The following is a 48,254-nucleotide window of genomic DNA, read 5'->3' as shown; positions in this document are numbered from 1 at the left end:
GTCCTCCGGTCGCCCCACCACCGCCGCCGTCGATCCCCGGTGCCGTGGTGCCCCCAGCGGCACCCGGAACACCGGTGGCAACACCTGGAACGCCGACGACAGCGTCCGCGGCGGGGACGCCGGTGCACGGGCGGCCGGTGGCGCCGCCCGTACCCGGCCCGGCGTCCCCGCTACCGCCCCCGCCGGTCATCCCGCCGCCATCCACGAGGCCGAGCGCCGAGGCGCCTCCAGCGTCCGTCACCCCGCCGCCGTCGCGGATGCCGTCGGCGGGAGTCGTGCCACCGCCACCGCCGCCGACCGTCCTGCCGCCGGCACCGAGCATCCCCGCACCGGCGAACGTTGTCCTGCCACCACCGCCGGCAGTCACTGTCGCTCCGCCGACCCCCGTGCCGCCACGGCCGGCAGCCGTCCAACCGGTGGCCGAGGCCGCAGCCGCTCCCCCGTACGCCGCCACGGACCGTACGGCCGGGACCGGAACGGCAGCAGCCTCGGAAGTCCACCCCGCAGCGATCGAGGCGAGCGCGAGCGGCCCCGGCGCGGGTACGCCACCGACCGTCCCGGGTGGACCGGGCTGGGACAAGCCGACGATCCAGGTACAGCAGATCGGCCCGCTGCTGGAGGAGGAGTCGGAGCGCCAGGCCGCGACAGCGACCACCGGCACCACGGCCAATCCTGCGGCATCCGAGTCCGTCAGCGGACCCCCGGTCGGTGCGCCGCCGGTGGACGGCCCTCAGAGCAGCGGACCTCCAGCCGACGCACCCGTGATGAGCGGGCCCCCGGCCAGCGCACCACCCACCAGCTCACCGTCCACGCCCACGCCGCCGGCGAGCGCACCGTCCATCGGCACGCCCACGCCGCATCCCGTCAGCGCACCGCCCACGCACCCGGTCAGCGGCCCACCGGGGCAACCGGTGAGCGGAGCGGCCGCGTACCCGATCAGCGGAATTCCGGTCAGCGGCTACCCACCACCGGTCAGCGGACCAGCCGGTCACGGCGACTACCCGTCACTGGCCGGCCAGCCACATGCGGCGCCCGTCAGCGCCGCGCCGGTCAGCGGCGGCTCCGTGCCGCCGTGGGGCATGGTCGCGCCGCCGTGGAGCAGTGTCGCCCCGTCCCAGCCGGTCGACCGGCCCGCCGACCCCGAGCAGAACACGGACGAGCCTGACCCGGACGAGCCGACGGCCGGCGACGCGGCCGGACAGGCGGAAGGGGACGCGCCGGAACGGAACCGGCCGATGCCGATCTACGAGGATCTGCTGGACTTTCCCGAGTCCACGCGACCCGAGCCGCCGGCGCAGCCGGAGCCGGGTGCCTGGCCGGTGAACCCGCCGGTGTTCCACCAGCCGGCGCCGGTCCAGCCGTCGGGCGCGTACCCGATGGAGCCGGAGCGGCCGGGCCGCAACCGCACGGTGCTGGCCCTGGTGGCCGGGGGCGCGGTGCTCGCGGTGGTGGCGGCGGTCGGTGTCGGCGTGGTGTTGCTGAACCGGGAGGCGGCGCCTCCGCCTGCCCCGGTGCCCGCGTCCGGCGCCGCGTCGCCGAAGGTGGCCGGTCCGCCGCCGGGCGACTTGCAGCTACGGGACGACACCACCACTGTCACGGTGACCTGGACCGACCCGACGAACGGCGGGGTGCCGTTCGTGGTGGCGGGTGGCCGGGCCGGGCAGAAGCTCGGCGTGATGGCCACTGTGGACGCGGGGCAGACCCGCTACACGGTGAACGGGCTGAGCGCGAAGCTGGACTACTGCTTCACCGTGCTGGCTGTCTACGCGACCGATTCGTACTCGACCTCGGGTCAGGTCTGCACGGACCGGGAGGGCGGCGCGACGCCGAACTGACGGTCCGGGGACGCCACGCTCGGTGTCCACAGGGGGACGGTGCGGGTTTCACCGGCACCGGGCGGCACCTATGATGGCTCCCGGCTCTGGGGAGGGTCGACCTCGCGCGGGTGCGCCTCCCCCACCGACACGGGGAGGCAGCCGGCAGTGACCACCATCGAGGACGTCACGGGCACCGGGCCGGAGCAGGCTCGTCCACGATCGCGTATGCGGGGCGGGCTGGTCACCATCGGCACGGTGGCCGCGCTGCTGGCCGCGATGGGCCTGACGGTGCTCGGGCTGGGCGCCGCGGACAACGCGGTGGCGAGCTACGACGCCTCCTCCTGGTTGTGGAGCACCACCCGCGGCGAGCTGGCCCGGGTCAACGGCGTCACCGCGCGGGTGGACACCCGGATGGAGGTGCCGGGTGGGCGGCGGCACCAGATGCAGGTGGCCCAGACCGACCGGCTGCTGATCCTGCGCGACCTCAAGACCGGCCAGGTCAGCTCGCTGGACCTGGCGACGTTGCAGATCACCGCGACCACGCCTACCGCGCCGGGGCTCGGGGTGAGCGTGGCGCTGCACGAGGACGCGGCGTTCGTGGTGGACGCGGTGCAGGGCATCGTCCGGCAGCTCGACCCGCGGGCGCTGACGCCGGTGGGCGAGCCGGTCCGCTACCCGCCGGGCATCGCCGGCGGCACGTTCGACGGCGCCGGCAAGCTGTGGATCGCGGTGCCGAGCGAGGGCACCGTCTCGGCGGTCACCGCCGCCGAGCTGCCGGAGACGCCCGGTGACGCGCCGCCCGCCGGGCTCAGCCCGAAGCGCGTCGAGACGTACGACGTGGCCGAGCCGGCGCACGAGCTTGTGGTGTCCACGCTGGACGAGGGCGTGGCGGTGCTGGACCGCACCTCGGCGTCGCTGGTCACAGTGGTCGGCGGGCAGACGCAGCGGGCGGCACTGACCATGACCGCGCCGGGCTACCTGCCGACCCGTACCAGCGGGCAGCAGGTGCCGGTGACGGTTCCCGGTGAGCGGTCGGTGCACGTGGTGCGGGACAGCCGCGAGGTGAAGCGGTTCACGGTGCCGGGTGACGGTGTGCGGCTCAGCCCGGCGGTGGCGTGGGCGGGCCGGTTCTACTGCGCCGACGAGACGACCGGCACGGTCTACGCGTTCGACGCCGAGGGGCAGCTCGTGCAGACCGTGAAGGGCGCCGGCCGCCCCGGTCCGGTCGAGCTGGAGGTGCGCGAGAACCACCTGTTCATCAACCCGCCGGACTCGTCCACCGCGCAGGTGGTCGACGACCGCAACCAGGTGCGTGAGGTCGACAAGTACGCGAACGACGTGCTGGGCGGGGATCCGCCGCCGGTGGCTCCGCCGCCGCCCCCACCGAAGAAGCCGAAGGTGTCCAAGCCGGGCGCGCCGAAGTCGGTCACCGCCGCCGCCGGTGACGCCTCGGCGCGGGTGAGCTGGCAGGGGGCGGCGTCGAACGGCGCCGAGATCACCAGGTACGTGGTGGAGGGCGCCGGTCAGACCCGCCAGGTCGGCGCGAACCAGCGGTCGCTGGAGGTGACCGGCCTGACGAACGGCGAGACGTACACGTTCTCGGTGCACGCGGTGAACGCCAAGGGTGAGGGGCCGGCGCGGCGCAGCAACCCGGTGGTGCCGACGGCTGAGGTGCCGGACCCGCCGGCGTCGGTGACCGCCGAGGCGCGGCCGGACGGCACGGTGCGGGTGAGCTGGCCCGAGGCCGACGGCCAGGGCAACAAGATCGCGAAGTACGCGGTGACGGCGACCTCGGCGGGCGCGAGCGCCCCGGCGGGCGAGTCGGCGAAGACGGAGCTGGTGGTGGCGGCCGGGCAACTGGAGTACGGCACCCAGTACGCGTTCACCGTGACGGCGGTGAGCGAGAAGGGCGCCGGGTCGAAGGCGTCGCCGGTGAGCAACACGGTGGTGCCGTTCACGGCGCCGAAGGCGCCCGGCGAGCTGCGCGCGTCCACTGTCGCCGACCAGCCGGGCACGGTCGCGGTGCAGTGGTCCCCGGCGGTGGACAACGGCCGCCCGGTGACGAAGTACGTGGTGGAGGCGGCCGGGAAGTCCGTCGAGGTGACCGATGTGCGGGCCACTGTGGGCGGGCTGGGCAACGGCCAGAACGTGACGGTGAAGGTCAAGGCCGTGAACGAGGCGGGCGCCGGGCCGGAGGCGAGCACCACCGCGCGGACGGTGGCCGAGCCGCGGATCACGGTGACCGGCTCGTCGGCGGACGCCACGTCGGTGACTGTCACGTTCACTGTGGACGCGGGCGGTGGGCGGGCCACCTGCACGGCGGCGACCGGTGGGAAGACGGCGAGCGGCAGTTGTTCCAGCCTGCGGGTGACCGGGCTGACGCCGGGTACCGCGTACACGGTGACGCTGACCGCGTCCAACGCCGCCGGTAAGGGCACCGCTTCGCGCGCGCAGACCACGGACGCGCTGTACGGGATCGCCACCTGCCGCAACGGCTCCTCCGGCGCGGAGGCGACCTACTGCTCCCGGGACGTGCCCGGCGAGCGCAACGGCAACGAGATCTTCTCGGTCACTCAGCAGGACAACAGCAGGCAGGCAGGCTGGGAGCCCAACGGCGCCCGGCTGAAGGCCTACTGCAAGAAGAAGGGCGAAGAGGTCTACGCCTACATCTACAACAACGACAAGCGCAGCACCTGGTGGGTGCGCGTCGACCACAGCAAGGGCCGCGACTACATCCCGTGGGCCTGGCTGAACCTGGAGGGCGGCGACGACCTCAACCTGCTGCCCACCTGCTGACCGCACCACCCCGAGAGGCGCATCCGTGAACACGCACGAACCGCTCAGCCAGCCGGAGGTGCAGGGCTTCGCCGCCCTGGCCGCCCGGCTGGCCGACAACGTCAACGCGGTCGTGCTGGGCAAGCCGCAGGTGGTGCGGCTGGCGCTGACCGCGCTGTTCGCGCAGGGGCACGTGCTGCTGGAGGACGTCCCGGGCGTCGGCAAGACCACGCTGGCGCGGGCGATCGCGGCCACCGTGAAGGGGCAGTGGCGGCGGATCCAGTTCACGCCGGACCTGCTTCCCTCCGACGTGTCAGGGGTGACGATCTTCAACCAGGCCAGCCGGGGTTTCGAGTTCCACCCGGGGCCGGTGTTCGCCAACATCGTGATCGCCGACGAGATCAACCGGGCGTCGCCGAAGACGCAGTCGGCGCTGCTGGAGGTGATGGAGGAGCGCACCGTCACGGTGGACGGCGTACGGCATCCGGTGCCGCAGCCGTTCCTGGTGGTGGCCACGCAGAACCCGGTGGAGATGGACGGCACGTACCGGCTGCCCGAGGCGCAGCTCGACCGGTTCCTGGTGAAGCTGTCGGTCGGCTACCCGGACGAGGCGGTCGAGGTGGAGGTGCTGCGCGGCGCCACGGTCCGCTCCCCCGACTCGCTGACCGCCGTCACCGACACCGCCACCGTGGGCGAGATGGTGAAGATGGCCCGGCGGGTGCACATCGCCGAGCCGTTGTACGCGTACGCGGTGCGGTTGGCCGCTGCCACCCGTACCCATCCGCAGGTGCGGGTCGGGGTGAGTCCGCGCGGCGTGATCGCGCTGACCCGGGCGGCGTGCGCGTACGCGCTCATCGACGGCCGGGGCTGGATCATGCCGGAGGACCTGAAGGCGCTCGTCGAGCCGGTGTTCGCGCACCGGCTGCTGCTCACCCCCGACGCGCAGGTGCGTGGTGTGACGTCCGCCGAGGTGCTGCGCCAGGCGGTCGCGTCGGTGCCGGTGCCGTTGCCGTCGGGCCAGGCCACGCCGGTGCACGGCTGAGCGTGGGGATCACCGCCCGTGGCATCGGGCTGCTCGTCGCCGCCCTGGTGCTGCTCGGCGTGGGGTTCCGCTACGCGTACCCGGAGCTGACGGTGCTGGGCGCGGCGGCCGGGGTGGCGGTCGGCTACGGCGTGGTGAACGCGGCCTGGCGGCCCCGGCTGAGCGTGGCGCGGCGGGCCGACCCGGACCGGGTGGCCCGGGGTGAGCCGGCGGCGATGGAGCTGACGGTGCGCAACACCGGTCGGCTGCGGGCGGCGAACCTGGTGGCCGAGGACCGCTGCGCCGGGGCGCTGGTGCCGGTGCCGCTGCTGCGGTTGCGCCCGGGCCGCGACACGGTGGTGCGCTACGACGTGCCGACGCACCGGCGTGGGGTGGTGCCGGTGGGGCCGCTGCGGGTGGTGCGCCGGGATCCGCTGGGCCTGGTGGCGCTGGCGCGCGGCTACGGCGGCACGGTGCCGGTGTGGGTGCACCCGCGCATCCATCCGCTGTCCGCGGTGCCCACCGGTGCCGGGCGCAGCCTGGACGGGCGTACCGACAGCGTGCCGCACGGGTCGATCACGTTCGACTCGCTGCGGGAGTACGTGGTGGGCGACGAGTTGCGCCGCGTGCACTGGCGCACCAGCGCCCGGGTGGGTGAGCTGATGGTGCGGGAGAACGTGGACACCAGCCTGCCGCGCCTGGTGGTGGTGCTGGACAACCGCGCGTCGGCGCATCCGGGCCGGGTGGGCGGGGTCGCGGAGTCGTTCGAGTCGGCGTGCGAGGCGGCCGCGTCGGTGGTGGCCGCCGCGGTGCGGGAGGACCTGCCGGTGCAGCTGCTGCTCGTCGTACCGGGAGAGGTGGAGCCGGAGGGCGCGGCCGGGCCGCTGGACCGGCTGGCCGCGGTGGAGCTGGCGGACGCCGGGCCGGACGTGCTGCCGGCCGCGACCGGGCGGCTGCGCCGGGACCGGCTCGGTGACACGCTGGTCTTCCTGACCGGGCCGGGTGGCCGCGACGAGCTGGGGCACGTCGGCGCGCTGCGCGGCGCGTACCCGTCGGTGGTGGTCGGGATGTTCGGCGCGGACGGGCCGACGGCGGCCGGCGCGACGGGCCTCACGGTGCTGGACGCGGCGGACGGCGCGGCGTTCGCCGCCGAGTGGGACGGGATCCGCCGGTGGTGACGCTGCCACGGACCCAACCGGCGGCGGAACGCGCGGTCCGGGTGCTGCGGGCCGTGCCGGTACCGGCCGCGCTGATCGTGCTGGTCGCGCTCTCCGGCGTGGTGCTGGGCCGGGTGTACGCGGATCCGCTGCTGACCCGGCTCATGGCCGGCGCGGCCGTCGGATCGGTGCTGGTCGGCGTGGCCGCGCGGCGGCTGCCGTCCTGGCTGGTGGCGCCGCTGTCGGTGGCCGCGATGGCCGGGTGGACGCTGCTGTCGCTGCGGCTGGCCGCCGCGCACGCGGCGCTGCCGGGCGGGCTCGGCGAGGTGACCGCCGACGCCGCCCGTAACGCTATTCCCCGCCTGCTCACCGCGATGATCCCGGTCGAGCCGGCCCCGGACACGGTGCTGGTCCCGGTGGTGGCCGCGTGGCTGACCGGGCTGACCGCCGCCGAGGTGGCGCTGCGCGCCGGGCGGGTGCTGCTGGGCTACCTGCCGCCGGCGCTGCTCTACGCCGGTGCGCTCTACGTGGTCGGGCCGAACGCGGATCCGGCGGTCGGCCCGACGGTGGTGTTCGCCGCGGTCGCGGCGGCCGGCCTGGCGACGCCCGGGCGTCGCGACAGCCCGGCGCCCGATCCGGTCGCCGGTCTGACCCCTGCGGTACGCGCGGCGGTGCGGCTGCGGCTGGTGGCGGCGAGCGCGGCCGGGCTGGCGGTGGTGGTGGCGTTGGCGGCGCTGCTCGCCCCGGTGGTGGCCGCCCAGGTGGACGAGCGGCCGGTCGATCCGCGCCGCTACGTGGAGCCGCCGCGGGTGGAGTCGTTGGACGAGAACCCGCTGATCCGGATCTCCGGGTGGGCGTTGAACCCGGATCAGCGGCTGCTCGACGTGCGCACCGTCGCGGGCGCGGGCGACGGCGGGGCGCCGCGGATCCGGCTGGCGGTGCTCAGCGACTATGACGGGGTGACCTGGCGGGTCGGCGCCACGTACCGCAACGCGGGGCGGATCCTGCCCGCCACCGAGCCCGCCCCGAACACGGCCACCGACGAGGTGCGCCAGGAGATCACGGTCGGCGACCTGACCGGACGGCTGCTGCCCGCGGTGCCCACGCCACGCGAGGTGACCGGCGCGCGGGTGGCGTACGACCCGGCGACCGGGACGCTGATCCGCCCGGAAGGGCTCGCGCCGGGGCTGCGGTACGAGGTGTCCTCGGTGCGGGAGCGCCCGGACGTGAACCTGCTGCCCACGGCGAACGTGCCCGCCGGTGACGAGGTGGCCCGGGTGCTGCGGGTGCCCGACGGCGCCCCGGAACCGCTGCGCCGGCTGGCCACCCAGCTCGCCGAGTCGAACGGTGCTCCGTACGCGCGCGCCGACGCGATCGCCACGTTCCTCGCCGAGCACTACCGGGTGACAGCCGACGCGCCGAGCGGGCACGCGTACCCGAATCTGGCGTTCTTCCTGTTCGGGCCGCGCAACGGCGGCGGGCAGCGGGGCACGTCGGAGCAGTTCGCCGCCGCGTTCGCGGTGCTCGGCCGCCTCGCCGGCCTGCCGACCCGGGTGGTGGTCGGGTTCGGGCCCGACGGCGACGGGCCGGTGCGGGCGGCCGACGCGTACGCCTGGCCGGAGGTGCTGTTCGACGGCGTCGGCTGGGTGCCGTTCGATCCGATGCCGCGCCCGGACTCCGAGCCCCGTCCGGTGGAGGAGGACTTCCGGCCGCAGCCGGAGGACCCGCCGCCGTCGGAGGTGCCCGCGCCCACCGAGGAGCCGAGCGCCACGCCTCCGGCTGCCGGGCCCGCACCCGGCGGGCACGAGGGCGGGCTCGGCACACCGGCGCTGGTCGGCGGCGGTGTCGGCGGACTGGTGTTGCTGGTCGGCGCGGTGCTGGCGGCGCTGGTCGCGATGCGCCGGCGGCTGACCCGCTCCCGTCTGGCGGTGGGCGATCCGGGCGAGCGGGTCGCGGGAGCGTGGCGGGAGCTGACCGACGCGCTGCGTCTGGCCGGGCATCCGGTCGGGCCGGACCTGGCGGCGGCGGAGGTCGCCGAGCGGGCCCGCCGGACGCTCGCCGAGGCCCGCGCGGCGCGGCCCGGAGAGGGCGCGGCGATCGACGGCCCGGACGGCGCAGCGGTGGACGAGCTGGCCGCTCTGCTCAACCAGGCGGGTTTCGCGCCGGGCAGTGTCACGCCGGAACAGGCGGACCGGGCCGCACGGCTGAGCGCCGGCTTCGCCGACGCGCTGCGTGCGGCCCGGTCGCGGTGGCGACAGGTGCTGTGGACGATCCATCCGGGGCCGCTACGGTGGCGACGCTGACCGGACCGCCCGCGCCGTGAGGGCTCAGCGGTCGGCGGCGCGCAGCTTCCGGACGAGCTTGCGCAGCCCGGCCTGCCAGCCGTCCGGGTCCTCGGCACGGCGGCGGGCATAATCGGCCACCTCGGGGTGCGGCAGGATCAGGAACCGTTCCTCGGCCAGCCCGGCAATCACCGCGTCGGCGACCTGATCCGGGCTGAGGATCGTCCCGGACGCGGCGATCACCCGGGCGCCCAGGTGCCCCTCGGTGAGGCCGTCGGCGAGCATCGGGGTGTCCACGCCCTGCGGGCACAGCGCGCTGACCCGGATGCCGGCGTCCCGGTAGGTGATCGCCAGCCATTCGGCGAGACCCACGGCGGCGTGCTTGGTGGCGGTGTACGGCGCGTCGCCGACCGCGGTGAGCACACCGGCCGCCGAGCAGGTGAGCAGCAGGTGGCCCTGGCCCCGGCTGAGCATGCCGGGCAGCACCGCGCGGGCGCTGTGCAGGTGCCCCAACACGTTGACCCGCCAGGCGCGGTCCCAGTCGGCGTCCGGCGCGTCGATGCCGCCGCCGGTGGCCACTCCGGCGTTGGCGCAGAACAGGTCGATCCGTCCGTGGCGGCGCTCGGTCTCCTCGACGAGCGCGCGTACCGCCGCCTCGTCGGTGACGTCGAGGCCGACGCCGGTGGCGACCGGGCCGATCGCCTCGGCCGTGGCGCGGGCCGCGTCGGCGGCCAGGTCGGCCAGCACGACGGCGGCGGCGCCCTCGGCGGCGAACCGTCGGCCCAGTGCCGCGCCGATCCCGCCGGCCCCGCCGGTGATCACGACCACCCGGTCGGTCAGGTTCATCTCAGGCCACCTTCCCGGGGCCGAGCCGGGGCAGCAGATCCATCCAGGCCGCCGCGCCGCCCTCGGTGATCTCGGGCGTGGGGAGCACCGCCAGCACCGGCACGTCGACGCCGTTGTCGGCGTAGCGGCGGACGGCGGCCGCGCACTGCTCGGGCGAGCCGTGCAGCACCAGCGCGTCGACCACCTCGTCCGGTACGGCGGCGGAGGCGCCCCGCCGGTCCCCCGCGGCCCATGCCGCCCACATCGGACCGAGCGTGTCCTCGCGGCCCAGCCATCTGTGGAAGGCCGCGTACGCGGGGACGGTGAGGTAGCCGGTGATCATGCGGCGGCCCAGCGCGCGGGCGTACGCGGCGTCCTCGGTGGGGCAGACGAAGATGCGGGCGGCCACCTCGAACCCGGGGCGGCGCTCGCCCACCTCGGCCAGGGCGGTCGGCACGTCCTCGGCGGCCAGCCAGTTGAGGATCACCCCGTCGGCCTCGGCGGCGGCCAGGCGCAGCATGCCGGGGCGCAGCGCGGCCAGCACGACCGGCGGCGGCACGCTCGGGGGACGCTCCAGCGTGAAGCGCCGTACGGCGAACGTGTCGAACGCGCCGTCGACGGTCTCGCCGCGCAGCGCGGCCCGCAGGAACCGCAGCACGTCCCGGGTCCGTTTGAACGGCTCGTCGAATTCGATCGCGTTCCAGTCCCGCACCAGCACCGGCGAGGAGGCGCCGACGCCGAGCGCGAAGCGGCCCGGCGCCGCCTCGGCCAGCGCGGCGGCGCTCATCGCCAGCAGTCCCGGACCGCGGGTGAACACCGGTGTGATCGCGGTGCCGAGGCGCAGTCGCGGCGACCAGGCGGCGGCCAGGGCCAGCGGGGTGAACGCGTCGGCGCCGGCCACCTCCGAGGACCACACGTCGGTGAAGCCGGCGTCGTCCAGGGCCGCGTAGACGGCGGCGTGGTCGGCGAGCGGGATACCGCCCAGCGGCACTGTCATGCCCCATCGGTTCGTCACCCGTCGATGGTGCCCGTCCGGCACCGCCGCGAGCAAGATCCAGACCGATATGGGCGATCGGTGCAGAGACGCCGGGAAAGAGTGTTACGACTGCCGGATGAGGTGGACCGGGGACGGGGCAGCGCGGTGAGGACCGCCGAGCCGGCCGCGCTGCGCAGCTCCGGCGGCGGGCCCGACCGGGCCACGTTCCTGGAGCTCTTCTTCGACCTGGTGTACGTGTTCGCGCTGACCCGGATCTCGGCGCGCGCCTTCGAGGACCTGGTGCTGGAGGGCGGGCAGACGGGCTGGTCGGCGGTGACCGGCGGCGGCAAGACGCTGCTGCTGCTGGTCGCGCTCTGGGCCGTGTGGCAGGGCACGGCGTGGACGACCAGCCGCTACGACCCGCACCACCTGTGGTTGCAGATCATCGTGATCACCGCGCTGATCTCGGCGATGGTGATGGGGGTGGCGATCCCCCGCGCGTTCGGCCACAGCGGCCTGATGTTCGCCACCGCGTACGTGGTGGCCCAGGTGAGCCGGCCGGCGATCCTCGTGCTGGTGCTGCAGAACCAGCAGTACCGCCGGCTCAAGCGGCGCATGCTGATCACGTTCTGCGCCACCGGTGTGCTCTGGCTGGCCGGCGCGCTGCTGCCGGTGAACGCCCGGGTGGCGCTCTGGACCGCGGCGCTGGTGCTGGAGTACCTCGCCGCCCGGTTCGGCTGGCCGGTGCCGGGCCTGGGCCGGTCCACGGTCTCCCGCTGGGACATCCACGGCGAGCACCTGGCCGAGCGCTACCAGCAGATCTTCCTGGTCGCGCTCGGCGAGACGATCCTGCTCGCCGGCCTGTCGTTCACCCGCTCCCCCACCAGCCCCGGCATGGTCACCGCGTTCGCCGTCGCGCTGGCCACCTCGGTGCTGCTGTGGCGGATCTACGTGCAGCGGGCCGGGCAGATCCTGGGCGAGGCGGTGACCCGGGCGGCGCACCCGGCCACCGTCGGCCGGTCCGCCGCCGACACCCACCTGGTCATGGTGATCGGCGTGGTCGCCACCGCGATCGGCTACGAGCTGGTGATCGAGCACCCGATCGGGCACAACGAGCTGCCCTGGCTGGCCGTGATCCTCGGCGGGCCGGCCGTGTTCCTGGCCGGCCGGGCCCGCTTCGAGTACGAGGTGTTCGGCCGGGTCTCCCCGTCCCGGCTGGTGGGGATCGCCGCGCTGCTGCTGCCCGTACCGCTGCTGGTGCGCCTCGCGCCGCTCGTCGCGGCGGGCTTCGCCGCGGCGGTCCTGACGGGCGTGGCGGTGGCCGACGCCCGGCGTGCCTGGGGCCGCCCGCCGGAGGACGCGGCGCCGCCGTTCTGAGCGGTGCCGCCGGAGCGGGACGCCGCGCCCGCCCTCCGGGCTACGATCCGCGCGTGACCTTCTCGCTCGTCGCCCGCTCCGCCGACGGGCGCCTGTTCGGAGTGGCAGTGGCCAGCCGGTTCCTCGCCGCCGGGGCGCTGGTGCCGGCCGCCGAGGCGCTGGTCGGGGCGGTCGCCACCCAGGCGCACGCCAACCTCGCCTACCGGGCGCAGGCGCTCGCGCTGCTGCGTACCGGCGTCAGCGCCGTCGACGCGGTGGCCGGGCTGGTGGCCGCCGATCCGGGACGCGACGACCGGCAGCTCGCCGTGGTCGGCGCGACCGGCGACGGGGCCACCTGGACCGGGCCGCGCTGCCACCCGTGGGCCGGTGGGCAGGCCGGCGACGGCTGGGCCGCGCAGGGCAACATCCTGACCGGCCCGCAGGTGATCGACGCGCTGCGCGACGCCTGGCTGGCCCGTGCGGAGCTGCCGTTCCCGCAGCGGCTGCTGGCCGCGCTCACCGCCGGCGACGCGGCCGGCGGCGACCGGCGCGGGCGGCAGAGCGCGGCGATGCTCGTGGTGCAGCGCCACGGCGGCTACGCCGGGACCGGCGACGAGCTGGTGGACCTGCGGGTGGACGATCATGTGGACCCGGTCTCCGAGCTGCGCCGCCTGCTCGGCATCCACCACATGCTGTTCGGCCGCCCCGATCCGGCCACGCTGCGCGACCTCACCGGTCCGCTCGCCGCCGAGGTGGCCGAACTGCTCGCCGCCACCGGGCACCCGGTCGGCCCGGCCGGACTGGACGAGGCGCTGGCCGCCTGGACGGGTCTGGAGAACCTGGAGGAACGCTTCGTGCCCGGCCGGATCGACCCGATCGTGCTGGAGCACCTGCGGCGCTGCGCCGGGCGCTGAGGTCAGCCGCCGAAGGCCAGCCGGCCGATGCCGGCGCGGGTCAGCTCCGCGCGCTCGTCGCCGGTGACCGGCAGCCGCCCGGCGGCCTTGCGCAGCACGGTGAGCGCGTCCCAGCCCAGTCCGGGCGGCACCGGCACGCCGCCGGTGAGCACGCCGATCACCACGTCCGCGGCGGCCGGGGTCAGCCACGGCGTCCGGTCCAGCGCGTCGGCCAGGTCCAGGCCGTGCACCGCGACCTCCACCACCCGGGTACGCAGGAACTCCGGCAACGCCATCGCGTCACCGTGGCGGGTACGCACCACCCGTGCGGGCAGCTCAGCGGCGACCGCCTCGTCGGTGGCGCGCCAGGCCCGGCCGAACTCCGCCGCCACCTCGGCGGCGCCGGGGCGCTCCCGGGCCGCACGCTGCGCGCCCTCGACACGGTCCCGGTCCACCGGCGGGCTGAACTTGGCCGCGCCGAAGTAGGCGGCCGCGTCCACCTCGGCCCGGGGCGGCGCGGGCTCGGCGAGCATGCCCGCCAGGCGTCCGGCCCCGGTGCTCACGTGCGCGATCAGGTCGCGCACCCGCCACGGCGGGCACGGCGTGGGCCGGTCCAGCGCCGCGCCGTCCAGGTCGCGCAGCACCCGCTCCAGGCGGTCGCACTCGGCCCGGAACGCCGCCCGTACCGTCTCCATCCGCCGGATCAGCCCTTCCACCGGGGCACCAGCCGGTGCACCACGACCAGCACCAGCGCGGCCACCACGGCGATCGTGCCGGCGATGCCGGCCGCGCTGCCCGCGTACCCGACGAAGAGCTGGCGGCGGCTGAGCGCCTCGACGGGGATCGTGGAGCGGTCCACCAGCCAGGACAACGCGAGCGCGGAGGCCAACAGCGCCACCGCGCCGGCGCCGCCGAGCACGGCGGCGGCCACCCGGTGCGCGTCGCCGGGCTCGACCACCGCCTGCTCCCGCTGGAAGACCAGCAGCACCAGCCCGGCGACCGCGGCCCACGCGCCGACCACCAGGTACGCGGCGACCGCGTCGCTGGGCCGGTGCCAGCCGGCGGAGAGCGTGGCGACGCCCGCGGCGGCGGCGTACCCGGCGCCGAGGAACGCCCCGGCCGCCCGCAGCTTGCGCGGCAGCACCAGGATCAGCGCGACCGCCACCGAGGCGGCCACCGAGGTGTGGCCGCTGGGCAGGCTGTTGCCGGCGGCGGCCCGCTCCGGGTCGATGCCGAAGTCGGGCCGGACCAGGAAGTGCTTGAGCAGTTGCGTGGTCACGTTCGCGCCGGCGATCAGCAGCGTCGCGGTGACGGCCAGCGCCTTGCGGCCCCGGATCAGCGCGATGAAGCCGATCACCGCGGTCGCGGCCAGCAGCGACACCACGGACATGGCGTTGAGGAGCGTGTCGACCGGACCGTCGATGCGGTCCTGGCCGATCTGGTTGCCGGTCAGCGCCACCGTGTCCAGCCACTGGCCCAGTTCGGTGTGCACGGCGAAGCGCCACACCAGCACGAACGCAGCCGTCTGCAGCAGGGCCAGTACGACCAACCAGACCGCCGTCCAACCCCTTGCCGTCTCCCGCACCCGGACAACTTAACGGTAGGGCCGCCGACGCGCGCGGCGGAGCGCCATCGGCTTCGGCGTACGGTGAGGCGGGCGATCCGAGGAGGTGGGGCGTGACCGGCACGCCGCAGCGGGAACCGCAGGCCGGGCCACGGCCGGAGTCGCTGGCCGACCTGCTCGGCGGCCGGCGCGGGGCGGTCGACGCCACGCTGCCGCCGCTCGCGTTCGGGCTCGGCTGGGTGCTCGGCGGGCTGCGCGGCGGTGTGCTCGCCGCGCTGCTGACCGGCACGGCGGTGGCCGGCTGGCGGTGGCGGCGCGGGGACCGCCCCCGCTCGGTGCTGATCGGGCTGCTCGCGGTCTGCGTGGCCGCGCTCGTCGCGTTGCGGACCGGCCGGGCCGAGGACTTCTTCCTGCTGCAGATCGCCGCCAACGCGGCGAGCGCGCTGGCCTGGGCGGTGAGCATCGTGGTGCGCTGGCCGCTGCTCGGCGTGGTGGTCGGCACGGCGCTGGGCCAGCGGACCCGGTGGCGGAGTGATCCGGCGCTGCTGCGGGCGTACGGCCGAGGCAGCTGGGTGTGGGCGGGCACCTACGTGCTGCGGTTGGCGGTGTTCATCCCGCTGTGGCTGGACGGGCAGGTGGTCGCGCTCACCGTGGCGCGGGCGGCGCTCACCTGGCCGCTGATCGCGGCGGCGCTGGCGTCGAGCTGGGTGGTGATCCGGCGGTCGCTGCCGGCCGGGCATCCGGGACTGCGGCACCCGGTGACGGCGCCGGTGCCCGGCGGTGAGCCGGTCCGGGAAGAGTAATGGAGAGGCCGCCACGGGGGGAGCGGCCTCTCCGTCAAATACGTTACTCCGTCCACGGCCCGGATGTGATCCCGTGGACCGCTGAATTTTGCGTGCCTTTTCGCGCCATGGGTCGTCACCGGGCGGAGTGGTGGGCCGGCCGGTCCGCTGCGTCGGCCGGACGGCCGGCCCACCCGGCCTGACCGTGGGCGTCAGGCCGTCCGCCGACCCGGCCGCTCCGTTCCCCCATCGGCCGGGTCGGCCTCCTTCGTGGGCGGGCTCGCGCCCGCCCACGAAGGAGGGGTCACCTCACCCCTGCGGGAAGTAGGTGCCGTAGTCGGCGTACGCCATGGCGATGTCCGCCTGCGCCCAGAACCGGTGGTAGTTGAAGACCGGCTCGGGACCGCCGTCCAGGTACGCCTGCACCTTCGGCCAGTCCGGGTCGTTCTTGTAGAACGAGCGGATGTCCAGGAAGCTCTTGCCCGGGGCGATCACGTCACCGTTGGGCATCTTCCCGGTCCAGCCGTTGGGGATGTAGAGGCCCTGGCCGTCGGCGGCGTTGTAGACGTCGTCGAAGCGCTTGTAGTCGCCGCGCTTCTCCGGCGTCGAGACGCCCTTGCTGTCGGCGGCCGCCGAGAGCGCGTCCAGCAGGCCCTTGGCGGTGTCCTTCGCCGCGGTGTTGCCGGACTTCGCCGCGTACGCGATGAGCGTGCGGGCGTAGGCGCCGGCGACGCCGACGTCCTGGCCCTTGACCGTCACCTCGACGTGCAGGTTGGTGTTCGGCTGCGGGCTGCTGGGGTTCCAGTTGGCCGGCTGGCCGGTCCACTTCATGTCCGACGGGATCGACCAGTCGGTGCCCAGCGTGGTGTTGGCGATCGCCCACGGCACCCACTTGTCCAGCAGCGCCTTGGCCTTCGCGTTGCCGGTCTCCAGGTACAGCTCGGCGATGCGCTGCATCGACCAGGCCTGCATGCCGAACCACTGGTTCGACGGCGGGTCGTTGTAGACCGGGTCGACGTCGTAGAACATGCCGTAGAAGGTGGCGGTGCCGGCCGGCGGCTGGGCGTAGCTGCCGTCCCAGCTGTTGGTGGCGCCACCGGCGATGCCGCCCTCGGCCGACTGAAGCCAGGTGTAGAACTCCAGCTGCCGGTCGAGGCTCTTCTGCCAGTCGGAGGCCGCGGTCGGCGACTTCGGCTTCAGCTCCGCGACGTTGGTCATCACCCAGGCCGCGAACGGGTTCTGGTAGCCGAAGTGGCTGTGGCTGGACCCGATCCGCCACGACCAGTTCTGCGAGGCGTCGTACGCGCCGCCCCAGGCGTAGTACCAGGAGAGCAGGTAGTGCGCCGAGTCACGGCCGCTGGCGGCCGGGCAGGTGCTCGCGCCGACGCAGTTGCCGATCTTCTTGAAGTACTTGTCGAACAGCGCGTAGCGCAGGTAGTCGCCCATCTTGGCGGCCTTGGCCACGGTGGCCGCCACGTCGCCCGCCTTGCCCTGCGCCTTGGCCCAGGTCAGCGCCCAGTAGGCGGCCTGGACGGCACGCGCGTCGGCGTCCGGGGCGTTCGTGTACTTCCACTGCTTGGCCGGGGCGTTGGACTCCTTGACGAACAGGTCCAGGTAGCCGTTCGGGCCGCCGTGCTTGAACGTGTCGCAGGACGGCTGCGGCACGGTCTCCCACACCGACTCCTGGGTGCCCCGCTGGAAGGTGTTGATGTACGCGGGCCGGGTGGTGCCGTCGCCGCAGCGGCCGTAGCCGTACGTGTTGTCCACGTCGAGCAGCCAGTGCATGCCGTAGATGTCACCGGTGCCGTAGGTGGACTGCAGCTCCGAGCGCAGCGGGTCCTGGCCGACCGGGACGTTGGCGTCCAGCGTCGACGGGTACTGGCTGGGCAGGTTGTGCTCGGCGGCGTACTGCGGGGTGCCGGGCGAGCCGGCCGTGGCCTGGTCGGCGTGCGACGGGATGATGTACTTTTCCATCACCGTCCAGGCGTTGTTGAACGGGGCCCAGTTCTGGGTGACCCGGCCGTACTGCGCCTCCAGCCAGAGCCAGAAGCTGAACGCCTCCGAGGTGGTCTCGTGGCCGTGGTCGGGCGCCTCGACGATCAACGTCTCGATCGAGTGGTACGGCACGCCCTCGGGGCTGAAGTACCCCGAGTTCTTGATCTTGCCGTACTGGTCGAGGAACTTCTTGATGTAGGCGTTGTCGCCGCCGGGGCTGTCGTTGTCCGCCTCGGTGGCCACGACGGAGACCGGCGCGTAGCCGGTGGCCGACGCGGTGATCGTGGCGGTGCCGCCGACCGTGTCGGCGTCCTCCGCGGCGGAGACCGTGGCGGTGACGCCGGTGCTCCAGTTGCTCGGCGTGAGCGTCAGCGTGGTCGGCGACACGGTGATGTCGCTGTCACCGGTGACGGCGAGGGTCACCGGCACGTTGGCGCTGGGCGCCGCGCTGAGCGTGTACCGGACCGTGGCGCTGCCGCCCTCGCTCACGGTGACCGCGGACGGGGTGGCGACCAGCTTCGGCCCGGTGGCCGCGGTCACTGTGAACGACTTCTCCGAGACCGCCGAGGCGCCGGCGTTGTCGTACGCCTTGGCCTGCACCGTGTAGCTGCCGGCCGGCAGGTCGAGCAGGTCGTAGCCGTACGGCGCGGTGGTGTCGGTGTTGACCAGCAGGCCGTTGCGGTAGAACTCGACCTTGCTGATGGTGCCGTCGGGGTCGCTGGCGGTCGCGGTCAGCGGGACGTCCGCCGGTGCCTCGAACGGGCCGGACGGCACGCTCAGCGAGACCGTCGGCGGCTGGTTGGTCTGCGCGCCGTTGCACGCCACCCCGTTGAGGGTGAACGCGGTGGGCTTCGGGTTGCTGCCGCTGAAGCTGCCGTTGAAGCCGATGCTGGTGGACGCGCCGGTGGGCAGGCTGCCGTTCCACGACTCGTTCGTGGCGGTCACCTCGCTGCCGGACTGGCTCCACCGGGCCGACCAGCCCTGGACCACGCGCTGGCTGCTGTTCGGGAAGGTGAACTTCAGCGACCAGTTGTTGAGCGCGTCACCCAGGTTCTTGATGGTCACGTTGGCGGTGAAGCCGTTGTTCCAGTCGCTCGACGCATACGTCACGTCGCAGGCGGGCGCGGCCTGGGCGGCGCCCGCGGGCAGGGCCACCCCGCCTATGACGAGGGCGGCGGCGGCGAGCATCGCCGTACGGCGACGTCTGGCCAGAAGTCTCATGTGGGCGGTGTCTCCTCGGACCGGGCCGGGACCTCGGGGTCCCGGCGGGGCGCCTCCACGCGTCGACGGGGCGTACGCGGGGGGACGGAGGCGTCCGGAAAGGTGGTCGTCCCGGCCGTGCCGGGGATCGGGGCGCCGCACCGGTTGTCACCGGGTGCCCTCGGCGGCCCGCGCTCGCGTCACTGGCTCCGCGTGGCGTGACGAGAGTGTGACATGGAAGCGCTCCCACCACAACGGCCAGCGCAGATACGCGCTTCCATGTTTCGATCTCGTTTAGGGGCTTTTCCAAACCCGTGACGGGCGTTACAGTCGCAGCATCGCCGATGGGAGCGCTTCCATCGACGGTGATACAAGTACTGGATCGCCGGGTACGCCCGTGCCCGGCGCGTCGGCCCAGAGGCCGGCGGCGGACCAGCCCGGACGCCGCCACCGGCCGCCACCCGCCAAACGGAGGGAGGTGGAACCAGAGCCACTCGCGTGGCCCGGCTCCCGCGCGACGCGCACGACGGACGCCAATTCCACTTCGTGCGTGTGTGCACCATCGGTGGGGACGGGGGTTGCCCTCCCCCGTCCCCACACTAAACCCCCGTTGTCGACGGCAAAAGAGGCCGACGGGACAGGCGTGACACGCCACCCGGACGGCCTTTCTCGCTATCCACCCCACCCCTCGCCGCTCACGCCGCCCCGAGCGGCGTTCCCGAGCGACGCCCCCGCCCACCCACTTTCCGGCCGCCCGCCGGCCGCGCCGCACTTCGCCGCGACCGCCGGATCAGGGCCGGCCGCTCCCTGGCTATGATGGGAGCGCTCCCGGCCCAGGGCGGCCCGTCACTCCGAGGAGAAACCTCATGTCGTTACTCACCCGACGGCGCCTGCTCCGCCGCGTCGCCCTGTCCGCGACCGCGGCCGGCGCGGCCCGGACCGGGCTCGCCGGCGCCACCGCGACGGCGACCGCCGCGTCGACAGTCGCGCTCGGCGGCTGCGACAGCCCGCCCGAGCGCGCCACCGACCCGGAGCAGGACCGCGGACTGCGCTTCCCGGACGGCTTCGGCTGGGGCGCGGCGACCTCGGCGTACCAGATCGAGGGGGCCGCCAAGGAGGACGGGCGGGGTGAGTCCGTCTGGGACACCTTCAGCCACACGCCGGGGCGCATCCGCAACGGTGACACCGGCGACGTCGCGGCTGACCACTACCACAGGTACGCGCAGGACCTCGACCTGATGCGCGACCTGGGACTGCGCAGCTACCGGTTCTCCATCTCCTGGCCCCGCATCCAGGCCGACGGCTCCGGCCGCCCCAACCAGCGCGGCCTCGACTTCTACCGCCGCCTGGTGGACGGGCTGCACGAGCGTGACATCGCGCCGATGGCCACGCTGTTCCACTGGGATCTCCCCCAGGCCCTCCAGGACGCCGGCGGCTGGGAGAACCGGGACACCGCCGAGCGCTTCGCCGAGTACGCCGACGCGGTGTTCCACGCCCTCGGCGACCAGGTGCCGGTCTGGCTGACCGTCAACGAGCCGAAGACCGTGGTGCAGAACGGCTACATCTTCGGCCACCACGCCCCGGGCTTCCGGGACGAGGACGCGGCGTACCTGGTCGCCCACCACCTCCAGCTCGCCCACGGCCTCGCCGTGCGGGCGCTGCGCGCCTCCGGCCTCACCGGCCGGATCGGCCCCGCCCTCAACCTGCACCCCTGCTACCCCGCCGACGACAGCGCCGAGGCGGCCGCCGCGACCAAGCTCCACGACGGCTACGAGAACCGCCTCTACCTCGACTCGATCTTCAAGGGCGCGTACCCGCAGGACGTGCTGGACGACCGCGGCCCGGACAGCCGGATGGTCCGCGGCGTCCGCGACGGCGACCTGAAGATCATCTCCAGCCCGGTCGACCTGCTCGCCGTGCAGTACTACACGCCGATCTACGTCACCGGCGACGGCAGCACGGTCCGCAAGTGGCCCACCTCCGAGGCGGAGTGGCAGCAGATCTACCCCGAGGGCATGTACGACATCCTCACCCGGGTCACCCGGGACTACGGCCGGGTGCCGATCACCATCACCGAGAACGGCCTGCCCTGCCCCGACGTGCCCGGCGCGGACGGCAACGTCGACGACGCCGGGCGGGTCAGCTTCCTGCGCGACCACTTCGCCGCCGCCCACCGGGCCATCGGCGACGGGGTACCGCTGGAGAGCTACCACGTCTGGTCGCTGCTGGACAACTTCGAGTGGGCCGAGGGGTACGAGCAGCGCTGGGGCCTGGTCTACGTGGACTACGCGAGCCAGCGGCGGGTGCTCAAGCGCAGCGCCCACTGGTACCGCGACGTGATCCGCCGCAACGGGCTGTAGGCGGTGGCGGCCCGGCCGGCTGCGCGCCGGCCGGGCCCCCGCATCGGCGGATCAGCGCGGCAGCGCCTGCTGCAGCTCGGCGCGCAGCGCCGGGGTGAGCATCTCGCCAGCCTGCTTGGCCAGCCGCGCCATCTCGTAGCCGACCACGCCGATGTCGGCGTCCGCCCCGGCCAGCGTGGCCAGGATCGAGCCGTCCCGGATCTGCATCACCAGGAAATAGCCGCGCCCCATCTCGACCACTGTCTGCTTGACGACGTCGCCGTCGAACATCTGGGCCGCGCCCGCGGTGATGCTCATCAGGCCGGAGGTCACCGCGGCGAGCTTGTCCGCGTGGTCCCGGGGCAGATGCGCCGAGATCGCCACCAGGAGCCCGTCGGAGGACACCACCACCGCGTGCGCTACCCCGGGAACGCGCTCCGCGAACGCGTTCACCAGCCAGCTCAGGTCGCGTGCCTCCTGGCTCAACGTCGTCACTGTCGTCGTCCTCCTTCGTCGCGCGGCAGGTACATCTCGGTGGTCTCCTCGGCCTCGGCGCGCCGCACCCCGCTGTAGAGGCGCGACAGCATGCCGCCGACCGCCTCCGGGTCCGGCTCGTGCCGCATCACCGGGCGGTCGGCCACGGAGGCCGGGGCGAGCTGGGCCATCGGCACCCGTACCGGAAGTCCCCGCTCGTTGGTCCCTCCGGTCACCGGCGTCGGCGCCGGGGCGGGCGTCACACCCAGCGGCGACGCCGTCGGCCCCTGCCGGCTGAACCACCCACCGCCGGCGGGTCCGGCGACAGCCGGGGTCAGGACGTCCTCCGCCCCGCCCGGCCGGGGGCGCGGCACGGCGCCGGCCGGCGCGGCGGGCGCCGGCGATCCGGACGTCGGCGCCTCCGGCCCGTCCCCGAGCGGACGGCCGGTCAGCGGCGACAGCGGCAGCGCCGCCGGCTGACCGGGCGCCGGACGCCATCCCGCCACCGGCAGCTCGGCCGTCGGCGCCGCGAGCGCCCCGGACGCCGCTACCGGACCGGTGGGCGTGCGGACGCTCCGGTCCACCCCCGGTACGGGCCGACCCGCCGGCACCGGCCGGCCCGCCTCCGGCGCGGGCGCCTCGGCCAGCAGCTCGACCGGGATCCGCACCAGGGCGACCAGGCCCGCGCCGCCGGCCTGCAACCGCACCCGTACGCCGTTGCGGGCGCCGAGGTGGCTGACCACGAACAGACCCATCCGCTCCGAGGCCGACACGTCGGCGGCCGGCGGCTCGGCCAGCACCGAGTTCGCCTCGGCCAGCGCCGCCGGGCTCATGCCCAGCCCTTCGTCGACGACCCGCACCAGCGCGCCCCGGCCGTCCGGCTCGACGACGACCCGCACCGTGGTCTCCGGGCGGGAAAAGGAGGTGGCGTTCTCCAGCAGCTCCGCGAACAGGTGCACCAGGTCGCCCACCGCGTGCCCGACGACGTGCAGGTCCGTCCGGTTCTCGTGGCGTACCCGCTGGTACTGCTCGATCTCCGCGCTCGCGGCCAGCAGCACCGCGCCCAGACCCACCGGGCGGTTCCACCGCCGGGTCGACTCGCTGCCGGCGAGCACCAGCAGGCTCTCGTCGTTGCGGCGCATGCGGGCGGCGAGGTGGTCGAGCTTGAACAGATTCTCCAGCTGGTCCGGATCGCTCTCCTCGCGTTCGAGGTCGTCGAGCAGCTCCAGCTGACGCTCGACGAGCACCTGGCTGCGCCGGGCCAGGTTGACGAACATGGCGTTGACGTTGCGCCGCATCATCGCCTGCTCGACCGCCACGTCGACGGCGCTGCGGTGCACCGCGACGAACGCCTCGGCCAGCTCGCCGATCTCGTCCTGCGAGTCGATCACCGCGGGCGGCACGTCGATCGCACCGACCGGACGGTCCACAGTGCGCAGCCGTTCCAGCGTCAGCGGCAGATCCACCTGCGCGATCCGCAGCGCCTGGCCGCGCAGCTGCCGCATGCCGCGGGCCACCGACCGGCCGACCAGCAGCGAGATCGCCACCGCCACCAGCAGCACTGTGGCGATGCCACCGGCCACCAGCAGGGTGTCGCGCAGCTGCCGGGCGCTGGCGTCGTCGGCCCGGCGTACCGCGTCGTCGACGACCCCGCTCTCCATCTGGCGCAGCAACTCCTGCCGCTGCTCACTGGCCGACCACCACTGCTCCGCGTCGAGCAGCGCCGGCTTCGCGTCGCCGCCGCCGGGCAGGGTCCGTTCCTCCATCCGGGTGGCCGCGACGAAGGCCGGGTCGACCGAGGTCTGGTCGTAGCGGCGGATCTGGTCGGCGGTCGCCGCGACCCGGAACGCGCCGAGCGCGGTGAGCTGCTGGGCCCGCAGGTCGCTGAGCGTCACCTGGTCGTCGGCCTCGTACCGGCCGGAGCGGGCGGCGGCGTAGAGCTCCGCGCGGATCCGCGAGGACAACTCCTTGACCCGGGACAGCTGCACGTAGCGCAGCACCGCCTCGGTCAGCTCCTGCCGCTCGCCGCCGGGCGACGGCTCGGCCAGCAGGTTCAGCAGCGCCGCGACGGACCGGTGGTAGTTGCTGAGGACGGTGTCGCTGGACAGCACCGCCGGCGCCACCGCGGCGCGGATGTTGACGACCTGGTCGTACGCCTCCAGCGCCTCCGAGTAGGACACCCGCCAGGCCGCGTCGGCGTCGGCCAGCGGCGCGGCCGCGGTACGCAGGTCCGCCACCGCGCGGTCGGTGGCCGCCTGCAGTGGCTTCAGGGCGGCGACCGCGGCGTCCCGGTCGGCGCCGGTGCCGGCGCGGCGCAGCCCCGCCAGCTCCCCGGCGGTACGGTCCCGCTCGTGCTGGAGCCGGTCGACGGCCACGGCGATCTGCCGGCCGATGCCCACCTGCTCGGCGAAGGCGCTCAGCGTGGTGGTCTGCCCGACCAGCCCGCGCGTCTGGATGCCGGCCAGGACGAGGAACGCCAGCGACGGGATCACCAGCACGGTGGCGAGCTTGGTGCCCATCCGCCAGTCCCGCAGCCGGAACCCGGAGCGCCGCCGGTGCGGCTGCGGGACCGCGCCACGAGCCGGGTCGGGACCTGCGCCCACACCTGCCTCCTCGTTCCACTCCACCACGTCGGGGAGCGGAGTCCATCCAACCAGGCCGGCGGTCCGTGTCAACGGCCGCCCGGACGGCACGAGCAGGCCGGTCAGCGCTTCGGGCGGACCGTCACGCGTGCGAGGCGGTTTCGTCCGTCCGGCCGATGCCGCCGATGTGCGCCGCCTCGGGCAGACGTCCCAGCGCCACGAGCGCCGCGCCGGCCGCCCCGATCTCCGGGTTGCGCTGCCACCGCACCTCGCGCGGGGCGAGCGCGTCGGCGAACGCCGCGCGCCACCACGGCGAGGCGGTCAGCGCCCCGCCGCCGAGGACCACCTCCATCGGCTCGCCGACGCCGCCCTCCAGCAGGACCAGGTCGTCGGCGACGAGCCGGCACAGGCCACCCATCAGCCCGGCGAGGACGTCCACGGCGGTGGTGCCGAAGCTGAGCCCACGCAGCTCGCCGGAGCCCGCCGGGTCCGTGCCCGGCGGCCGGTCACCGCCCAGCCGCGGGTTGGCCCGCACCGAGCCGGTGGTCCGGCGCAGCGCCGCCTCGAGCGCCGCGCCCTCGGGCAGCCGCAGCTCCCGGTTGGCCCAGGCGAACAGGTTGCCGCCACTGGAGTACGCCGCGCCGGTCACCACGTGGTTGTGGTCCACCCGGTACCGCCAGAGCTGCTCCGGCAGCGGCGGCGGCTCCGCGCCCGCCGGCACGGCCTGCATCATCCGGACCGCGGCGGAGGTGCCGACGGTCACCGCCGCACGCGTCGGGTCGACGCAACCCGACCCGACGTTGGCGGCCGCCCCGTCGCCGACCGGCGCCGCCCACCGCGCCCCGGCCAGCTGCGGCCAGCGCCGCGCGTGCTCCGCGTTCAGCCGGCCGTGCCAGCCGTCCGGGGCCAGCCGCAGCAACTGCTCCGGGCGTACGCCGGCCAGCTCGCACGCCTCCGGGTCCCAGTCCAGGCGGCGCAGGTCGAGCAGCCCGGTGCCGGAAGCCATCGACATGGACATCGGCACGTCGCCGAGCAGCGCGCCGAGCACGTACTCGGCCAGCCCGGTGAAGCGTGCGTTCCGCGCGCCGTGCTCCCGCAGCCAGGGCAGCCGCACCGACCAGAAGCAGCGGTGCCACCACGTGCCGGTACGCCTGTGGAAGTCCGCCGGGTCGGCCGGGCCGACCGCGCCGGCGAGCGCCTCCGGCCGGGTGTCCAGCCAGGTCAGCACCGGTCCCGACGGGGTGCCGTCGGCGGCCACCGCCAGCACCGAGTGCCACTGCGCGGAGGTGGCCACCAGGTCCACGTCCCGCAGGTGCCCGCCAGCGGCCAGCTCGTCCAGGCACTCCGTCAGGCACGCCAGGTAGGCCGGGCCGTCCAGCGTCCCGGTGCCGTCGTCCCCGGTGACCAGATGCACCCGGCGACGGGCCAGCGCGCCCGGACGCGGCACCGCGTCCGCGTCGAGCACCAGCCCACGCACCGAGGAGGTGCCCAGATCGAGAGCGAGGATGTCCATCGCCGATCAACCTACCCGGCGCGACCGGCTTACCGGAGGCGGCCTGATCGCGTACAGTGACGGTCATGCCCGCGCACCTGTCCTGCTGGTGGCCCGCCGACCCGGCGGCCCACCCCCGCGCGTAGCTTCCCCACGCGGCCGCCCGACGAGGCGGCCGCCGGTCTTCCCCGGCATCCCGGGTCGCCCACGTCGGCGGTCACCGGCCCACCGAGGAGACCCGATGACCCGCCCGTCCGACCCGCTCGCCGCCGTCGCGGCCGGCCACGACCCCGGCCCGTTCGCGCTCGTCCGCCGCGAGGGCGCCGACCACGTCGACCTGTTCACCGGTCCGGTACGCACCGCCGACCGGCTCGCCGACCTGCCGCTGCCCGACGACGGCGCCGGCCCGCGCACGCTGGCAGTGGTGCCGTTCCGGCAGGTCACCGAGCGTGGCTTCGAGTGCGTGGACGACGGCATGCCGCTGGAGTTCCTGACCGTCGAGGCGCACCGGCGGATACCCCTCGCCGAGTTGCTCGGCGCGCTGCCCGACGCCGCCGTACGCACCACCGACGCCGGCTTCGACATCGCCGACGACGAGTACGCGGCGATGGTGGACCGGGTGCTCGCCGACGAGATCGGCCGGGGTGAGGGCGCGAACTTCGTCATCCACCGCACCATGCGCGCCACGGTGCAGGGCGACCCACTTGCCGCGGCCCTGGCCGCGCTGCGCCGGCTGCTGCTGCGTGAGCGGGGCGCGTACTGGACGTTCCTGGTGCACACCGGCGCCCGGATCCTGGTCGGCGCCAGCCCGGAGCGGCACGTCAGCGTCGCCGACGGTCTGGTCGAGATGAACCCGATCAGCGGCACGTTCCGGCACCGGGGCGAGACCGTCGACCGGGCTGAGCTGCTGCGCTTCCTGCACGATCCGAAGGAGGTGGAGGAGCTGTACATGGTGCTGGACGAGGAGCTGAAGATGATGGCCGTGGTCGCCGAGCACGGCGGCCAGGTGGTCGGGCCGTACCTGAAGGAGATGGCGCACCTGGCGCACACCGAGTACCTGCTGGCCGGGCGCTGCTCCCGGGACGTGCGGGAGGTGCTGCGGGAGACCATGTTCGCCCCGACCGTGACCGGCAGCCCGATGGAGAACGCCTGCCGGGTCATCGCCCGGCACGAGCGCGCCGGCCGGCGCTACTACGCCGGCGTGCTCGCGCTGCTCGGACGCGACGAGCAGGGCCGGCAGACGCTGGACGCGCCGATCCTGATCCGGACCGCCGAGATCTCGCCCGAGGGCGCGCTGCGGGTGCCGGTCGGCGCCACGCTGGTGCGGCACTCGACGACCGCCGGGGAGGTCGCCGAGACGCACGCGAAGGCGGCGGGCGTGCTGGCCGCGCTCGGTCTCGGCCCGGACGCGCCGGGCACCGGCGCCGAGCCGGCCGTCAGGTACGCCGACGACCCGGAGGTACGCGCCGCGCTGGCCGCCCGCAACGCGCCGCTGGCCCGGTTCTGGCTGGAGCAGCGCCGGCCGGGCGCGCTGGCGCTGCGCGGGCTCGCCGGCCGACGGGCGCTGATCGTCGACGGCGAGGACACATTCACCGGCATGCTCGCCCACCAGCTCGGCGCGCTGGGGCTGGCGGTGACCCGGCGGGACTGGCCGGACCCGGGCCCGCTCGACGGGTACGACCTGGTGGTGGTCGGCCCCGGGCCGGGCGACCCGCGGGACCCGGACGCGCCGAAGATGGTGGCGCTGCGGGCGCTGCTGGCTGAGCTGCTCGCCTCCGGTCGGCCGACGCTCGCGGTGTGCCTGGGCCACCAGCTGCTCGCCGGGCTGCTGGGTCTGCCGCTGCACCGGCGGGACGCGCCGTACCAGGGGTTGCCGCGCGACGTGCCGGTGTTCGGGGTGACCCGCCGGGTCGGCTTCTACGCCAGCTTCACCGCCCGCGCCGACGCCGCCCGGATGACCGGCCCGTACGGCCCGGTGGAGCTGTCCCGCGACCCGGCCGACGGCGCGGTGCACGCACTGCGCGGGGCGGGTTTCGCCGGGGTGCAGTTCCACCCGGAGTCGGTGCTGAGCCAGGACGGCACCTCGGTCCTGGCGGATCTGCTCGGACATCTGCTCGACCGGCCCGCGCTGAGCGCGCATGGAGCGGCCGATCGCGGGTAGGGCGAGGGGCGACCGGTGGTCCGGACGGGTTCGAGAGCCCCCGTCCGGCCACCGGTCGCCATCCGCCGGTCAGCCGGCCATGCCCCGCTTCAGCGCGGCGCCCATGAGCGTGGCCCGCTTGGCGGTCAGCGCGGTGGCGGTCAGGGCCACGTGGTCCGGGGCCACCTCGCCGTTGTTGCTGGTGTGCGAGGCGCCGTACGGGTTGCCGGCGACGAACTGGCTCGGGTCGGTGTAGCCGGGGGTCACCACGATCCCGCCCCAGTGGTAGAAGATCGTGTACAGCGACAGCAGCGTCGCCTCCTGGCCGCCGTGCGAGGTGGCGGTCGAGGTGAAGCCGCTGTACACCTTGTCGGCGAGCGCGCCGGCCGCCCAGAGCGGGCCGGTGGTGTCGATGAACTGCTTGAGCTGTGCGGCGACCATGCCGTACCGGGTGGGCGAACCCATGATCACCACGTCGGCCCAGGAGAGGTCGTCCGGCTGGGCCTCCATCACGTCCTGGGTCTCCAGCCGGTGCGCCTGCCAGCCCGAGTTGGAGCGGATCGCCTCGTCGGGCGCCAGCTCACGCACCTTGCGCAGGCGCACCTCGGCACCGGCTTCCTCCGCCGCCTCGACTGCCGACTGCGCCATCTGGTAGGTGATGCCGGTCGCGCTGTAGTAGATCACCGCGACCTTGACCTGGCCATCCATCAGACGATCCCTCCTCGTTTGGGGTCAACTCCCGCGACTACCCGTTACTTGTCGCGTCAAACGGCGGGCGTGGCATGCTCGCCAGGTGGAGATCCGCACCGCCACCCCCGCCGACTGGCCACTGATCTGGCCGTTCCTGCGCGAGATCGTCGCGGCCGGCGAGACGTACACCTGGCCCCCGGACGTCACGCAGGAGCAGGCCCGGCGGCTCTGGATGCCGGGCCCACCGGCGCGGACGGTGGTCGCGGTGGCGCCGGACGGCGCGGTGCTCGGCTCGGCGAAGCTCGCGCCCAACCAGGGCGGCCCCGGCGACCACGTGGCGAACGCCTCGTTCATGGTCGCCCCGGCCGCCGCCGGGCACGGCGTCGGGCGGGCACTGGCCGGGCACGTGCTCGCCGCGGCCCGGGCCGACGGCTACCGGGCCATGCAGTTCAACGCGGTGGTGGCCACCAACACCCGGGCGGTCGCGCTGTGGCGGTCGCTGGGCTTCGCGGTGATCGGCCGGGTGCCGGAGGGCTTCCGGCACCCCACCCGGGGGTACGTCGACCTGCTCGTCATGCACCGGCGGCTCGACTGACCGAGGCTCAAGATTTGCGCAAGTTCCGCGCGAAAACGCTTTCCCGGCCCAGCTCAGCGAGGATCCTGGTCGGACCGGCGCCAGCCAAGTCGGCTGCCCCCGCGCCGGGAACCTGAACGGGGGATCGCGCTTCGTCGGCAGCGCGGCCGGCGCAGCGCGATCAGGGGCTGTCGGACCCCGGGCCTACGCTGACGCCCGTGACCGTTCGCCTCAGCCGCGCCGAGGCGCTCGCGCTACGGATGACCGGCCTGCTGCTGCGCCCGCACCCGACGGCCCGTCCCGAGGGCGTCGCCGACGTGGTCGAGTGGTTCGGCGCCATGCAGGCCCAGGACGCCGCGAGCGGGTTGTGGTCGCTCGGCGTACGCCTTCCCGGCGCCACCCAGAACGACGTCCGCGCGGCGCTGGAGCGGCGCGAGGCCCTGCGCACCTGGCCGATGCGCGGCACCGTGCACCTGGTGCCGGCGCGGGACGCGCGGTGGCTGCTGGACCTGACCGGGGTGCGGACGCTGGCCGGCATCGCCGCGCGGTGGCGGCAGCTCGGGCTGACGGTCGCCGACGGTGAACGGGCCGGTGACGTGCTGGGTGCGGCGCTGGCCCACGGCGGCCGGCTCACCCGCGCCGAGTGCCTGGCCGCGCTGCGCGCCGCCGGGCTGGACACGGATGGTCAACGCGGCTATCACCTGCTCTGGTACGCCAGCCAGCGCGGCGTCACCTGCATCGCCCCGCACGTCGGCAACGAACAGACGTTCGTGCTGCTCGACGACTGGGCGCCCGATCCGCGCCGTCCGGAGCGCGACGAGGCGCTGTCGTTGCTGGCGCACCGCTATGTGCGCGGCCACGGCCCGGTGACCCGGCACGAGCTGGCCCGGTGGACCGGCCTCACCGTCACCGACGCGACCCGGGCGATCACGCTGGCCGGTGACGCGCTCGCCCCGGTCGAGGTCGACGGCGAGCCGGCGGTCGTCGACGCCGCGCTGCTCGACACGCCCCGCGCGCCCGTCGACGACGTGCACACGCTGCCCGGCTTCGACGAATACCTGCTCGGCTTCAAGGACCGGTCGCTGATGCTCGACCCGGCGCATGCCGCAGCGGTGGTCCCCGGCAACAACGGGATGTTCCGGTCGACCGTGGTGCGCGGCGGGCGCGTGGTCGGCACCTGGACGCGGACGATCGGCGCGCGGGCGGTGACAGTGACAGCGCACCAGCTCGTGCCGTTCGACGCCGCGCTGCGCGCCCGGGTGGACGCCGCGCTGACGGGTTACGCCCGCTTCCTCGGCCTGGAGCTGCGTCACTCCTGGTGAGCGACGGCTCCCGCCGTTGCCTTACCTCATTCTCCTCTGCTGCCGAGCATCCCCTTTGCTCTGCAGCCATCGGCGCATCGGGTCGCCGCGCCCGTGCTCCGTGGAACGCCATGGGTGTCAAAACCGCGCCGAGACACCCGTGGCGTTCCACTCACGCCGATGGCCGACTACGGAGGGAGGGTGAGCTGGCCGGACAAGGCCGAAGGGCCGGCGGCACCGCGTGCCACCGGCCCTTCGCGCGTCCGGGGTCAGTCGGCCAGAGCGCCGGCCGAACGGCCCTCGTGCAGCGTCAGGTTACGGCCGCTGCCCGGGTCGAACAGGTGGATCTTCTCCAGGTTGAACCACACCCGGCGCGACTCGCCCTCGCGTACCGGGGACTCCGCCGACAGGCGGGTGACCAGGTTCGAGCCGCCGCCCGCGAAGTCCGCCGCGCCCGCGTCGGCGGCCAGCTCCTCCAGTTCGGCGGCGGTCGCCCGCTCCCCCTCGACGGTGAAGTAGACGTACTTGTCCGAACCCATCGACTCGACGATGTCCACCGGCGCCTCGAACTCCATGCCCCGGCGGCGGGTCTCGTCGTCGATCAACGCGGCGTCCTCGAAGTGCTCCGGCCGGATGCCGAGGATCAGCTCGCGGGGCGCGTCACCGGCCTCCAGCTCGCGGCGGACCCGCTCGCCGATCGGCACGTCTCCGAGCGCGGTCCGCAGCTTCCCGTCCTCCACCGCGGCGTGCACGAAGTTCATCGAAGGCGAGCCGATGAACCCGGCGACGAAGAGGTTGCGCGGGTGGTCGTACAGCTCCTGCGGCGGGCCGACCTGCTGCACCGCGCCGCCGCGCATGATGACCACCCGGTCGCCGAGCGTCATCGCCTCGGTCTGGTCGTGGGTGACGTAGACGGTGGTGGTGCCGAGTTGCTTCTGCAGCCGCGACACCACGGTGCGCATCTGCACCCGCAGCTTGGCGTCCAGGTTCGACAGCGGCTCGTCCATCAGGAACGCCTTGGGCTGGCGGACGATCGCCCGGCCCATCGCCACCCGCTGCCGCTGGCCGCCGGAGAGGTTGGCCGGCTTGCGGTCCAGCAGCGCGGTCAGCTCCAGCACCTTCGCCGCCTCGTCGACCTTCTGGTTGATGGTCTCCTTGTCCAGCTTCGCCAGCCGCAGCGGGAACGCCATGTTCTCCCGAACGGTCATGTTCGGGTAGAGCGCGTACGACTGGAAGACCATGGCGATGTCGCGGTCGCGGGGCGCCTTGTCGTTGACCCGCTCGCCGCCGATGCGCAGCTCACCGGAGCTGATGTCCTCCAGCCCGGCGATCATGTTGAGCGTGGTGGACTTCCCGCAGCCGGACGGACCGACCAGGATCACGAACTCGCCGTCGGCGATCTCCAGGTCGACGTCCTGTACGGCGGTGGTCCCGTCCGGGAACCGCTTGCTCACCTTGTCCAGCACGATGTCGGCCATTGCTACCACCTATCCCTTGACTGCGCCGGAGGTCAGACCGGAGACGATGCGGCGCTGGAAGAAGAGCACGAACAGGATGATCGGCACGGTGATCACCACAGCGGCGGCGCAGATCGCCCCGGTGGGGTCCTCGAACTGCGACTCGCCGGTGAAGAACTGCAGCGCCACCGGGACCGTGCGGGACCGCTCGGTCGAGGTGAGCGTGATCGCGAACAGGAAGTCGTTCCAGCAGAAGATGAAGACCAGGATGGCGGTGGTGAACACGCCCGGCGCGGCCAGCGGCGCGATCACCCGCCGGAACGCCTGGGCCTGGGTGGCGCCGTCCATCTTCGCCGCCTTCTCCAGGTCCCACGGGATCTGCTTGAAGAAGGCCGACAGCGTGTAGATGGCAAGCGGGAGCGCGAACGTGATGTAGGGCAGGATCAGGCCCGGCCAGGTGTCGAACAGGCCGAGCTGCCGCTCGATCTCGAACAGCGGCGACACCAGCGACACCTGCGGGAACATCGCGATCAGCAGCGAGACGCCGACCAGCAGCTTCTTGCCGGGGAAGTCCAGGCGGGAGATCGCGTACGCGGCCATCGCCCCGAGCACCACCGCGATGGTGGTGGCGATCAGCGCGATGCCGATGGAGTTGATCAGGGCCCGAACGAACTGGTCGGTGTCGAAGATGGTCCGGTAGTTGTCCAGCGTCCACTCGCGCGGCCAGAACTTGCCGTCGGTGAGCGTGGCCGGGGTCTTGAACGACAGCGAGGCGATCCAGAGCACGGGGACCAGCGCGAAGACGACGACCACGACGTCCAGCAGGCCCCAGCGCACCTTCGCCCGCGTGGTGGATTCCACTGCCATGTCAGCGCCTCTCCCCATCGTCGCTGCCCGGGGCAGCGGTGCCGAACAGCTTCACGAACACGAAGGCGATGATCGCCACGGTGATGAAGATCAGCACCGACATCGTGGAGCCGATGCCGAGGTTCAGGCCCCGGATCAGGTTGTTGTAGGCGAGCATCGACACCGACGACGTCTCGTTGCCGCCGTTGGTGAGCACGAAGATGTTGTCGAAGACCCGGAACGCGTCGAGCGTGCGGAACAGCAGCGCGACCAGGATGGCCGGCTTCATCACCGGCAGCATCACCTTGGTGAACCGCTGCCACGCCGTCGCGCCGTCGGTGGAGGCCGCCTTGAGCAGGTCCTCCGGCACCAGCGCCAGCCCGGCCATCAGCAGCAGCGCCATGAACGGGGTGGTCTTCCAGATCTCCGCCAGCATGATGATCGCCAGCGAGCTGGCCCGCTCGGTGAGCGGGGCGCTGCCGTCGAACAGGTTCGCCAGGTAGCCGGTGCCGGGCGTCCAGGCGTACCGCCAGGAGAACGCCGCGACCACAGTGACGATGCCGTACGGGATCAGCGCGGCGGTGCGGACGATCCCCCGGCCGACGAGCGTCCGGTGCATGATCAGCGCCAGGCCCATGCCGAGCACCAGCTCGACCGCGACGGTGACCACGGTGATCAGGGCGGTCACCCCGAACGCGGTCCACCAGAAGTCGTTGGTGAGCACGGTGACGTAGTTCTCCAGCCCGACGAACTGCCGCTCGTCGGGGAAGCGCAGGTCGAAGCGTTGCAGCGACAGCCAGACGGAGTACAGGATCGGGTACGCGGTGACCAGCACCATGACCAGCGCGGCCGGTGCGCACAGCAGCCAGCCGAGCCGCCGTTCGGCCCGCTTGTTCTCGCTCAGCGGGGCGCGGGAGCCGCGCCGCGACCGCTGCTGCGGCACTGCGGCGTGCCGGCCGCCGGACTGCTCGGACTCGGCCTCGGCGGCGGCCTGCGCGCCGGCCGGAGTGGCGTTCACGCTCATGGCAGAACCCCCTTGGACTCCAGCGCGTCGGAGATCGCCTTGCGCAGCTCGTCGGCGGTCTGCTCGGGCCGGATCGCCGACGGCGGCGACAGGATCGCCGACATCACCGTGGAGATGCTCTGGTACGCCGGGGTCAGCGGTCGCACCGCCGGCTCCTTCAGCTCCTCCAGGATGGTCTCCTTCATCGGGTACGCCTCGGTCATCTCCGGGTCGTCGTAGACGGCCTCGATGGTGGGCGGCACGCCGTCGTTGACGGCGGAGAACTTCTGGTTCTCGGCGTTGCGCAGGCAGCGGGCCACCTCGAACGCCTCCTCCGGGTGCTTCGAGTAGCTGCTGACCGCCAGGTTGACCCCGCCGATGGTGACCTTGCTGGGGGTGCCCGGGTCGATGCCCGGCACCCGGGCCCACTTCACGTTCTTCGCCAGCTCCGGGTTGGCCTCCTGGAGCGCCGGATAGACGAACGGCCAGTTCACCTGGAACGCGCCCTTGCCGGACTGGAACTCCAGCCGCACCGGGTCCTCCAGCGCGTTGCTGAACGACGGCGACGTCACTCCGGACGTGGCGAACTTCTTGAGCTGGTCGAGCGCGCGTACCGCGCCGGCGTCCATCTCCGCCTTCTTGCCGTCGTCACTGAGGATCTTGCCGCCGGCGCTTTCGGCGAGCGTGTTGTAGAGGACCACCAGGCCCTCGTACTGGGCGCCCATGGTGAGCACCTGGTACGGCTTGCCCTGCTCCTTGAGCTGCTGGGCGGCGGAGATCATCTCGTCCCAGGTCTTCGGCGGCTGCGACACCAGGTCCGACCGGTACCACAGCAGCTGCACGTTCGTGTTCTTGGGCGCGGCGTACAGCTTGTCCTCGTACCGGGCGGTGTCCAGCGGGCCGGCCAGCGTGCCCCGCTCCGCCTCGGCCTTGTCCTCGCCGGTCCACTCCCGGATCCACTTCGCGCTGGCGAACTCCTGGGTCCACGTGACGTCCAGGCCGAGCACGTCCATCCCGCTGTCCTGCGCGGCGAGCCGCCGCACCATCTGCACCCGCTGCTCGTCGGCCTCGCGCGGCAGCACCCGGTAGTCGATGCGGTACCGGCCCTGCGCCGCCGCGTTGCAGGTGTCGACGACCTTCTGCAGGTTCTGCTCCGGCGGGTAGTACAGGTTGATCGTGGGGACGCCGCCGTCGCCGCCGGATCCGCAGGCTGCCAGCGGGGCCACCAACGCGAGCGCGGCGGCTGCCGCCACCGCGCGTCCGGCCGGCCGTCGTGCGGCCGTGTCGGGGACTGTCGTCATCACCCTCCCCCTCTCTTCGGCGAAGAACCGGGGAGTGACCCGTGCCCCGGCGCACGGCGAGACGGCGGGGTTCTCGGTCCGATCACCGAACGCCCCGGGCGTGTCGTGCGGCTGAACGTGCCCGACCTGCGACGGAGCGAAACATCACGGACATGTGACGGTGACGGCGCGCACCGTCGGCAGCGCGACGACGGGGCGCGGCCGACACGCCGTCCCACGTCGTGAAACGGCGAGGCTACCGAGCGTCAGCGGTCGTGCATTAGCGTGGGGCTGGCTCCGTAGCCGGCGCGTCGCCGTCGACGTCGATACGCCTCCGGCCGTCCCCCACTGCCCGCCCGATCGGTTGGTTCTGTCGGGAAAGTGCCGTCCGCTCGTTCCCCGGTTGGGCAGGATTCGCCCCGAGGAGGTGCCGTCGTGCAGGACACCCGCGCTCTCGCCCTGACGTTCGAGGTGAGCGGCCTGCCCCCGGTCAAGACCGAGGCCCTGTCCATCTTCGCCGCCGGGCACCGGCAGGCGACGAGAGTCCGTACCCTGCTCCAGGCCGCCTGCACGGCGGCCCAGCGCACCGGGTGGACCCCGCTCACCGGCCCGGTGGAGGTGGACCTCACCCTGCGGTGCCCGCCCGGGCACCGCACCTCCGACGCCAGCACCCTGCTCGGCGGCGTGTGCGCGGTGCTCCAGGACAAGAAGCGGGTCGCCAACATCGGTCTCGCCCACCTCGGGGTGCTGGTCGACGTCGCGCTCTGGTCCGACGACCGGCAGATCCGCCGGCTGTCGTACGTCGAGGAGCCGGCGGAGGAGTTCTCGTATTTGGTCCGGGTGTCGGCCGTACCGACGATGGTTTGACCGACGTTCGCGGTGGGGTACCGCGGACGCCGACGAAGGGAGCGCCGATGTCGGAGCCACATGTCACGCTCGACCCGAGCGGGCTTGACCCTGTGCAGCAGAAGCTGCGTGGCCCGCTGGAGGATCAGCTGACCTCGGCCCTGCAGGCCGCCGCGGACCGGGTCCGCTCCGGCTACGCGGGCGAGCCGGTGGAGGACGTGTGCCGCCGCCTGCTCGACGAGACCCGCTCCGGCCTGCACCCGGACATCGCGGCCGGCTTCCAGCCCGACATGGACGAGTTCTGCCGGGTGGCGGTGGCGATCGTGCGGGGCGAGCTGACCTGAGCCCGGGCCGCACCCTGGAATTGAGTACGCGTACCGATGGCAGGCCCGCCCGGGGCGACGACAATTCTCCCCGTGCGAACTCGAATCATGATCGTTCTTGCCGTGCTCGGACTGGCCGGGCTGATGGCGACCACCGGTTGTTCCCTGCGGCAGAGCATCTGCGGCAGCGACGAGTACCCGGTGATCGCGGTCGGCCCGCAGGGCGGCAGTTCCTGCGTGCCGGACGGGGAAGAGCCGTCCCCGCCGTATGTGCGCTACCCGGAGGGCAAGGTGCCGCAGCACGTCGACGACGAGTGGGACGTCTACTGGCGCACCCACGGCATCGACGAGAACAACAACATCATCGACCGCTGACGCCGGCGTCAGCTGCGGCGCACGTCCACGGCCACGACGTGCGTACCGTCCGGGCGGGTGGACTCCCCCAGCCGCACCGGCAGGCGGCCGCCGTCCGGCGGCAGCAGGCCGAGCCCGAAACTGAGGTGCCCCTCGAAGTCGCCGGCCACCGCCCATCCACGCAGCGTCGGGAAGCGGATCGCCGCCGGCGGCAGGTCCGCCGTTCCGCCGCCGCGCGCGTCGTGCGCCTGGGCCGGCTCGAACCGCACCGACAGGTACGCGGTACCGGGCAGCGCGACCGGCGCGCCCCGGCCCTCGGTCACCACCCGCGGCACGTAGGCGACCTGGTAGGACGGGGTGGGCCCGCGGAACGCGAAGGTGATCCGGCTGAAGCCCTCCGCCGGATGGTCGCCGACGTCCACCGCCACCAGGACCGGCAGCGGCTCCCCCGGCGGCGGCGTGACCGGCACCCGGACCCGGTGGGCGACCCGGGCCGGCTGGCCGGGCACGGCCCAGTCCCAGGTGACACGCCACGAGCCGCCCGTCGAGGCCGCTTCGGTCGGCACGGGCGGGGTGGGCGTGGCCTCCGTCGCGGTCGCCGCGGGGGCCGCCGCGGCCGTCGGGGTGGGCGCCGTGGACGCGCCGTCGTGGCCGGTCGCCGTGCAGGCCGCCGCGAGCAGCGCGACCAGGCCGGCGAGCAGCGGTACGCGCTGAGGAGTCATGACTCAGTGTCGCTCCGTGACCGGCCCGCGCACCAGAGGCGTCCCACCCGATTCCGGCGCCTGTTTCCGGGGCCGGACGGGTCAGGACCGGGTCCGCAACTCCCCGGCCCTGACCCCGGCCGTCCGGTTGGGTAGCGGTCTGCGCCGCGGGAACACGGCAGGCGTGGCACGACGCCGTTCGCCGGGCTCCGCGCGGCGAGCCGGTATGCCCGCACTCAGCTCCACGGTGCTCTTACCACCGGACTCCGGTGCGCCCCCGTCTCACCCCGACGAGGCGTGGACGCCGGCTCAGGTTAGGCGCGTACGCGCAGGCCGGACAAGCGATGACCGGTGGCCGCGCCTGTGATTGATGTCTATGCGGAATTGCGGCATGTCGGCGTAACGGGGTCAGCCGGTTTCGCGCTGTTCGACTTCGAGACGCGGACTGCGACCGGCCTGCCTAGGCGGGACGCTCCGGGCCGCGGCGGCCCTGGCGACGAGCGCCAGCGCGGCCACGTGCAGCGCCCGTACGCCGGCCGGGGCGGCGACGTCCGCCGCCGGCAGCGCGGGCAGCAGCAGCGCGCCGAGCCCGGTGACCGCCAGCGCCACCCGCCAGAACACGGCCGGGTTCGCCGCCGGCAGCGGCGGCGCGACGCCCCGGGCCGGCTGTCCCCGGCGGGCCTCCCCCACGGCCAGGACGACCACCAGCAGCCCGCCGCCGAGCCCGGCCGTCACGTCCACGAACTGGTACCAGTACACGCCGGCCAGGGCGTGGAAGTCGGTGACGCCGAACAGCCGGGGCAGGCGCTCGCTGTGGCTGACCCGGTCCCACGCGACGTGACTGAACGCGCCGATGAGCGCCGAGCAGACCGACACCTGCCAGGGATGCCGCACCCCGGCCAGCGTCGCGTACCAGGCCCAGCCGAAGAACCGCCGTCCCGGCAGGTGCGCGACGACGCCGGCGACCACGCGGCGCGCCACCCAGGCGTACGCGAGCGCGACCGGCAGCCCCCACCAGAGCAGCCCGCCGAGCGTGTGTGTACGCATGCCGAGCGCCAGCGGCGTGCCGGTGAACAGGTACGCGGCGTCCGGCGCCACCGCACCGGCGCACAGCGCCACCCCGTCGAACCAGCGGGGCCGCCACAGCTTCAGCGGCAGCACCGGCGCCAGGTGCGACGGGAAGGTGAGTGGCACCTCCCGGACGTTACCGGCCGCCTAGAAGTGCTGGACCAGGTCGGGAAACGCCGCCAGCCGGATCACCTGGGAGTCGGACGGGTCCAGCTCGTCGTGCTCCAGGATCCAGGTGTTCTCGTTCGGGATGAAGACCGCGTTCATCCCGGCGGCCCGGGCGGGCAGGATGTCCGAGCGCGGGGAGTTGCCGATCATCCAGGCGGCGGCCGGGTCGAAGGCGTGCTCGCGGGCCAGCCAGCGGTACGTGTCGGCGTCCTTCTCCGGCACGATGTGCGCGGCGCGGAAGTGGTGCAGCAGCCCGCAGGCGTCCAGCTTGCGCTGCTGCTCCTCGCGCTCGCCCTTGGTGAGCAGCAGCAGCTCGTGCCGGCCGGCCAGGTCGTCGAGCGTCTCGGCCACCCCCGGCATCAGCTCGACCTGGTGCCCGATCAGAGCCGCCGCGAGCTGATCGATCTCGGCGCGTTCCCGGTCGGTGGCCGGACGCTCGCGCAGCTTCTCCAGGCACTCGCCGAGGCTGCGCAGGAAGACCTTGCTGCCGTAGCCGTGCGCGACGGCGTTGGCCCGCTCGATGTCGTCGAGCACCGCGCGGATGCGGGCCCGGTCCAGCGTGGGATGGTCGAGCCAGGTGAGGAAGTCGTCGATCACCCGCTCGAACAGGACGTTGTTCTCCCAGAGCGTGTCGTCGGCGTCGAAGACCAGCACGGCGGCATCCCGGCGCGGCGGCATGGGGCTCCCTCCCTCACGGACCTCGCACACCGTACTGCCCGGTCGCCGGACGGACCACGCGGATTATCCGGTCGGCGGGCGGTTACCGGCGGCTACCCGACTGCGCGATCCCTGGTCGGGCGACATGCTTCGGCCATGACGATCTCACCCGATCATCCACCCGGGCGCAGACGGGGCGCGGCCGTCGCCGTGGCCGCGGCGCTCGCCGTCGCGGGCGCGGCGCTGCCGGGATACCCGGCGCTCGCCGTCAACGCCGCACACACCACAGTCGTCGGCACGAACCCGGTCGACTGGACGCCGCACGCGCTGGACGGCACCGTGCACCGCATCCTCCAGATCGGCAACCGCGTGTACGTCGCCGGCACGTTCACCAAGGTGCGCAACGCCGGGCAGTCGGCCCAGCTGGCGATGCCCCGCCTGGTGGCGCTCGACGCGACCACCGGCCGGATCGACACCACGTTCCGGCCGCAGGTGAACGGCGCGGTGAAGGCTCTCGCCGCCGCGCCGGACGGCCGCTCGCTCTACATCGGCGGCGCGTTCACCACAGTCAACGGCACCGCGGCGTCCCGGCTGGCCCGGATCGACGCGGCCACCGGCGCGCGGGTCGCCAGTTTCACCACGCCGGCGCTGAACAACCAGGTCAACGACATGCGCCTGGTCGGCAACCGGCTGATCGTCGGCGGCGCGTTCCAGACCGTCGGCGGGGTGACCCGGCGCCCCCCGGCGGCGGTGAACGCCACCACCGGAGCCGCCGATCCGTCGGTCAACCTGAACCTGGCCGGTCCGCGCACGACCACCTCCGGCGCCACCGCGCCGGTGAAGATCGAGGCGCTGGACGTCTCCGCCGACGGCCGGCGGCTGGTGTTCGTCGGCGGCTTCAGCAGCGTCGCGGGCGTGGCGCGGCACCAGATCGCCGTCGCCGACCTGAGCGCGTCGGGCGCCACGCTCTCCGGCTGGGCCACCGACCGCTACCAGCCGCAGTGCGCGCGGACGATGCCGGTCTACATGCGCGGCGTCGACATCTCGCCGGACGGCACCTGGTTCGCGGTGGTCACCACCGGCGGCCCGTTCCCGGCCACGCTCTGCGACACCGCGGCGCGTTTCGAGTTCGGTGCGGCCACCGGCGGCAAGCAGCCCACCTGGGCCAACTACACCGGCGGCGACACGCTGCTGTCGGTGGCGGTGACCGGCGCGGCCGTCTACGTCGGAGGCCACCAGCGCTGGCTGGACAACCCGCAGGGCCGCAACTCGGCCGGTCCGGGCGCGGTGTCCCGGCCGGGCATCGGGGCGATCCACCCGGTCACCGGCAAGGCGCTGCCGTGGAACCCGACGAAGGACCGCGGGGTGGGCACCGGCGAGCTGTACGCCACCGACCGGGGCCTGTGGGTCGGCAGCGACACCGTGACGGTGGCCGGCGAGTACCACGCCCGGCTGGCGTTCCTGCCGCTGGCGTGACCGTGCGGGGCGCGGCGGGCTCTCCCGTCGCGCCCCCGCACACACGATCAGCGGCGCAGCGTAAGAATCAGGTCGGCGACCAGCGCGGTCCACCCGGTCTGGTGCCAGGCGCCCAGCCCGGCGCCGTTGTCGCCGTGGAAGTACTCCGGGAAGCAGATCAGGTCGCGCCAGTCCGGGTGGGTCTGGAACAGCTGCGCGGCGCCGTAGATCGGCCGCCGTCCCCACCCGTCGCGGGTGAACAGCGAGATCAGCCGCGCGGACAGGTCGTCGGCGATCTCGTCGAGCGTCCGCTTGACCCCGGAGCGGGTCGGGTACTCGACCTGCAGGTCGTCGCCGAAGAACGCGGCGTAGTCGCGCAGCGCGCTGATCAGCAGGAAGTTCGTCGGCATCCAGATCGGGCCGCGCCAGTTGGAGTTGCCGCCGAACAGGCCGCTGGTCGACTCGGCCGGCTCGTAGCCGACGCTGAACTCCTGCCCGCCGAGCGTGACGGTGAACGGCTTGTCCAGGTGGGCTCGGGACAGCGTACGCAGCCCGTACTCGGAGAGGAACTCGTCGGTGTCGAGCATCCGGGCCAGCAGCCGCACCACCTGGTCCGGGGCGACCATCGACAGCAGCCGCTGCTGCCGGCCGTCGGGGCCGATCCGGCGGCCGCCGATCACCTCGGCGTACTCCGGGCGGTTGGTGAGGAACCAGCGCAGCCGCGCGCCCAGCTCGGGCAGGCGGCGCATGGTGCGGGCGGTGAGCCGGGTGACGGCTGCGAGCGGCAGCAGCCCGACCACCGAGCGGACCTTCAGCGGCACCTTCGTGCCGTCGGCCAGGCGCAGCACGTCGTAGAAGAACGCGTCCTCGGCGTCCCAGAGCCCCTGGTGGTACGCCGCCGCGGCGATGTACGCGAAGTGCTCGAAGAACTTGGTGGCGGTGTCGGTGTACGCGCGGTCGTGCTCGGCCAGCACGATCGCCATGTCGAGCAGGTTGAGCGCGTACATGGCCATCCAGCCGGTGCCGTCGGACTGCTCCAGCACCCCGGCGACCGGCAGCGCGGCCGACCGGTCGAACGGGCCGACGTTGTCCAGCCCGAGGAAGCCGCCCTCGAAGACGTTGTTGCCGCCGGTGTCCTTGCGGTTGACCCACCAGGTGAAGTTGAGCAGCAGCTTGTGCATGACCCGGGCGAGGAACTCGTGGTCGCGGGAGCCGTCGATCTCGAAGACCTTCAGCGCCGCCCAGGCGTGCACCGGCGGGTTCACGTCCCCGAACGCCCACTCGTACGCCGGGATCTGCCCGTTGGGGTGCAGGTACCACTCGCGCAGCAGCAGGAGGACCTGTTCCTTGGCGAAGCCCGGATCGACCCGGGCGATGGTGACGCAGTGGAAGGCCAGGTCCCACGCGGCGTACCAGGGATATTCCCACGGGTCCGGCATGGAGATCACGTCGAAGCTGTTCATGTGCCACCAGGCGCTGTTGCGCCCGTGCCGGCGGCCGGCGGGCGGCGTGGAGCCGGGGTCGCCGGTGAGCCAGCGCTCGACGTCGAAGTGGTAGAACTGCTTGCCCCACATCAGCCCGGCGATGGCCTGGCGGGCGACCAGCGCCTCGTCGGCGGTGGCGGCGGCCGGGATCACGCTGTCGAAGAAGCGGTTCGCCTCGGCCCGGCGCGCCCAGAGCACGGCGTCGAACCCGTCACCGAGGTCGGCCGGGGCGGGCGGCGCGGCGGCCGGGGGCGGCGCGGTGCGGGTCCGCCGCAGCCGGATCTGCCGCTGCTCGCCGGCCGGCACGTCGAGCACGTAGTGCAGCGCGCCCTTGGTGCCGGTGCGCTCCGGGTTGACGGTGGCGGCGCCGTTGACCACGTGGTCGTTGATGCCGTCCTTGGGGTACGCGGACCGCCCCGGCAGCCCCCACAGCCGCTCGGCGTTCGTGTCGTTGTCGCACAGCAGCGGCACCGGGTCGCCGTCGCCTTCCAGCAGCAGCTGCCCGAGCACCCAGTGCTCACCGACGAGCCGGGAACCCGTGCCGACCAGCTTCGGCACCCGGTCGGCGCCGGGCAGCCCCCACGCCCAGGTGTTGCGGAACCAGAGCGTGGGCAGCACGTGCAGCGTCTCGTCGGTGTCGGCCCGGTTCGCCACGGTGATCACCACGCACATGTCGGTCGGGGACGCCTTGGCGTAGTCGACGGTGACCGCCCAGTACCTGTCGTCGTCGAAGATGCCGGTGTCGACCAGCTCGTACTCGGTGTCGTCCCGGCCGCGCAGCGCGTTCACCGCGACCAGCTCGTCGTACGGGAAGGCGGCCTGCGGGTAGTGGTAGCGCCAGCGCATGAAGGAGTGCGTGGGGGTGCTGTCGAGGTACCACCAGTAGTCCTTGGCGTCCTCGCCGTGGTTGCCGCCGTCGCCGCCGAGGCCGAACATCCGCTCCTTGAGGATCGGGTCGCGCCCGTTCCACAGCGCCAGGGCGAAGCAGAACGTCTGCCGGTCGTCGCAGACGCCCGCCATGCCGTCCTCGTTCCACCGGTAGGCTCGGGACCGCGCGTGATCGTGGGGGAAGTAGTCCCAGGCCGTGCCGTGCTCGCTGTAGTCCTCACGTACCGTGCCCCACGCCCGCTCGGACAGATAGGGGCCCCATGCGCGCCAGTCCTGCTCCCCGGCGTCGGCCTGGGCGAGCCGGTGCCGCTCGGGGTCGGGGGACGCGGAGGTCGACCGGTCGGTGATCACTGGCACATCTTCGACGCCGCCGGGGTACTTCTCCACAGCGGCCATTGTCGCCGTGGCATGTCACACCTCGCTGCCGGTGGAGGAAAGTTGATCGACATCCGTTTCGGGCCGCGCGTCTGCGGTGAGCTGTCCGCCGCCGCCACGCGGGAATGGCTGGTCACCGACGGGCTCGGCGGATACGCCATGGGCACCGTCGCCGGGCTGCGTACCCGCCGGTATCACGGGCTGCTCGTGGTGGCCGGCGACACGCCCGCGTCCCGAAAGGTGGGACTGGCGAGCCTCGACCCGGCGGTGACGCTGCCGTCGGGGCGGCAGGTCCGCCTCGGCGCGCACGAGTGGTCCTCCGGCGTGGTCGACCCGGTCGGCTTCGAGCTGCTGGAGCGCTTCGACCTCACCGACGGGGTGCCGCGCTGGCGGTGGCGCGTCGGCGACGTGGTGATCGAACGGGAGATCGCCATGACGTACGGCCGCTCGTGCGTCGCCGTCGTACACCGGTTGATCTCCGGCGGCCCGGTGCGGCTCGACCTCGCGGCGGCCTGCACGTGGCGCGACGCGCACGGCGAGCGGCGCGCCGACGGTCCGGCGCCCCGGCTGGAGGCGGCGGCCGGCGGCGCGGTGATCGACGGCGCGTACCGGCTCGCCGGGCCGGACTGGACCCCGGAGGGCCAGTGGTGGCACGGGGTACGCCACCGGACCGAGGCCGAGCGCGGCCTGCACCCGGACGAGGACCTCTGGTACGCGGGCCGGTTCACCGGCGCGCTGGACGAGCCCGGCGCGACGGTGTCGGTGCTGGCCTGGGCGGGCGACCTGGCCGAGGAGCCGCCCCCGGCGACAGCGGTGGTCGAGTCGACCCGGCGGCGCAACCGGGCCGTGACGGCGGCGGCGAAGCCCGGCGACGCGGTCGAGGCGACGCTCGCGCTCGCCGCCGACGCGTTCGTGGTACGCACCGCCACCGGCCCGGACGTGGTCGCCGGCTACCCGTGGTTCGGGGCCTGGTCGCGCGACACGATGATCTCCTACGAGGGCCTGTTCCTGTGCACGAACCGGGCCGACGAGGGCCGGGACCTGCTGCGGGCGTACGCGGCGACGCTGTCCGAGGGGATGCTGGCGAACACCGCCGACACCGGCCGGGTCGAGCACAACACCGTCGACGGCACGCTGTGGTTCCTGCACGCGGTCAGCCGGCACGTCACCGTCACCGGCGACACCGACCTCGGCGACGAGCTGCTGCCCGCGCTGCACGGCGTGGTCGAGGCGCACGTGGCGGGCACCCGGTACGGCATCGGCGTCGACCCGGCCGACGGGCTGCTGACCCAGGGCGGCCCGCCGGACGTGGCGCTCACCTGGATGGACGCCCGGGTGTACGGGGTACCGGTGACCCCGCGTACCGGCAAGCCGGTCGAGGTGAACGCGCTGTGGATCAACGGGCTGGCCGGGCTCGCCGAGCTGACCGAGCTGGCCGGACGCGACGCCTCGGCGCTGCACGCGCTGCACCGGCGGGCCGCCGCCGCGTTCCGGGAGCGGTTCCCCGCCCCGGCCGGCTGGCTGTACGACGTGGTGGACGCCCCGGCGCCGGCGTACCCGCTGGGCGGTGCCACGCACCACGACGACGACCTGCTGCGCCCCAACCAGCTGCTGGCCTGGTCGCTGCCGTACGCGCCGCTGGAGCCGGACGAGGCCACGCTGCGCCGGATCACCGAGGCGCTGTTCACCCCGCTCGGCCCGCGCAGCCTCGCCCCGGGCTCCCCCGGCTGGACCGGCCGGCACCGGGGCGGGCCGGCCGAGCGGGACTCCGCCTACCACCAGGGCACTGTCTGGCCGTGGCTGACCGGTCCGCTGCTGGACGCGTACCGCCGGGCTGGGCTGCCCACCGACGACCTGCTGGTGGGGCTGGAGGGCCACCTCGCCGAGGACGGCCTGGGCTCGGTGAGCGAGACCGCCGACGGCGACGCCCCGCACGCGGCCACCGGCTGCCCGTTCCAGGCGTGGTCGGTGGCCGAGCTGCTGCGCGCGCGGCGGACACGCCGGTAACGCGTTACAGACCGGCAACCGGCGCGTCGCCGCCGGTTATCGACCCCTCGGCAGGATGGGTGCCGACCCCACCGGACACCGCGGCGACGCCGCCGCCGGGGTGGGGACGCCACAACTCAAAGGGGGCCGCGTGTCAGCTGACGCCGAAGTGATCGACATCCAGCCCGCCCGGCGCCTGCGGGTGCTGCTGCTCTCCTGGGAGTACCCGCCGGTGCTCGTCGGTGGCCTCGGCCGCCACGTCCACGCGCTGTCCGTCGCGCTGGCCGCCGCCGGGCACGAGGTCACAGTCGTCACCCGCCACGCCGAGGGCGCCCCGCTGGAGGAGTACGCCGAGGGCGTGCGCGTTGTCCGCGCCGCCGAGGATCCGGTCCGGTTCCCGCTCGCCACCGGCTCGCTGCTGGCCTGGACCATGGCGTTCAACCACACGCTGACGCGGGCCGCGCTGCGCGCCGCCTCCGCCGGCGCCTACGACGTGATCCACGCCCACGACTGGCTCGTCGCGCACACCGCCGTCACGCTTGCCGAACACCTGGACGTGCCGCTGGTGACCACCATCCACGCCACCGAGGCCGGGCGGCACCAGGGCTGGCTGCCGGAGGAGATGAACCGCACCATCCACGGCGTCGAGCACTGGCTGAGCAACGCCTCCGGGCGGGTGATCGCCTGCTCCGGGTACATGCGCGAGCAGGTGGCCCGGCTGTTCGGCGTACCGTCCGGGCGCATCGACGTGGTCGCCAACGGCGTCGCCTACCGGGCCTGGCGGGCCCGGCCGCAGGCGGTCGCCTCCGCCCGGGCCCGCTTCGCCGCGGACGGGCCGCTGGTCGGGTACGCCGGCCGCCTGGTCTACGAGAAGGGCGTGCAGCACCTGGTGCACGCGGTGCCGCGCCTGGCCGACCGGCACCCCGGCCTGCGCGTGGTGATCGCCGGGGACGGGCCGTACAAGGACGAGCTCGTCGACCAGGCACGTCGGCTGCGGCTGGGCGACACGGTCCGGTTCGCCGGCTTCATGGACTCCACCCAGCTGCCCGCGGTGCTCGCCGCCACCGACGCCACCGTGATCCCCAGCCTCTACGAGCCGTTCGGCATGATCGCGCTGGAGGCGGCGGCCGCCGGCGCGCCGCTGGCGGTGGCGCGTACCGGCGGGCTGGCCGAGATCGTCGAGCCGGGGGTGACCGGGGTGACGTTCCCGCACGGCGACCCGGACGCGCTGGCCGGCGCCGTGGACCGGCTGCTCGCCGACGAGGTGTTCGCCCGCCGGGTGGCGCGCCGGGCCCGGACCATGGTCACGCAGCGGTACGCCTGGTCCGCGATCGCCGCCCGCACCGCGGGCAGCTACGCCGCCGCACGCCGCGACCACGACGGGTTCCAGGCCCGCCGAGCCACCGCCCTGCTGGCCCGGGATCGTTCCGCGATCACCATTCCGGAAGGGAATCTGCTCGCCGGTACGGCCAGTTAGGGCATGACGTCTCGCCGTGCGATAGGTACCGTCCGATCCGTTGGCTATTGTGGACCACTGACCAGCGGTGAGGAGTGCGGTGCGGGACGTAGTGATCGCCGGACGGTACCGCCTGCTCGACCTGGTCGGTCGCGGCGGGATGGGCCAGGTCTGGCGGGCGCGCGACGAGGAGCTGCATCGCGAGGTCGCGGTGAAGCAGGTCGTGCCGCCGAACTGGCTCGCCGAGAACGAGCGGGACGAGCTGCGCGCCCGTACGCTGCGCGAAGCGCGGACGTCCGCGCGGCTCAACCATCCCAACGTGGTCCGCGTCTACGACGTGGTCCGGGTCGAGGGCGACCCCTGGCTGGTCATGGAGTACGTCCCGTCCCGCTCCCTCCAGGAGATCATCGAGACCGACGGGCCGCTGCCGCCCGGGCGGGCCGCCGAGATCGGGCTGGCGGTGCTCGCCGGGCTGCGCGCCGCGCACGACGCCGGGGTGCTGCACCGGGACGTGAAACCCGCGAACGTGCTGCTCGCCCGGGACGGCCGGGTGCTGCTCACCGACTTCGGGCTGGCCGTGTTCCAGGGCGGCGACGGCGCCATGACCCGCCCCGGCCTGGTCCTCGGCTCCCCCCAGTACGTGGCGCCGGAGCGGGCCGCCGAGGGCGTGTCCAGCGTCGAGGCGGACATGTGGTCGCTCGGCGCCACGCTGCACGCCGCCGTGGAGGGCCGCTCGCCGTACGCCCGCAGCACCGCCATGGCCACGCTCGCCGCGCTCGCCACCCGGCCGCCCGACCCGGCGCCGCACGCCGGCCCGCTGACGCCGGTGCTGGCCGGGCTGCTGCGGCGAGACCCGCGCGCCCGGCTCGGCCACCACGAGACCGCCCGCCTGCTCGGCGTGGCCGCGGTGTCGGACGCCGACGCGACGGCGGCCGGCGGGTCCGCTGGCCGGTCCGCCGTACCGTCCGATCGGCCGGCCGCCGGGCGCGAGGGCGACGCTCGGGGACGTCCCCCGGGCGCCGGTGACGAGCCGGCGGCTGCGGCGGCGGGCGTCGTGTACCCGGACCTGATGCCGCCGGCCGCCGCCGCCCGCGCCTGGAGCCGGGCGGCGAAGCGCAGCGAGTGGGCGCCGCCCGCCGAGGGTGACCGGGCGCCACCGCCGGGCGGTCCGTCCGACTCCGCCGACCTGCCGGAGCGCTCCGGCGAGTCCGGCCGGTCCGGCCCTTCCGGCACGGCCGCCCGCTCCGGCCGGCCCGCGCCGCGCGACGGCGCCGAGCGGTCCGGCCCCGTGGGCGCGGCGGACCGACCCGAGCCACCGCCGCGCCCCCGCCCGGAGCCGCCGCAGCGGGACCGGTCCGACGAATTGAAGCGGGCGGAGTCCCCCGCGACCACGCCGGCGGAGCCGCCCCGGGCGGGCTGGGACCGCTCGGGTCCGGTCAGCCTCGGCCCGACGGTCCTCACCAGCTTCGTCGACCCGGGGAGCCCGACCGGCCCCGAGTCCGCGCCCCGCGCCGACGCGCTGAGCCCGGTGCGCATCCCCGGCCCGGACGCGGCGCCGGTCGCCCGCCCGGCCCCGGTCGCCCACAGCGGCCCCGCCGACAGCGGTGCGCTGCGGGCCGGCCCGCCCCCGCCCACCGGCGCTCCGCGCCCCCCGGACCGGCCGCTCGACGCC

At 74.2% G+C, this 48,254-nt stretch carries 37 protein-coding genes; 19 read left to right on the top strand and 18 right to left on the bottom strand.

What is annotated here, in order from left to right:
• Positions 1-730 precede the first annotated feature (730 nt).
• Complete coding sequence (locus BAW75_RS33240; protein WP_255365604.1) at positions 731-853, bottom strand: hypothetical protein; 123 nt, start codon at positions 851-853, stop codon at positions 731-733.
• A 58-nt stretch (positions 854-911) separates the two neighbouring features.
• On the opposite strand from BAW75_RS33240, the gene BAW75_RS21220 reads away from it, so the two are divergent.
• From BAW75_RS21220 to BAW75_RS21200, 5 genes are all read left to right on the top strand, one after another.
• The gene (locus tag BAW75_RS21220) at positions 912-1,835 is read left to right on the top strand and encodes a fibronectin type III domain-containing protein (protein WP_244206200.1); all 924 of its coding nucleotides are present in this window, start codon (positions 912-914) and stop codon (positions 1,833-1,835) included.
• Between the two features lie 207 nt (positions 1,836-2,042).
• The gene (locus tag BAW75_RS21215) at positions 2,043-4,613 is read left to right on the top strand and encodes a fibronectin type III domain-containing protein (protein WP_208635285.1); all 2,571 of its coding nucleotides are present in this window, start codon (positions 2,043-2,045) and stop codon (positions 4,611-4,613) included.
• A 25-nt stretch (positions 4,614-4,638) separates the two neighbouring features.
• Positions 4,639-5,634 (top strand): AAA family ATPase, encoded by a 996-nt coding sequence (locus BAW75_RS21210; protein WP_064445403.1) that lies wholly within the window; start codon positions 4,639-4,641, stop codon positions 5,632-5,634.
• A gap of 2 nt (positions 5,635-5,636) precedes the next feature.
• Positions 5,637-6,791: a DUF58 domain-containing protein gene (locus BAW75_RS21205; protein ID WP_104114657.1), complete on the top strand. Its 1,155-nt coding sequence runs from the start codon at positions 5,637-5,639 to the stop codon at positions 6,789-6,791.
• A complete protein-coding gene (locus BAW75_RS21200) occupies positions 6,785-9,073 on the top strand; it encodes a transglutaminase domain-containing protein (RefSeq protein ID WP_104114661.1) in 2,289 nt (762 codons plus the stop codon). Before BAW75_RS21205 ends, BAW75_RS21200 begins: the two co-directional genes overlap by 7 nt.
• 24 nt (positions 9,074-9,097) lie before the next feature.
• Here BAW75_RS21200 and BAW75_RS21195 read toward each other — a convergent pair whose 3' ends face one another.
• Complete coding sequence (locus BAW75_RS21195) at positions 9,098-9,898, bottom strand: SDR family oxidoreductase (protein ID WP_104114656.1); 801 nt, start codon at positions 9,896-9,898, stop codon at positions 9,098-9,100.
• 1 nt (position 9,899) lies between these two features.
• The gene (locus BAW75_RS21190; RefSeq protein ID WP_104114655.1) at positions 9,900-10,874 is read right to left on the bottom strand and encodes an LLM class F420-dependent oxidoreductase; all 975 of its coding nucleotides are present in this window, start codon (positions 10,872-10,874) and stop codon (positions 9,900-9,902) included.
• A 144-nt stretch (positions 10,875-11,018) separates the two neighbouring features.
• Here BAW75_RS21190 and BAW75_RS21185 point away from each other — a divergent pair, with 144 nt between their 5' ends.
• Together BAW75_RS21185 and BAW75_RS21180 are read left to right on the top strand one after the other, a co-directional pair.
• On the top strand, positions 11,019-12,230 hold the full coding sequence (locus tag BAW75_RS21185) for a low temperature requirement protein A (protein WP_104114660.1): 1,212 nt from the start codon (positions 11,019-11,021) through the stop codon (positions 12,228-12,230).
• A gap of 53 nt (positions 12,231-12,283) precedes the next feature.
• Positions 12,284-13,123, top strand: coding sequence for a DUF1028 domain-containing protein (locus BAW75_RS21180; protein ID WP_104114654.1), 840 nt, complete (start codon positions 12,284-12,286; stop codon positions 13,121-13,123).
• 2 nt (positions 13,124-13,125) lie between these two features.
• On the opposite strand, the gene BAW75_RS21175 is transcribed toward BAW75_RS21180, so the two are convergent.
• Both BAW75_RS21175 and BAW75_RS21170 read right to left on the bottom strand, forming a co-directional pair.
• Positions 13,126-13,797, bottom strand: a complete 672-nt coding sequence (locus BAW75_RS21175; RefSeq protein ID WP_104114659.1) for a maleylpyruvate isomerase N-terminal domain-containing protein — start codon at positions 13,795-13,797, stop codon at positions 13,126-13,128.
• A gap of 8 nt (positions 13,798-13,805) precedes the next feature.
• Positions 13,806-14,687 (bottom strand): phosphatase PAP2 family protein, encoded by an 882-nt coding sequence (locus BAW75_RS21170; protein ID WP_104114653.1) that lies wholly within the window; start codon positions 14,685-14,687, stop codon positions 13,806-13,808.
• Positions 14,688-14,779: 92 nt separating this feature from the next.
• Here BAW75_RS21170 and BAW75_RS21165 point away from each other — a divergent pair, with 92 nt between their 5' ends.
• Positions 14,780-15,469 (top strand): DUF3159 domain-containing protein, encoded by a 690-nt coding sequence (locus tag BAW75_RS21165; protein WP_104114652.1) that lies wholly within the window; start codon positions 14,780-14,782, stop codon positions 15,467-15,469.
• A 288-nt stretch (positions 15,470-15,757) separates the two neighbouring features.
• On the opposite strand, the gene BAW75_RS21160 is transcribed toward BAW75_RS21165, so the two are convergent.
• Positions 15,758-18,655 (bottom strand): glycoside hydrolase family 48 protein, encoded by a 2,898-nt coding sequence (locus BAW75_RS21160; protein WP_181373777.1) that lies wholly within the window; start codon positions 18,653-18,655, stop codon positions 15,758-15,760.
• A gap of 854 nt (positions 18,656-19,509) precedes the next feature.
• Between BAW75_RS21160 and BAW75_RS21155 the strand changes: the two genes are divergently transcribed.
• Positions 19,510-21,003: a GH1 family beta-glucosidase gene (locus tag BAW75_RS21155; RefSeq protein WP_104114651.1), complete on the top strand. Its 1,494-nt coding sequence runs from the start codon at positions 19,510-19,512 to the stop codon at positions 21,001-21,003.
• Between the two features lie 51 nt (positions 21,004-21,054).
• On the opposite strand, the gene BAW75_RS21150 is transcribed toward BAW75_RS21155, so the two are convergent.
• The 3 genes from BAW75_RS21150 to BAW75_RS21140 all read right to left on the bottom strand — a co-directional run bounded on the left by BAW75_RS21150 (position 21,055) and on the right by BAW75_RS21140 (position 25,551).
• Positions 21,055-21,477 (bottom strand): roadblock/LC7 domain-containing protein, encoded by a 423-nt coding sequence (locus BAW75_RS21150; protein WP_013287300.1) that lies wholly within the window; start codon positions 21,475-21,477, stop codon positions 21,055-21,057.
• Positions 21,474-24,059: a sensor histidine kinase gene (locus tag BAW75_RS21145; RefSeq protein WP_244206199.1), complete on the bottom strand. Its 2,586-nt coding sequence runs from the start codon at positions 24,057-24,059 to the stop codon at positions 21,474-21,476. The genes BAW75_RS21150 and BAW75_RS21145 overlap by 4 nt, the downstream gene beginning before the upstream one ends.
• Before the next feature lie 121 nt (positions 24,060-24,180).
• Positions 24,181-25,551 (bottom strand): FGGY family carbohydrate kinase, encoded by a 1,371-nt coding sequence (locus BAW75_RS21140; protein ID WP_104114649.1) that lies wholly within the window; start codon positions 25,549-25,551, stop codon positions 24,181-24,183.
• 220 nt (positions 25,552-25,771) lie between these two features.
• On the opposite strand from BAW75_RS21140, the gene BAW75_RS21135 reads away from it, so the two are divergent.
• Entirely contained in the window at positions 25,772-27,691 is a 1,920-nt protein-coding gene (locus BAW75_RS21135) for a chorismate-binding protein (protein WP_104114648.1), read from the top strand.
• 69 nt (positions 27,692-27,760) lie between these two features.
• Here the strand turns inward: BAW75_RS21135 and wrbA are convergent, their stop codons facing one another.
• Positions 27,761-28,378, bottom strand: coding sequence for an NAD(P)H:quinone oxidoreductase (wrbA, locus tag BAW75_RS21130; RefSeq protein WP_043329810.1), 618 nt, complete (start codon positions 28,376-28,378; stop codon positions 27,761-27,763).
• An 85-nt stretch (positions 28,379-28,463) separates the two neighbouring features.
• Between wrbA and BAW75_RS21125 the strand changes: the two genes are divergently transcribed.
• Both BAW75_RS21125 and BAW75_RS21120 read left to right on the top strand, forming a co-directional pair.
• The gene (locus BAW75_RS21125) at positions 28,464-28,955 is read left to right on the top strand and encodes a GNAT family N-acetyltransferase (RefSeq protein ID WP_064445393.1); all 492 of its coding nucleotides are present in this window, start codon (positions 28,464-28,466) and stop codon (positions 28,953-28,955) included.
• A 197-nt stretch (positions 28,956-29,152) separates the two neighbouring features.
• A complete protein-coding gene (locus BAW75_RS21120; protein ID WP_104114647.1) occupies positions 29,153-30,256 on the top strand; it encodes a winged helix DNA-binding domain-containing protein in 1,104 nt (367 codons plus the stop codon).
• Between the two features lie 248 nt (positions 30,257-30,504).
• On the opposite strand, the gene BAW75_RS21115 is transcribed toward BAW75_RS21120, so the two are convergent.
• The 4 genes from BAW75_RS21115 to BAW75_RS21100 are packed head-to-tail and all read right to left on the bottom strand — an operon-like array spanning position 30,505 to position 34,842.
• Positions 30,505-31,713 carry an ABC transporter ATP-binding protein gene (locus BAW75_RS21115; RefSeq protein WP_064445391.1) on the bottom strand — a complete coding sequence of 403 codons (1,209 nt, stop codon included), beginning with the start codon at positions 31,711-31,713 and terminating at the stop codon, positions 30,505-30,507.
• Between the two features lie 9 nt (positions 31,714-31,722).
• Positions 31,723-32,559, bottom strand: a complete 837-nt coding sequence (locus BAW75_RS21110; protein ID WP_043329801.1) for a carbohydrate ABC transporter permease — start codon at positions 32,557-32,559, stop codon at positions 31,723-31,725.
• 1 nt (position 32,560) lies between these two features.
• Positions 32,561-33,562 carry a carbohydrate ABC transporter permease gene (locus tag BAW75_RS21105; protein ID WP_104114646.1) on the bottom strand — a complete coding sequence of 334 codons (1,002 nt, stop codon included), beginning with the start codon at positions 33,560-33,562 and terminating at the stop codon, positions 32,561-32,563.
• Entirely contained in the window at positions 33,559-34,842 is a 1,284-nt protein-coding gene (locus BAW75_RS21100; RefSeq protein ID WP_104114645.1) for an ABC transporter substrate-binding protein, read from the bottom strand. The genes BAW75_RS21105 and BAW75_RS21100 overlap by 4 nt, the downstream gene beginning before the upstream one ends.
• Before the next feature lie 414 nt (positions 34,843-35,256).
• Between BAW75_RS21100 and BAW75_RS21095 the strand changes: the two genes are divergently transcribed.
• The 3 genes from BAW75_RS21095 to BAW75_RS21085 all read left to right on the top strand — a co-directional run bounded on the left by BAW75_RS21095 (position 35,257) and on the right by BAW75_RS21085 (position 36,365).
• The gene (locus BAW75_RS21095) at positions 35,257-35,688 is read left to right on the top strand and encodes a RusA family crossover junction endodeoxyribonuclease (RefSeq protein ID WP_043329796.1); all 432 of its coding nucleotides are present in this window, start codon (positions 35,257-35,259) and stop codon (positions 35,686-35,688) included.
• A 47-nt stretch (positions 35,689-35,735) separates the two neighbouring features.
• The gene (locus tag BAW75_RS21090) at positions 35,736-36,011 is read left to right on the top strand and encodes a hypothetical protein (RefSeq protein WP_030500352.1); all 276 of its coding nucleotides are present in this window, start codon (positions 35,736-35,738) and stop codon (positions 36,009-36,011) included.
• Positions 36,012-36,083: 72 nt separating this feature from the next.
• The gene (locus tag BAW75_RS21085) at positions 36,084-36,365 is read left to right on the top strand and encodes an SCO0607 family lipoprotein (RefSeq protein WP_223201390.1); all 282 of its coding nucleotides are present in this window, start codon (positions 36,084-36,086) and stop codon (positions 36,363-36,365) included.
• 8 nt (positions 36,366-36,373) lie between these two features.
• Here the strand turns inward: BAW75_RS21085 and BAW75_RS21080 are convergent, their stop codons facing one another.
• The 3 genes from BAW75_RS21080 to BAW75_RS21070 form a co-directional block, all read right to left on the bottom strand.
• On the bottom strand, positions 36,374-37,066 hold the full coding sequence (locus tag BAW75_RS21080) for an AMIN-like domain-containing (lipo)protein (RefSeq protein WP_104114644.1): 693 nt from the start codon (positions 37,064-37,066) through the stop codon (positions 36,374-36,376).
• Between the two features lie 387 nt (positions 37,067-37,453).
• On the bottom strand, positions 37,454-38,239 hold the full coding sequence (locus tag BAW75_RS21075; protein ID WP_104114643.1) for a DUF4184 family protein: 786 nt from the start codon (positions 38,237-38,239) through the stop codon (positions 37,454-37,456).
• A 21-nt stretch (positions 38,240-38,260) separates the two neighbouring features.
• A complete protein-coding gene (locus BAW75_RS21070) occupies positions 38,261-38,959 on the bottom strand; it encodes an HAD family hydrolase (RefSeq protein ID WP_064445386.1) in 699 nt (232 codons plus the stop codon).
• A 135-nt stretch (positions 38,960-39,094) separates the two neighbouring features.
• Between BAW75_RS21070 and BAW75_RS21065 the strand changes: the two genes are divergently transcribed.
• Positions 39,095-40,414: a hypothetical protein gene (locus tag BAW75_RS21065; RefSeq protein ID WP_244206198.1), complete on the top strand. Its 1,320-nt coding sequence runs from the start codon at positions 39,095-39,097 to the stop codon at positions 40,412-40,414.
• Positions 40,415-40,461: 47 nt separating this feature from the next.
• Here the strand turns inward: BAW75_RS21065 and BAW75_RS21060 are convergent, their stop codons facing one another.
• Positions 40,462-43,161, bottom strand: coding sequence for an MGH1-like glycoside hydrolase domain-containing protein (locus BAW75_RS21060; RefSeq protein WP_104114641.1), 2,700 nt, complete (start codon positions 43,159-43,161; stop codon positions 40,462-40,464).
• A gap of 42 nt (positions 43,162-43,203) precedes the next feature.
• On the opposite strand from BAW75_RS21060, the gene BAW75_RS21055 reads away from it, so the two are divergent.
• From BAW75_RS21055 to BAW75_RS21045, 3 genes are all read left to right on the top strand, one after another.
• Positions 43,204-45,147 carry an amylo-alpha-1,6-glucosidase gene (locus BAW75_RS21055; RefSeq protein WP_104114640.1) on the top strand — a complete coding sequence of 648 codons (1,944 nt, stop codon included), beginning with the start codon at positions 43,204-43,206 and terminating at the stop codon, positions 45,145-45,147.
• A gap of 130 nt (positions 45,148-45,277) precedes the next feature.
• Complete coding sequence (locus BAW75_RS21050; RefSeq protein ID WP_208635284.1) at positions 45,278-46,603, top strand: glycosyltransferase family 4 protein; 1,326 nt, start codon at positions 45,278-45,280, stop codon at positions 46,601-46,603.
• 79 nt (positions 46,604-46,682) lie between these two features.
• The coding region (locus tag BAW75_RS21045; protein WP_167435597.1) for a serine/threonine-protein kinase at positions 46,683-48,254 on the top strand (1,572 nt) is incomplete at its 3' end.

Origin of the sequence: Micromonospora chalcea, from assembly GCF_002926165.1 — a bacterium.
In the GTDB taxonomy this organism is placed as follows: Bacteria; Actinomycetota; Actinomycetes; order Mycobacteriales; family Micromonosporaceae; genus Micromonospora; species Micromonospora chalcea.
Note: the sequence above shows the minus strand (reverse complement) of the source record. Positions and strands in the feature narration are given on the sequence as shown.

Excerpts from the sequence above, each read along its gene's own strand:
- BAW75_RS21215 (WP_208635285.1), top strand. The coding sequence starts at position 2,043 with ATGCGGGGCGGGCTGGTCACCATCGGCACGGTGGCCGCGCTGCTGGCC.
- BAW75_RS21195 (WP_104114656.1), bottom strand. The coding sequence starts at position 9,898 with ATGAACCTGACCGACCGGGTGGTCGTGATCACCGGCGGGGCCGGCGGG.
- BAW75_RS21190 (WP_104114655.1), bottom strand. The coding sequence starts at position 10,874 with ATGACAGTGCCGCTGGGCGGTATCCCGCTCGCCGACCACGCCGCCGTC.
- BAW75_RS21175 (WP_104114659.1), bottom strand. The coding sequence starts at position 13,797 with ATGGAGACGGTACGGGCGGCGTTCCGGGCCGAGTGCGACCGCCTGGAG.
- BAW75_RS21155 (WP_104114651.1), top strand. The coding sequence starts at position 19,510 with ATGTCGTTACTCACCCGACGGCGCCTGCTCCGCCGCGTCGCCCTGTCC.
- BAW75_RS21140 (WP_104114649.1), bottom strand. The coding sequence starts at position 25,551 with ATGGACATCCTCGCTCTCGATCTGGGCACCTCCTCGGTGCGTGGGCTG.
- BAW75_RS21135 (WP_104114648.1), top strand. The coding sequence starts at position 25,772 with ATGACCCGCCCGTCCGACCCGCTCGCCGCCGTCGCGGCCGGCCACGAC.
- wrbA (WP_043329810.1), bottom strand. The coding sequence starts at position 28,378 with ATGGATGGCCAGGTCAAGGTCGCGGTGATCTACTACAGCGCGACCGGC.
- BAW75_RS21115 (WP_064445391.1), bottom strand. The coding sequence starts at position 31,713 with ATGGCCGACATCGTGCTGGACAAGGTGAGCAAGCGGTTCCCGGACGGG.
- BAW75_RS21110 (WP_043329801.1), bottom strand. The coding sequence starts at position 32,559 with ATGGCAGTGGAATCCACCACGCGGGCGAAGGTGCGCTGGGGCCTGCTG.
- BAW75_RS21105 (WP_104114646.1), bottom strand. The coding sequence starts at position 33,562 with ATGAGCGTGAACGCCACTCCGGCCGGCGCGCAGGCCGCCGCCGAGGCC.
- BAW75_RS21100 (WP_104114645.1), bottom strand. The coding sequence starts at position 34,842 with ATGACGACAGTCCCCGACACGGCCGCACGACGGCCGGCCGGACGCGCG.
- BAW75_RS21090 (WP_030500352.1), top strand. The coding sequence starts at position 35,736 with ATGTCGGAGCCACATGTCACGCTCGACCCGAGCGGGCTTGACCCTGTG.
- BAW75_RS21080 (WP_104114644.1), bottom strand. The coding sequence starts at position 37,066 with ATGACTCCTCAGCGCGTACCGCTGCTCGCCGGCCTGGTCGCGCTGCTC.
- BAW75_RS21070 (WP_064445386.1), bottom strand. The coding sequence starts at position 38,959 with ATGCCGCCGCGCCGGGATGCCGCCGTGCTGGTCTTCGACGCCGACGAC.
- BAW75_RS21065 (WP_244206198.1), top strand. The coding sequence starts at position 39,095 with ATGACGATCTCACCCGATCATCCACCCGGGCGCAGACGGGGCGCGGCC.
- BAW75_RS21060 (WP_104114641.1), bottom strand. The coding sequence starts at position 43,161 with ATGGCCGCTGTGGAGAAGTACCCCGGCGGCGTCGAAGATGTGCCAGTG.